Genomic DNA, 57,671 nt, shown 5'->3' on the forward strand with positions numbered 1-57,671 from the left:
TGAAGGTAGAGAATGTTGAAGAGTACAATCTAAATTTTCAGATAAAGTCATAAAAAAATGAGCGTATTGGCATACACTCATTTTTACTACATTTTTCTAATGTCTGCTTAACTGACTGGCATTACCCTTATAGGATGCTTTTGTTATGAATCGACAAGGTGCAGTTACAGAAGCGCGGCAAAGATTCCAAGAAAAATCATCAGCCCCACCCAACGGTTATGACGGAAAGCCCAGAAACAGCGCTGCGGGTCCTTATCTCGAGTTTTTGACCATTGATAAATAAAATCAATTGCGACGGCTAGAAGCCCCATCAGGCCAAATGGAACAAGCAAATCCTCAATCCATAATGCCGTGCCAATCAAGACCAGACTTAGAACCTGTAAGGTACTAATGATCTGAATATCATGCTGACCGAATAAAATGGCTGTGGATTTTACCCCAATCTTCAAATCATACTCACGATCGGTAATCGCATATTGCGTGTCATAGGCCACGGTCCAGGCCAGATTGCCAAAATAGAGAAGCCAGCAGGTTAAGTCCGGTGTCTGCCCGACTGCGGTATAGGCCATAGGAATGGACCAGGAAAACGCAGCTCCCAAAAATACCTGCGGCAAATGGGTATAGCGTTTCATAAATGGATAAATGAACGCTAAAAATAACGCGCCAAATGACCAGTAAAAGGTTTCAATCGGCAGGAAAAATAACAGGCAGGCACTGGCTGCGACGAGCACCAGAAAGACCATCACTGCTTCTTTAGCACTAATAATACCGGTGGCTAAGGGACGGGTTTTGGTACGCTCGACATGCGCATCCACTTTACGGTCGGCAAAGTCATTGATCGCACAACCCGCTGCACGCATAAAAATTACACCTAGAATCATCAGCACCAAAATACTGAGATCAGGTATTCCCTTTGCTGCGACCCATAGCGCCCACATGGTCGGCCAAAAGACCAGCTCTGTGCCAATTGGCTTATCAAAACGACAAAGATAATAATAGGCGCTCAGACGTTCACGCCAGGTAATTGCTTGTGCAGTTGCCATATCAAGTTAAGCCTGTTGATTTTGTATAAAGTGTTCAAATGCCGGTAAAAATGTTTCTTGTACAATAAATTTACAACCATGCCAAGTATAGCAGCTCTGGCGGGTCCAGCCCTCTTCCAGATAAATCACACGTCGCTCACACTGTGGATTGGTCCGCTGGAATAATAGCCAGCCAATCGGCTTCGATCCAATGTGCTGAAAAATCCGCGCACGTTTTTGCAAGCTTAATATCGGAAATATACTTTTTGCTTTGACCCAAGGCTGCTCTTCACAGCCATATAAATAACTTTCTCGCACCCAGGACGTATGCTGATGTGGCATCTGCATCCACCGCGCATCCACAAATTCCAGACGCTGAAAATGTTCCTGCTGTGGTTCTACCCGAAACTGTCCACTAGCCAGATCCGTTAATTGCTGCGTCAATGATCCCGAGGCATACAGCCATTCTCGAAGCGCAGCAGGTATATGCGGTCCATGTGGATTTTTAAATTTTACACTCACAACGTTATCAACTTCACGATTAGGCATTATCTGTCTTGGCAATCACTTCATATTTTCCATTTGGCAGCTTTTTCAAAATCATGCCATCTGTAGTGAGATAAAAACTTTGCGGGTATTCATAGTCCAAAGCCAGCTCAGGATGACGTAATGCCACAAACTCGACCTGCTTATAACCTTCAGGTGTACGCGCAACTTCCACATAGGTCACTTCAGAAAAATTCAGTTTAAAGCCTTTGCTATGATCCTGAGGATCAATCCAGGGAAAAAAGCCGGTATGTCTTTTACGTTGTGCCATAACTTCATATCTTTGATCAATAACAGCATCATACAAAAAAACCCGCACAAAGGCGGGTCTTTTTTACAGTGAAATTCAGATCAGAATTACAGACTGTAGTACATGTCGAATTCAACTGGGTGAGTAGTCGTGTTCAGACGACGAACATCTTCAGTCTTAAGTTCGATGTAAGCATCAAGCATTTCTTTAGTAAACACGCCACCTTTAAGCAGGTAGTCATGATCTTCTTTAAGAGATTCAAGTGCCATTTCAAGGCTGTGCGCCACTGTAGGGATTTTCGCTTCTTCTTCAGGAGGAAGATCGTACAGGTTCTTGTCAGCAGCTTCACCTGGGTGAATCTTGTTTTGGATACCGTCGATACCCGCCATCAACAATGCAGCGAAACCTAGGTACGGGTTCATCATTGGATCAGGGAAACGTGCTTCGATACGTTTGCCTTTAGGGCTAGAAACATAAGGAATACGGATAGAAGCTGAACGGTTACGCGCTGAGTAAGCAAGCATAATCGGTGCTTCGAAGTGAGGTACCAAACGTTTGTATGAGTTTGTAGATGGGTTAGTGATCGCATTCAATGAACGAGCATGTTTGATCACACCACCGATGAAGTACAATGCCATTTCTGAAAGGCCTGCATATTCATCACCAGCAAACAGGTTCTTGCCATCTTTAGAGATCGACATGTGAACGTGCATACCAGAACCGTTGTCGCCTACCATTGGTTTAGGCATAAAGGTTGCAGTTTTAGCGTATTGGTGCGCAACGTTCCAAACAGCATATTTGAACTGTTGTACTTCGTCAGCTTTACGAACCATTGTGTTGAAGCTCACGCCAATTTCTAACTGGCAAGATGCAACTTCGTGGTGATGCACTTCTACACGACCTGGGCCCATGATTTCTTCAATTTTTGCACACATGTCTGCACGCATATCTTGATGAGAATCAACAGGAGGAACTGGGAAATAACCACCTTTAACACGTGGACGGTGACCTGAGTTACCTGCTTCGTAATCTTTACCAGTAGACCAAGCAGCTTCTTCAGCGATCAATGTGTGGCGCGCGCCAGACATGTCGATGTCCCATTTCACTTCGTCAAATACGAAGAATTCTGGTTCTGGACCGAAGAATGCAGTATCACCGATACCTGTAGATTTCAGGTATTCTTCTGCACGGCGAGCAATCGAACGTGGGTCACGTTCATAACCTTGACCAGTTGATGGTTCGATAACGTCACAAGTCACAACAACAGTTGGCTCTGCAAAGAACGGGTCGATGAAACCTGTTTCTGCATCTGGACGTAAGATCATGTCCGATGCTTCGATGCCTTTCCAACCTGCGATTGAAGAACCGTCAAACATTTTGCCGTCTTCAAACGTATCTTCATCAATACTGTCTGCTGGATAAGTAACGTGCTGTTCTTTACCCTTGGTATCAGTAAAGCGAAAATCGACCCATTTCGCGCCACTTTCTTGTATGAGTTGAAGGACCTTGTTCGCCATGCTCATTTTGCTCCGATGTTTTTTGTTGCACTCGCAAAGTGCGTGTTAGAAGTTGGTATCTATTAAGCAATTAGCGTACCAACTTTTAAAAGTATATCTAAAATCTTGAAATCTTTATAAGAAAACATAGGAAGATAAAAATACCTTGTCGCTATTATACTGTGACTTAAACTAAATGCACTATATTCAAGCATTCTTCCTGAGAATTGTTGCAGGTATTTTTTTAGCGCACCTAAATAGTGCGACGATTTCATATTAGGTAAGAATAGGAGCACTTTTCAGTGAGGAATTGCGTTTTTATGCTAATTTAGTTTAAAAAATATTCAATTTCGTTTAATTCTGGTTAATTTTTACCAGTTACAAAGCGCAATATGTAGGTTTATGTACTTAAAAATATCACTATTTTGAGTCACTTTTATTCAAATTGCCGATCTTATCGTTTGATTTATCCCATGCATTATTATTCAAATGATGTTTTTTTCAGCATCATTACTTTAATAATTTAAAACCTATTTATTTTTAATTTAAAAAAATAATAACTGCAATATTTATTTAAACTTACTTTTCGTCAGTTAATTACTTATACGCACATTTAAAATATTTAAAAGGCTGTGAGCTACTCACCAGGCTGAAAATTGAAAAATTATTGCGCCCGATGTGGCTATTTTTTGCTATGATGAGGCGTGCTTTATTTTCACACAATGAAATCAACGATTTAGTCGTGTATTCCCTAGACTTGCAACAAGTCCCGATAAAGCTCAATCTGGATCACTTTAGCACAGTTAAGTGCAATAATTTCAATAGGTTAAGCTCATGCTTCTAATGATCGACAACTATGACTCCTTTACTTATAACATCGTCCAGTATTTTGGCGAACTGAATCAAGAAGTAAAAGTAGTCCGCAATGATGCCGTGACATTGGAGGATATTGAGCGATGGCAACCCAAGTATCTGGTGATTGGTCCTGGTCCATGTTCGCCAAGTGAAGCGGGAATTTCGATTCCTGCCATTCAGCATTTTGGCGGCAAGATTCCCCTACTCGGTGTTTGTTTGGGGCATCAAAGTATTGGTCAGGCTTTTGGTGGCGATATTATTCGTGCCAAACGCGTCATGCATGGGCGTTTGTCTGATATGTATCACAGCGACAAAGGTATTTTCAGCAACCTACCGAATCCTTTCTCTGCGACGCGTTACCACTCGCTGGTGATTGATCAGGCCACTTTACCAGAATGCCTGGAAGTGACCTGCTGGACCAATGAAGAAGATGGCTCTATGGAAGAAATCATGGGGATTAAACATAAGACACTACCGATTGAAGGCGTGCAGTTCCATCCGGAATCAATCCTGAGCCAGCATGGTCATCAGATCTTTAAAAACTTTCTTGAAATTTACGCATAATGGGCAAAACGCAAGTCATGAATATTCAACAAGCTTTAAGCAATATTACTAAAAACATTCACCTGACTCAGGAACAAATGGAAGACGTGATGCGCACCATTATGTCTGGCGAAGCAACCGATGCCCAGATCGGTGCTCTGCTCATGGGTCTACGCCTGAAAGGCGAAAGTATTGACGAGATTACTGCTGCAGCACGTGTCATGCGTGAACTGGCAACCAAAATTGATGTCAGTGATGTCCCTCATCTGGTGGATATCGTCGGTACAGGCGGTGATGGACAAAACCTGTTTAACGTATCTACCGCTTCAGCCTTTGTAATTGCAGCAGCTGGTGCAACGATTGCCAAACATGGTAACCGTGGTGTTTCTACCAAATCAGGCTCTTCAGATTTACTGGAACAGGCAGGCATTAATCTTGATTTGAATATGCAGCAAACCGAACGCTGTATCCGTGATATTGGTGTGGGCTTCCTGTTCGCACCGAATCATCACAAAGCCATGAAATATGCGATTGGTCCACGTAAAGAACTGGGTATTCGCAGTATTTTCAACCTGCTCGGCCCGCTTACGAATCCGGCCGGCGTAAAACGTTTGGTCATCGGGGTATTTTCCAATGAACTTTGCCGCCCAATTGCAGAAGTCATGAAACAGCTCGGTGCTGAACATGTCATGGTCGTACATTCACGTGATGGCTTAGATGAAATCAGTCTGGCTTCTTCGACGCATGTGGCTGAGCTGAAAAACGGTGAAATCACTGAATGGGAAATCATTCCTGAACAGGTCGACATTGAATCGCAAACCTTAACTGGCTTAATTATTGAAAGTTCAGCAGAAAGTCTGGCTCTGATTAAAGATGCCTTAGGCAAGAAGAAATCTGAGATCGGTCATAAGGCTGCCAATATGATTGCCCTAAATGCCGGTGCTGGTATTTATGTATCAGGCCTGACTTCAAGCTATAAGCAAGGTGTGGCATTGGCACACGATATTATTTATGGTGGCCAGGCACTGGAAAAAATGAGCGTGCTGTCTGAATTCACCAAAACCATCAAACAATATGAAGCTTAATACGGTCAGGAATTTGAATCATGGTTGATATTGCAAATACAATTTTGGGTAAAATTGTTGATCGTAAGAAAGAAGAGTTCGCTCTTCGTTTGAAGCAGAAAAGCTATAAGGATATAGAAGAGTTAGCTCAAGGCGCGACACCTGTACGTGGTTTTGCTCAATCTTTAATGTCTAAACGTCCGGGTGTAATCGCTGAAATTAAAAAGGCTTCTCCGTCCAAAGGCGTGATTCGTGAAAACTTCAATCCTGCAGAAATTGCGGCGCAATATCAGAATGCCGGCGCTGCCTGTTTATCTGTATTGACTGATGTAGATTTTTTTCAGGGTGCTGATGAAAATATTCAGATCGCCCGTTCGCACTGTGACTTGCCTGCGTTGCGTAAAGACTTCCTGATCGATCCTTATGGCGTGATTGAAGCGCGTGCACTACATGCAGACTGTATCTTGCTGATCGTGGCCTGTCTGTCTGATCAGCAGTTAGAGGAAATGTCTAAAACCGCATTTGAGCATAATCTGGATGTACTGGTTGAAGTGCATGATGAAGAAGAATTAGGACGTGCTTTAAAACTGTCTGATCGTTGTCTGCTGGGTGTGAACAACCGTAATTTAAAAACTTTTGATGTCGACCTGAATACATCACTACGTCTGAAAAAATTACTGGATCCTTCACGCCTGCTGGTCACTGAAAGCGGTATTGCGACCCCTGCTGATGTTTCGATGATGCAGGAACATGATATTCATGCCTTCCTGGTCGGTGAAAGTTTCATGAAACAGCCACGTCCAGATCATGCTTTCCGTGATTTATTCGGTGAGCCTGAATCGGTTTAAAATATTAAGTATAAAAAAAGCCCCATCTCAGCATGGGGCTTTTTTTTATTTCTATTAACCAAATTCATTTAATACTGAGTTGAATGATCAAAATAAGAGATTAATTTTTCAAATTCTGGCAGTTCAGAATAGGACTCATCCGCCTTGATTTCATCTGCCCAATCCACCTTCGAGTTCAGACAAAAACTCAGTCTGTGCTGAATTTTGGGTGCTTGATCCAGAAGCCCTAAAGGAATCCAGATCAATGCAATTGTACCTACCTGATTCGGTACAGGCGAGCCACAGTGTTGACAAAAATGAGAACGAAATCCGGTCTCTTTTTGATAGCAGGAAATTGAAGTCTGTTCTGAGGTCCATTCAAAATATTGCTGATGAACTAAAGTTGCTGCATTTGCGGCCGTACCACTCTGTTTACGACATAAACTGCAGTGACAATGATACATGGCCTGAATATTCGTATTTACTTTGAACTGGACATCGCCACACAAACAACTGCCTGAATAACTCATTTTTTTATTTTCCAGGTTTGATTGATTTATATTTAAAGAGAGATGTTCCATCGAGGCAACTGTTAAGATGATAAAAGGAGAATATTCATGAATTATTTTCTATTTAAAGTTCATCAAGCTATACAATCTTAGAAAACTATTGAGAAATTAATGCTGGGTTTGGGATATGTTGTATTTAGTGCAATTCATTTCTCCTTTCAGTCATTTAAGACTATAATTTACCAAATTCAGTATCTCCCCCGTTTCCAGATTATGAGCAAACACGATTCTTCGCTTTCTAAAGATCAGTACAATTTACTCAAAGATCTTAAAAAGCAAATTAGTCATCCTCAGCCTAAGGCTGAACCTGTTGCCCCTGTCGTGAAAACAGCGGAGCAGGAACAGGAGGAAGACCTCGATCTATTTCGCAAGCAGATGCAAGGCGTACAAAAAATTGATGCCGGCAATATTGCGAAAATAGAAAAATCTCCCAAGAAAAAAGTCGATGCGCAAACTTTGGCCAAGCGTGCTGCTGCCGAAGGCCCCATGCATACCGATGAAACCGTCCTGTCTGATACTCAAGCCATGCTCAATCCGGTTGGCAGTCAGGCGAGCTTAAGCTACCGCATTGCGACCTTGCAGCATAAGGTTTTTGAAGATTTAAAAGCAGGCAATCTGCGCTGGTTCGAAGCTGTCGACCTGCATGGTTGTACGGTCGAAGAGGCACGTCAGGCTGTGCTTCAGATTATCCAGATCGCCAAAGATGAAAACCAGAACGTGATCAAGATCGTACATGGCAAAGGGCCGGAAGCGATTTTAAAAACTTATGTCAACGGCTGGTTACGTCAGCACCGTGATGTTCTGGCCTTTGTCAGTGCGCCTGAAAAACAGGGTGGCACTGGCGCAGTTTTAGTTTTGCTAAAACGTGCAGAAAAAAATCCAAAGTTTAAACAGTAAGCGGATTTACCCCCAAAATAAGGCATTGTAAAAGATTTCTGCTACAATGCCGTCCTTGTTCATTCTCAGTTTAAGTGAATACGTCATATGACTATGCAGCAATCTTACGCAAACATTCTTACTGCCGTTGGTGAAGATCTCAATCGCCCTGGTCTCAAAGATACGCCCGTGCGTGCTGCGAAAGCGTTTTCGTATTTAACCTCAGGTTATAGCCAGACTCTGGAAGAAGTGACCAATAGTGCGGTTTTTCCATCAGATAACCGTGAAATGGTTTTAGTGAAAAATATCGAATTTTATTCACTCTGCGAACACCATTTATTGCCATTTTATGGCCGTGTACATATTGCCTATTTACCTGAAGGCAAAGTATTGGGGCTATCTAAATTTGCACGTATTACTGAAATGTTTGCCCGTCGTTTGCAGATTCAGGAAAATCTGACCCAGCAAATCGCAGAAGCGGTTGCTGAAGTCACCAATGCACGTGGTGTGGCTGTGATGATTGATTCAGCACATATGTGTATGATGATGCGTGGAGTCGGCAAACAGGAATCGACGACGCGTACGGTGTCATTTATCGGTGACTTTAAAACCGATAAAGAAGTCCGCCGTGAGTTTTTAGGCGCTGTACCAGAAAGTTATTAATATAGATTCATAAATGAAAGCCTCAATTGATATTGGGGCTTTTTTACACGATGAGGTTATGAGAATGTCATCTATTTGGATTGCGGGTCAAGGTTTAGGCCAGGCTGAAGAAAGTATCGATTATCCACGGCCAGACCGGCTGGTTAAAGGCAATCCTAAACGCCTGACCCAGAGTGCCTATCAACATCCCAATATGGATTGCGGAATCTGGCAATGTGAAGTGGGTGCGTGGAATATCGTATTTGCCGAGAATAAACAGGAATTCTTTCAGGTAATCGAAGGGATCGTCCGTTTACATGATGCTCAAAGACAATCCTTTGTTGAAATCAAAGCAGGTGAAGCCGGCATTATTCCACCCGGTTTTATTGGCACTTTTGAAGTGGTTGAAGCCGTTAAAAAATATTATGTCGTGGTAGAAAGTTAAAAGATAAGTACGAATTCAATATCTTCATCAGTTAAGGAATTTTGCAATCAATTCCTTAACTTTTCTACGTATTCATTCAATTTCTTAAAATTTTATCCCTACATTCTTTTCAAAAAGTTGTCTCATTAACTTAACTTCCCTAGTTTTAAAAATAAACAAATTGATGCTGCATAATTAATTTCCTGACTACATTTCCTGCCATGTTTAAATACAGATCTTTTGTTTAGAAGGCTGCATGATCCAAGTGTATAAATTCTGGAAACAGCCATGAGTAGAAAACAGCCTGATCCGCCTAAACGCCCTTCACGTGTTCATTCAAATAGTTTTGACTATAGTCTAGATTTTAAAAAAATTGATTTCCGTAAACGGCCGGACTTATACCGGATCGGACACGGTGAGCAAGGCGTGCTTTTAGTAGAGCCTTATAAGTCGGAAATTCTGCCCCACTGGCGTTTTGCAGATGCTGAAAAAGCCCAAGCCAGTAGTGAAAAAATTTATGCCCTGTTTCTGGAATATTTAAAACATGAAGATTTCGTCGGTGCCGATATGGCACGCAAGTTTTTACAAATGGGTTATACCCGTGCCCGGCGTTATGCCAATCACAAAGGCGGCAAAAAATACGATGGGCCAGTTCCAGATGATAAAAAGGGTTTAAGTGGTGCGCATGGGCGTGAGGAATTGCCGCGCAGTTCTGAAGATCCGGTTAAAGCTGCTGCAGCGAAAATATTTAAACAAAAATGGGATGAAGCCAAAGTCCATCCCGAATATGTGCGACAAAAACAGCAATTTCAGGCTGCAATTCAGCAGCAAATTTCAAATTAGACAGATGCTTTTTGTGTGCCCTGAATTTGAGAAGGTTGCGCCAGATAGACCCGGTTACGCCCTGTATTTTTAGCCATATACAGTGCAGCATCTGCGGCATCCAGGAATCTTTGGTAATCTGGGTGACCATCAAATAGCGCACAGCCGATACTAACCGTGAGTCTAAATTGCTGTCCTTGAGCCGTACTGATCAAGCCATGCTCTACATATTTACGAATATTTTCAGCAATATTCAGTGCACGTCTTTCATCGGAATCGACCAGCAGCAGCAGGAATTCCTCACCACCGACACGGAATGCATAGTCACTGCCCTGAATATATTTCTGTAAGGCATCAGCAATAAATTTCAAGGCCAGATCACCAGCTGCATGACCATATTTATCATTAATGGCTTTGAAGAAATCGGCATCAATCGCTAGCAAGGATAATGGTGTCTGGTTATCACGAGAGAAGTTGATTTCACGTGAAATAATGGTATTTAAATAACGGCGATTCAATAACTGGGTTAGAGAGTCATTTCCAGATTCGATGTAATCTGCAACCTGAAATAATTGATCGACCAAGTGCTGTATTTCACGGTTTAAGTCACGAATACTTTGAATCAGATTCAGCATCTGATCTTTTTCAGTACATTCCAGCACTGCCTGATTCAGCGTATCGATCTGATAAATTCGCTCGATAATTAAATCGACCTGATCGGAACCGGTAAAGGCATAAGACGCCTTATGAATAAACCATAAGCCAAATTCTGACTTGGACAGCATTTGATGTCTAATGCCTGTAGTGCCAGAAAAGACCTTGAACATCAGCTCATTTTCCCAATCCAGCAATGAACTGCGCTGCTTATCTTTTTGTACCGCGACATCCTGCATTGCAGAAAATACCCGGTAACTGTGCTTCATTTCCTGATTCTGAACTGATTTCGCCTCATAGGAACGACACATAATTTCTGTGGCAAACCCCATGATTTGTACAATATAACTACAGGTAGTTAGCATGTTTGGCTGCGGATTTAAACTTAGCAATTCAAATATTTTGCGCTGAATTTCTCGTACACCGCGCATAATCAGCCAGGATGGAATCCCGACCCGTGCATGCACATGTCCAACAATATTCTGTTTTTGCACGGCCTCTGCATAACGCTTATTTAGCGCCACACTAAAACTTTCTGAAAGCCACTGATGTAAAGTATCGCGTAGACGCTGCTGAATCAGCTCATCGGTAAAATATTGAGATGCTTCTTCTTCCAGAAGCATATTTTTATAGAATTCTTCTACCAGTACCGAAGAGTGGTCTTGAATAAACTGAAATGCGTGTAGCAAATCATCCGATGAATAATTTTGACAGATCTGTTCCCACTGCTCCGCGAGCATAGCCATACACTCATTATTCATATAACTTTTCCCGATACTTTGCGATTCGCAGTGATCTTATGTGACAAATACAACAATATTCAGGCATTTTAACCCAATTACTGAATACAATCTTTGATAATATCGGTAGAAGTCTCCGAACATAAATTTATTTTAAACATTCAAATACAAGTCATTTGATCTATAAAATTAATTTACTCAATATTCGATGTTATGTTAGCCAAATTAAAAATAATGGACTAAGCCCAGACTCCATTTTTCCCAGTCTTTCGATTCCTGTTGCTGATATTCCCAGCCCGCCCGAATGGCATTTTGTGTATTCCATGCATATTGTAACTGGCTTTTCAATTTCAGTTGCCACTGATGGGAGTCTTCCCAATACGGCAGTTCCACCTGTACCAGACTATTGATCTGATCTGTCCAGATATTCTGGCAACCCACCGTTGGCCCCATACCGACACGCCATCCTTTGTCTAGTGCTTTTCTAGCCTGCACATGATTTTGTAGCTGCACATAGCAGAGATGTTCACGTGCTTCATTTGCCCAGCTATAGCCACCCTGAACCTGGAAATTGGCTACACCATGCTGTTGCTCGGTACTAAAATGGCCATACTGATCCAGTGCTTCCTGTTTCCAGCCTAAATTAAAGCCCCAAGATAACGGCGCTTTAAATGCATTGATCGGATTATAGGAATTCACTGTAAGTAGATCCAGGTGCTCCAGCTTCACGCGGTCATCACGGTATTGCAATGCACCATCCAGGAATAATAATTGGGTTCCAGTACGCAGCCCACCTTGCGGATCTATGAGGTCGTGATAAGCCTGACGATGACCCAACTGCACAAAAGTCTCACCCTGTACTTGCCCAGTTTCAAGAACGATATTTCGGGCATGATGGCTTTGAACCGGATCTATTTTTGGACGCTCTGGCTGCTGACGCTGTTTGTCTATCGCCAACTGACTTCTTAGGCCCAATAATTTGCGAAAGCGCGGCTGGGCAAAAGATTCATCTACTTCCTGGCGAAGGAAATCCAGATATAAATGGTCATAGGCCATTTCCAGAATCTTGGCTTGGTCTTCAGCCGGATAATGTTGCAGCATGGCTTCCATTTCAGAGGTTTCTGCATAAGCCACCTGATGCGCAGTTTTTGCCAAGGATTTGCCATGTTGCCGGGCTTGAGCCAGCAATTGAGTTTCCAGCGCCGGACGATAAATTTTCTTCCTGATCAGTCCCTGCTGTTCCACAACTTTTAAAGTTTCGACCGGAATCGCGGCGGTATCGAATTGCTGCTGCAAGTTCAGTTCAGGACGCACCAGATCAAAAAGCCCTAATAGACGATAGGCACAGTTATCATTAATGAAATAATAAGGGAAACTTACCTGCTGCATTTCCCAGAGATGCTTCACCAGAAAACCGGTTTCTTCAGGCGTCAGATTAAGTTCATATTCCCATAAATCACGGCTTTCAAAGTCACCATATTCCTTGACTTTGCGGTAATATGGCATCAAGGAATATTCACCTGGATATTGTCCGGTCAGCCCTTTCCAGGCAAAGGACCAATTATCATTACTGTCAACTGTGGCAGCATAATTGACTGCATAAGAAACCAGATTCAGTTGCTGCTGGTCTTTGGGATCCAGACGCAGCAAAGTATGACCAAACATGGAGCTGGGATTACCCATATAATCGGTGGCATAAATCAGGGTCGCTTGATAAGGCTTGACTTCATTCATCCAGCGCTCAAAATCCGGGCAACTTGCTTCAAGCAATTGCTGTTCAGAAATATTCAGCTGTTGCATTAACCACTGACTACGTGCCGGGAATTTACATCGTACAGACTGATTGGGTTCTGCGGGCTCAAACAATGCCTGTATATTTTGCTTTAATTCAAGCTGCAGATCTGTCTTGCCCTGCTTTGCCAGGAAATAACCAGGATAGCTGACTTCACTTTTTCCTTCAGTATTGGCATACATCAAACGCTGCCAGGTTGCGGTCTGGTGCAATTTTTTTTGTGTGGCTTGTTCTAGATAAGCTTGAATATCTGGAGAAATTTCGGATGCAAAACTTAGCGGACTCCACAGCAAGGTTGGGAGCAAAAAAGCATATTTCATTCAGTCAACGGTTCTTTTCAGTTTTTATTTATAAGAAAACCCTGCCAGGACAGCAGGGTTTTTACAGCGATACTTAGATATAAGCTTTTAATACTTCATCTTTAGCCATGACTGTTTGTAGAGTACTTAACACTTGTAAAGTATTCTGGTTTTCTTCTGAATAGATTTCAGAGAAATTCTGCTTAGATACAGTGAAGAAACGTGCTTTGTCTTCTGCCTTGATATTTAGCAGTTCAGCCAGTACATTCAGGCTTTCACCTTCACCTACGGCCATATCGCGTGCCAATGCCTCAGCATTTTCATTGGTAAAAGTCACGACTTGAGCCGTTACTGTACCGCCCTGGCTACATCCTAAAGTACCGAAAGTAATACCCAGCCACTGGTTAGTAAACAGGACGTTTGTTGTACCTGCAAGCAGCTTAGGAATAATGCCTGACTGGCCTGCCCATACCTGGCTACCAATACCACAACCTACATCTCTATCCGCCATCGCCATACCAGAACCCGTTGCCAATACCACAGCGAGCATAATCTTTTTTAACATACTTATTCTCCGGTTATTCTCATGCATCTTTTGTTATTACGCTAATGATGTAATCTTCATTACACATTCAGGAGAGTAGCGGGAAGTCTAATTTGGCGCAATGAAAAAACTGTCTGATTTACATAAAGATAAACAGAATAGTTTTACCGGGTTTTTAGACTCCAGTTACCTTGAGAATTACGCTGTCCTAGAATCTTTAATACCAGCACCAGACTGAGCAATAAAAGTAAATACCAGGAACCGAGCTTGCCCCAACCGACCATATGCCATTTTTCTACCTGGCTTGGATATAGCCAGATCTGATAAAAGGTACTGATGTTCTCAGCCACCCAGATAATGAAAGCCAAAATCAACAGGACAGGCAACATCGGCAGCTGAAAAGCATGCTGATTCAACTGAAATCGAATTCTGGTTTTCCAGAACATCACTACACTCCAGACAAATAACAGCAAGCGATAGTCCGGAATAAAGAATTTGCTCATGAAGTTGATGTAGGACAAGACGGCCAAAGCCAGCATATGGCTAAAGCGCGGCAATTTTTCAAATGAAACTTGGTATAAGCGTAAGGAACGTGCAAAAAAACTGCCGACAGCCGAATACATAAAGCCGGCAAATAAAGGCACCGTCAGTATTTTAAAAATTGCAGGTTGCGGATATTGCCAGGATGCAATTGCCGGATGGGTCAGGAAAATTTCCATGACCATCGCCATGATATGGAACAAGGCAATTACTTTGGCTTCGGCCCAGGATTCCAGTTTGGTATAGAGCAATACCACCTGAATCAGTAAAGCGAAAAATAATAGATAGTCATAGCGGTAGAAACCATAAAAAAGTTCACTACCCATTGATGCGGTTTGTGCAAAAGCAAACAGGAGCAGAATCCCAAATAAGGCAGCCGAAGCTGCCTTATAGGTAAATTCAAACCCTGATTTAAAAAAGTCGATCAAGGCTTACATCCTAAAGATATTTAGCGCTGTACTCATGTACGGTATCAATAAATACTTTAGGATTGGCTGGATCCACCCACTGGGTAATGCCATGACCTAAGTTGGCTACATAACCGGTTTTTTCACCGTTGGCATAGGCATCATCCAGCATCAACTTGGTCGCTTTAGCAATCGCGTCCGGAATGCCATATAAAGTTGCCGGATCCAGGTTGCCTTGTAGCGCAGCACGACCTGCAACAGTCTGGCGTGCAACATTGAGCGGCGTGGTCCAGTCCAGACCAAAAGCATCTGCACCGGTCGCGACCATAGGCTCTAGCCATTGGCCACCACCTTTGGTAAACAGAATCACTGGAATCTTGCGGCCATCTTTTTCACGTTGCAAACCTGCCACAATTTTCTGCATATAATTGAGTGAAAATTCAATATATTCACGATGAGCAAGTGCCCCGCCCCAGCTATCAAAGATCTGTACTGCCTGAGCACCTGCATCAATCTGGGCATTCAGATATTCAGTCACAGCATCTGCTAAACGTTCTAATAAAGCATGCAGAACCTCTGGCTGTGCGTACATCATGTTTTTAGTGAAGCGGAAGTCTTTGCTCGAACCTCCTTCAACCATATATGTCGCCAAGGTCCACGGACTGCCAGAGAAGCCGATCAATGGTACTTGCCCACCCAAAGCGGAACGAATGGTCGACACTGCATTCATTACATAATCAAGCTCAGACTTGGCATTGAATTTGGGTAAATTAGCCACATCCTGTTCAGTCCGCACAGTTTTGTGGAATTTCGGACCTTCACCTGCTTCAAAATACAGACCCAGACCTAAAGCATCTGGTACAGTCAGAATGTCAGAAAATAAAATGGCCGCATCCAGCTCATAACGGCGTAAAGGCTGTAAAGTCACTTCACAGGCAAATTCAGTATTTTTGCAAAGAGAAAGGAAATCCCCTGCTTTGGCACGTGTTTCTCGATATTCTGGTAAATAACGGCCTGCCTGACGCATCATCCATACAGGGGTAGTATCTACAGGTTCACGTAACAATGCGCGTAGAAAACGATCATTTTTTAAGGTCGTCATTCACTTTCCTATCTATCTTTGATATTGCCCACATCATAACAAAATGACTGCATTTTGAATAACTTCTCATGACTTTAAAAACCGATCATGTTAAGTGATCAAATGTGAGGAATTACACAAAAGAACTACTGCATCTCCACATTTTTTCTGTAATACTTATAGTGTTTTTTCACATAGTTAACGAAATATTTTTAAGGTTGAGTTACATGTTAGTTCGCACAATGCTCGCTGTGAGTCTAGGTTGCATTTTCGCAGGTACTGTTTTCGCTGCGTCTACTGCTGAACAACCATTAAACCCCCAAGTTGTCACTAATGTTGCGGTTCAGGATCCGATTGATCCTTTAGCAACTGAAGCTTCGGCAGCACAAGCAGAAACTCGAATTAGTGCTCAAGAACAACAAGATCTGAAGAAAGCTTCTGAAGCATTAGATGTATTACAAGATACTGAAGACCAGACTGCCGATATCGGTGCTGCTCCAACCACGACTAAAGCACCGACGAATTCTGCTGCTGCGAAAGCATCTTGGACTTTAGACGGCCTTAATAATGCAAGCTGGTATGAAGATATTGGTAAAGGCCAATTTCCGGTATATGCACGTGCGCATGTCATGTTAAATAATGCCCATGCTTCTCCAGGTGCGATTGACGGTACTAGCGGTAAAAATACCTTGAAAGCGATCGCATCTTTCCAGCAAATGAATGGTATTAAACCAACCGGTACATTGACTCAGGAAACTTGGGATGCCCTATTGGCTAAACAGGGTTCTAAGCCTGCTTTTGTGGAATACACCATCACTGAAGAAGACTTAAAAGGTCCTTATGCCGAGTCTATTCCTTCTGACTATGCCTTACAGGCAAAAATGAAAGGTCTGTATTACACTCGCGTAACTGAAATGCTGGGTGAAAAATTCCATATGGATGAAGACTTTTTGAAAAAGTTAAATCCAAAAGCTACCTTCAAAAAAGCTGGGGAAAAGCTGATTGTTGCCAATATCCGCAATGAAGTTCCTGAAGACATTCATTTGATTGTGGCGCATAAAGGCGCCAAGCAGCTTTATCTCTTCAATAGCCGCAACCAGATGATTGCTTCTTTCCCGGCAACGATTGGTAGTTCAAGTACTCCATCGCCAACAGGAACTTATAAAGTGACTGGCGTAGCGAAAAACCCATGGTATAGCTACTCACCATCTAACTTCGTTCAGGGCAATAACAAGAAACCACTTTCTTTACCACCTGGTCCAAACGGTCCTGTAGGTAATATCTGGATCGGTTTAAGCAAAAAATCATTTGGTATTCATGGTACGCCAAATCCATCTGCAATCTCTAAAACTGCGTCACATGGTTGTATCCGTCTGACTAACTGGGATGCGAATGATTTAGGCCGTAAAGTGAAATCAGGCGTAACTGTCCGTTTCCTTGAATAATCTTTATTTAAATACCTAAGCCCGCTTACGAGTGGGCTTTTTTATACCTGCTTTCTCTTATATCGTTGCAAAAATGCAATGATCTGTCGCCTGTTTATAATTTTTTAAGAATTAAAACAACGTTATGATGATCTCAAGTTAAAAATTAAAGTGAGATAAATTCATGAAAGCTTTTCTACATCCAAGTGAAAATCGTGGTCATGTAAAAATGGGCTGGCTGGAGTCTAAACACAGCTTCTCATTTGGCAACTGGTACAATCCGAACTATATGGGCGTGAGTGCATTACGCGTTATTAATGATGATCTGATTGATGCACATCAGGGCTTTGGTACCCATCCGCATGACAATATGGAAATCCTGACCTGTGTATTGAAAGGCACGATTACTCATCAGGACAGTATGGGCAATCATGGCGGTATTGCAGCAGGTGAATGGCAACTGATGAGTGCTGGAACCGGTGTACGTCATAGTGAAATGAACCAGGATGATGAACAGGTGCGTCTCCTGCAAATCTGGATCATTCCGAATGAACATGATGCTCAGCCAAATTATCAGCAAATTCGTCTGGATGCAAAAGAACAACCGAATCAATGGCATTTAATTTGTGGACCAAATGACAATGCACCCATGCACATTCGTCAAAATGCTGAAGTCAAAACAGCCGTGATCCAGCAAGGTCAAAGTCTAGATATTAAGGCTACCCAGCATATCAATTATGTACATGTGATTTCTGGCTCAGTACAAATTGCAGAATATACAGTTGAAGCTGGTGGTGCGATTGCCTTTATGGATGACGCAGAGATTAAAGCAATTGAAGATGCACAAGTGATCTGGTTTGATTTACCAGAAGCTGCTCATTAAAATTTCTATTTATATTCAGTCTATGCCGACTCATCATTTTGATCAGTCGGCATTTTTATAGAAAACATATAAAAATAAAAGTGATTCACTCCTTACGAGGATGTGAGCTTCAATATCCCACTATACAAATTAAACCAATTCACATCAGTTTTTTACCGAACAACAGTAAATTTTGGGCGAAGATTGAGCTGATCCATTTTGATTGGATCAATATAGCGAATGGCTGTTCTGGTCATTATCTTGTATAGATTAAACAGGTGTATGCACCTTTTCATTTATTCTAAATAAACCGAAGAGCACATCTAATGAACCAGATTTTAGAAATCCAAAGCAGCCAGCAACAAGCTCTGCACTTTTTATTAGACTTTTTAAAACAGCAGCAATATCAGTTTACGGCCATTACCCCACTTTCCCATCAACGGATTCTGGATCGTAAAAGAAGCGAAAAAAATAAATATAAAACCCTACAGGATATCTTTGGCTGGAATCTGGAATTTACAATTACCGATCTTGATCCTGTTCTTTTTTCATTATTATTAGAGCATCAGCTTTTGGAAGTTCAGGATAACGCATATAAAAGTCTGATCAGAGTCGCTTCACTCGAAGACGAATTATTTATTCACTCAGCCTTTCCCACCACCCAACAGGACGCTGTTTTTTTTGGTCCTGATACTTACCGTTTTGCCTATCATTTAAAGCAATATTTATCTTGCCAGGCCAATTCTTTTAAACGAGCGGCTGAAATATGCTGTGGCACTTCTGCTGCTGCAATTCATATGGCTAAACATTTTCCAGATCATGAGGAAATCTTTGTCGCAGATCTGAATCCGAAAGCTCTTCTCTATAGCCAGATTAATATCGATTTTTCAGGTTTTAATTCGATTCATCCTGTGCAAAGTAATTTATTTTCTGATCTTGAAGGCCAGTTCGACCTGATTTTTGCCAATCCCCCTTATTTAATTGATCCAGATCAACGGCAATACCGTCATGGTGGCAATGAACTGGATGGTAATGAATTGTCTTTTAAGATTATTAAACAAGGTTTACAACGACTCAGTCCAGATGGACGTCTATTTTTATATACTGGCGTCACTATTTGTCAGGATGGCAATCGCTTCTTACAGCATCTGGAAGCCTTGATGAAACAGCATCAAAATATTGACTGGTGTTATGAGGAAATTGATCCGGATATTTTCGGTGAGGAGTTAGAGCAACCTGCTTATCAACATGTAGAAAGAATCGCGCTAGCCCTGCTCAAGTTCGAAGTCAAAACTGATAGAACATGAAATTTCAACTCGGGTTGAGGTTATTTTTAAACTGCGGCCTAATTAAAACAAATAAAAATTAAATCAACCCACATCACATTTAAAATTATTTTTAATAATTATTTATCATTAAAAAACATATACTTAAATTAAATATTAGTTCTATTTTATCGACACTTACTTCTATAATTCTCATCTGATATTTACGACAACTTTAAAAATAATGTCGTCTTTTGGGTTATACCTTGGGGAAAATTGTGGAAAGAAATTATTTGAGGTTGAAAACAACCTTACTAGCCTTATCGCTATCGATGAGTCTGATTGCCTGTGGTGGAGGTGGCAGTAGCGGGACATCTTCTCCTGCAGAAACACCAGATTCTGCTGTTAATCCACCATCAACAACTAATCCATCTGATAACGAGGAATCATCCCCCTCACCTGTAGAAACACCTGATGGCAGTACACCACCTTTAAATCCACAAACGCCAACGACCACCCGGATTAATAAGGCATTGAGTACAGGTGATGCCCGACCTTTGATTCAGCAAGATTCCGCTACATTGTTAGACTGGGCCTTGCAGCTCGCCAAGCAACAACAAACATGGCAAAAGGGTTTAATTACCTCACTCTATACCAGTTCGAATGGCAAAGTTTTGCAACCTCAACTGCAATTTACGCCAACTGCTTCGATTAATCTTTATCCTTATGATTTAAGCGCAGCTTTGCCAATTGCAGTTTCAGATCAAGCCTGCGGCTGGAATTTAAGTCAGCAGGCGAATAAAGGCTGTGGTTTGGGAGTCGCATCACAAATCGGTAAAGGCCGTGCGCTGGCTTTTGGCCAGAATATGCTTGGGGGGATCTCAGCGAATAATCCTGACATGGTAGATTTTGCACCCGTGCTCAACAATGGTTTTCGCTGGCTATTAACTGGGAAAACACAAGCACAGCCTAAACAAGAACTAAAACTTACCGTAAATGGTCTGGCACAAACCAACCTGAGCATGATAGAAAATATTTTGCCCAGCATTTAGGGGTTAAAGTTACCTTTCTACATTGTAATGTACTGGATCAAACCAATACCTGCTGGAAAGATGCTGACCTGATGATTTTAGGCAGTAATATTGGCGCCAATAATTTTGAATCCAGCTTGATTCAGGAATATCTGGAGGCAGGTAAGCCAATATATTTCCAGGCAATGGGTTATAACGTCACTACACCGATGGAAAAAATCTTTTCGGCATTGAAGATTGAGACCAATAATAATTACTGGCGTGGCCAAGATACTTTACTCATGTCTTCAGGACGTTCTATCACAGATCAATGGAATAAAGTGAATGACATTGATAGTACGATCCAAATGTTGGAATATTTCAAGTCACCAAGTGCGGCACGTCTAGGTGATTTAAATGCCAATAATCCGTTGATTCAAACCATCAATAAAACTTCTACCAATCTACAAAATTTAAATGCACAAGGCATTACTGCATTTAGCGCAAAAAATAATAATCAGATTCTAAAAGCTTTGGTGTTATTGGCAGATCTCTGGCGTCCAGGCGTGAATTACAGCGGACTGTCGAAAAATGGCGATGCTCTGACTTTTATGCGTACCTATGCCAGCGACTCCTGGACGGACTATAAACGCAAAACCACATTCGTGAATCCAAATGGTGCCGGCGATTATATACCAGCCTCTGCACAAAACATGGCTGTCAGTGCTCAAGCCGAAACCATTACCGTGACCATTCCACAAGGCAGTGGAATTACCACAATTGGTCGTGCCAGCATTCCGGGCAAACCTGTCAGTATTGAGATTGTTGATGCTCAAGGTGCGCAGCTTTCAGTCCAGACCAGCTATTTACGTGCTTGGGGCAATCCATTTGATGATGGCGGCTATAAACGTCCTCGCCGACCAAACAGTTTCGCCGTAAAATTAGACGCCACTCAAAGCAATGACTTTATCAGCCCGTTCGGTGGACCATTGATGTTGAATTACAGCAATGCCAAAGCAGGCTCTGTGGTGACCTTAAAAATCAAAGGCGAAGCAAAATATGCACATTATGATTTTACTCAAACGATCACTGAAGCGGATATTAGCGAGGCCACCAGCATCCTGCAAAGTAGAAACTTCGGCTGGAACACTTTTAAATTTGTTGGTGGTGAAATTCAACAGACCAATGACTATGCTTTAAAAGCCATTGGTGATCGATCGGTACGTACCTATGTGGATCAGATTAAGGGCGTAATCTTTGACAGTAACCACATTGCTAACGGTTATAACAACATGCCGCTGGATAGCAGTACGGCACAGCGTTGTAATGAATTAGGCTGGGATTGTACCGGCACAGTTCATCGTGCCCCGAATGTTCAACATTTTGTGGGCTGGATTGCGACCTGTGGCTTCCTGTGCTCAGGAAATCCATCAGATGGGTCAACTGGCATTGATACCGGTTGGGGCTGGGTACATGAACTGGGACATAATACTGTTCAGGATGTCTTAACCATGGTATTCCCTTCTACTGAAACCGGAATAACTATTGGTTGCGTAGTGGAATGTAATAACAACATTCTGGCAGGCCTAAGCATGATGCGTAAATATCATCTATATGCTCAGGACAGTAATGGCAGCAACTTCCGCCACCCAACCTTATATGCCAATATCAAGGATACACGGAGTCTTGGTCTGTCAGGTGAGGTACAACGTGCCGCCATGGAAAAACTCTTATGGCAAGATGGCTATCATGTATCGATGCAGGCCTTCCATATCCAGATGGCCATGAACTATACCCGTTTACATCAAGGTAAATCGCGACCTGATCTTCAGGGTGTATTTGAGTTCATACGCCTACTGAATACGGCACAACGTTTATATAACCAGATCGATTTAAGTAAAGCTTCTCAAGCAGATAAGAATAAACTGGGACTAGGTGCATTTAATGCGAAAAACATGAGCCGCCCTGACCTGATTTATGTACTCAGTTCAAAAATCATGGGCTATGATCTTAAAGATTTCTATGCACTTTATGGCTTGCCTTTAACTGCAACCGCACATGCTTCAGTCGCCATGCTTAATCTGCCTACCGCACCTTTGTATTTCTATGCGCAACCAGATGGCGGTTCAAATCGCCTGGCAACAGGACAATGGCTCACCATTCCAGCAAACGGCCCTCTCCCTAACTATCCTTACTAATTGACCAATTTAATATAAAAAAATCCCGGCTTCGGCTGGGATTTTTTATAGCAGAACATTTTCATGATCCGTGTATTAGCGATCAGTGAGAACTAAATAAATAGCTATTTATTTTTCTTGTCTCGACTGCCTTCAAGGATTTCAATTAAGCTCAGATTAATATTTCTCGCCAGTTTTTTTAATTTCTCTCTCGGTTTTCCTCTGCAAAGAAAGCGGAAACTATAGAGCTCATCTTTATAAGAAATCACATAGAAAAAAGTTCCTACTGGCTTTTCTTTAGTTTCTGTCCCGCCTCTTTTTAAGAGTCCTGTACAGGCAATATAAATATCAGAATAAAACATTTTCTTGGCTTTTCTGACCATTTCCTGCGTGACTTCCATAGATTCTGGAGTATATTTTTTAATAAATTCAGGTTTGATTTTTAAAATATTCTCTTTGACACCCATGTCATAACAGACCAGTCCGCCATATAAAATATCACCCGAATATTTATTTTGGGAAAATCGGTAAGCCAGGTAACCTGCTGATGCACTCTCTAGAAAAGTAATACTTAATTTTTTTTTGGCGAGTAATTTTATACATTTATTCATAGAGTAAACTCCTGACTTTATGATCATCTATAGAGTATTAAATATTCAAAAATAAAAGATTAAATACTTAGCTTCTGAATGTCCTAGCAAAACTAAAACTGAACTGCCCTTGCTCACCACCTTAAACCAGCTGTATATCCTCAGTCATTTATATGACTTAAGTTCATACCAACGAAACTCATAATAACCTTGACGGGTTTTAACTCTGATTGGCTTTCTGATTTGATGTGTATTAGATTTTTTATAGGTTCATGATAGTTGTATGCCTAAAAGCATAAATAGTAGAAGATATAAAATATAGATCACTGAAATGATGGCTAAGTCGATTTAAGTGTGAACTAAAATGTGCTTATTAATTCAGGGTTTATTTATAAGACGATGAATAGGTTTAATTAAGAAGTGAATAATTTCAAAGACAAAATCCTGGCAAGATACCAGGATTTTTTATATTCACTTTTGGTCATGTCATATGACCACTAAATAATTTTGAAAATTTTGCCGCTGATGGTGCTTTGAAAAAACATTTCAAAACTTGGGCGAATATTTTCACCTTCAACCGTAATATGTTTAACGTTAGAATCCGATTGGGTATGAACAAAATCAGGGTCAACAGTAGCCTGAATCACGTATTGAACACCGAATTGATCTTTCACATTAATATTTTGCTTAAGCATAAATAAACCTTTAGTAATGATTATAAGAGAGATCGGCTAGAAATTGGTTAGCCAATATATAATTTAAATATTAAATAACTTTATGATTTAATTTAAATAATTGATTTAAAGATGTATAAAATGTACGACCGTCTAGATTCAGGTCAACTTCGATTCCTGATTGAAGTAGCACTCTTTTACCTACTTCAATTTCCTTAAAACCTTGACGTGTATTTTGCATTTTATTCAAGGGAATCAAAGAAACAATAATTTCTGTACCATTTTTAGATTTTGCAATTAATTCATTAATTTTTAACAACTTGTATCCTATTTTTATACTTCTTCCAATCTAGAAAAAGCTTTTTAACTTTTATTTAAAACAATAAAAAAGCACTGATGCGTGCTTTTTTATTCTACAGACTTATAGCGCAGTAATATTTACAGCATTTGGGCCTTTTTGACCTTGAACTACGCTGAATTCAACTTGCTGACCTTCCATTAAGGTTTTAAAACCTGAACTAGCAATTTCACTGAAATGAGCAAAAACATCTGGACCAGATTCTTGTTGAATAAAACCGAAACCTTTAGTTTCGTTGAACCACTTTACAGTACCTTTAACAATATTTGAGTTTGACATAATAAAACCTACTAATTTTTAATAATTTTTAGTCATCTGAATGACCAGTTGTAACTTTGAAAATAATAAAGAATGGAACTTAAAATCTGGATAAAACGAAGGATTATGAATAAAACGACGATACTTAAGGAAGATTTTTTGCAACAAGACTTTTTTCTAGTTAAGGCCAGTATACAGGAAGATTTAAAATAATCAAGTTTTCTTATATATATATTTAATTACTTTATAAATATTATTTTATTATTTACAGAATTTTTATTAAATTTCGATTAATTTCAATTACTTGATAAGATAAAACCGTATTGTTTGAGTAGGTTGAACTTCTACATTTTAGATTACCTTCGCTTTCTCCAAACAAAAAAAGCAGAGAAATAACAATGTCATCGCTCTGCTTTACTTAATATTAGGCCGCCCTTTTCCTAATAATATTAAAAGGTCACACGCTTATATTCCCGATATTCCGGTATCCAGAAATTCGTATCAATGGCTTTCTGCAGCACATCAAAACCAACTTTTGGAGCGACGCCATCCTCAACCGCAGCTTGCGCAACCCTTAAGGCAATAATCTTGGAAATATGCTGAATCTGATCCAGATCTGGCAACAAATTGGCGGTTGGGTCTTGAAGTTTTGGAGAGCATTCTGCTAAGGCATTACTTGATGCCATCAGCATATTATCCGTAACACGTGTAGCACCTGAAGCAATCACGCCTAGTCCAATTCCCGGAAAAATATAAGAGTTATTGCATTGAGAAATAGTATAAATCTGTTCCTGATAATTAACAGGTGCAAATGGGCTACCTGTAGCAATCAAAGCTTTCCCATTGGTCCATTGAATAATATCGGCTGGAACAGCTTCTACGCGAGAAGTAGGATTCGATAAAGGGAAGATAATCGGATGTTCACAATTTTCAGCCATTGTCGTGATCACATCTTTGCTAAATAATCCCGGCTGTCCAGATACCCCAATCAACACTGTGGGTTTCGCATATTTGATGACATCCGATAGAGAAATAATCTCTTCAGCATTTCCCCATTCAGCAATATTTTCTGGTTCTTGCGCTAGTTTTCTCTGGAAATTTAATAGATTTGGCTGATTCTGGGTAATAAGGCCGAAGCGATCCACCATAAAAACCCGCTTACGTGCCTCTGCATCAGTCAGGCCTTCTGCTACCATTTTTGCCACAATCTGTTCAGCGATCCCACAACCGGCTGAACCTGCTCCCAAAAAGGCAATGGTCTGGTCTTTTAGTTGCTTATTAGACGCATAGGAAGCTGCAATCAGACTGCCTACTGCCACAGCTGCCGTACCCTGAATATCGTCATTGAAGCAACATACTCGATCGCGATATTTTTCCAGTAAAGGCATGGCATTGTGCTGGGCAAAATCTTCAAATTGAATTAGCGCATCGGGCCATCTTTGCTGAATTGCCTGTATCACCATTTCGACAAATTCATAATATTCATCACCGGTGATACGAGGCTGACGCCATCCCATATAAATCGGATCATTCAACAACTGCTCATTGTTCGTGCCTACATCCAAAGTAATAGGCAAGGTATAGGCCGGACTAATGCCTCCGCAGGCCGTATATAAAGCCAGCTTTCCAATCGGAATGCCCATTCCGCCAATACCCTGATCGCCTAAACCAAGAATGCGCTCTCCATCTGTAATCACGATCACTTTGACATTTCTTCGATTTACATTATGTAGGATATGCTCAATATGATCCCGATCCGGATAGGAAATAAAAACCCCGCGATGACGGCGATAAATCTCGGAAAAATGCTGACATGCTTCTCCTACCGTTGGCGTATAGATGATCGGCATCATTTCGCTTAAGTGATTTTCAATCAAATGATAGAAAAGCGTCTCGTTGGTGTCCTGGATGTTACGTAGGTAAATATGCTTATTGATTGCATCATTGAATGAGCAGTATTGCTGATACGAACGCTGACTTTGTTCCTCAATCGATTCGATCACTTGGGGCAAAAGTCCATGTAAATTAAAATGAATACGTTCTTCTACAGAGAAAGCTGAGCCTTTATTCAGCAATGGGAGTTCAAGTAATGCAGTGCCTGCGTAGGGAATATAAAGTGGACGTTTAGGATTCAGAGGTTCAGTTGCCATTTTTAACTCGCACTTTAAAATTCGACATAAATGAAAGCCGAAAAGAACAAAAAATTATCCTACTATCGTAGTCGACTTTCAGCTGTTTCAGTCATTCAGCGAATTAATAATGAAAAATGTTCTATTTAATAAACTAATAACGGCAATAAAATAAGCTCTAAATTTTTATATCCTCTTTTTCAGATAAAAATTTAGATCATACTTTTTTAATTGAGACTTAAGCTCAATGACTGGGATTAAATTTTAGAAATTAGAGCCATATATGCATTCGTTTTTATTCATTCATTTTTTAATAAGAAAATATCTTAGAAATTAGATCAATTAGCTTGTTATCTATCTGCTTTATCTAAAAAATCAGACAATTTTCAACTAAATAAAACTTAGGCAATAAAAAACCCCGATCAATGATCGGGGTTTTCCGTATCTGGCGGAAGCGGTGAGATTCGAACTCACGGAGGACTCACACCCTCGTCGGTTTTCAAGACCGGTGCATTAAACCGCTCTGCCACGCTTCCATGTGCGCAATAATACGGAGCTTTTAGGCGACTGACAAGTGAAAATTACAGTGAATCTCATCAACTGCATATAGTTTCATCAAATCCTTACAATTTTGCTGCCAATTCTGCCCCTTCACGAATTGCACGCTTGGCATCTAGTTCAGCAGCCAGCTTTGCTCCACCAATAATATGGTAATTCGCTAAAGTCTTTTGATCCTCTGAAGGCATGACATCTTTGACTGACTCCTGACCAGCACAAACGACGACCGTATCTACACGCAGCAACTGATCATGCCCATCCACTTCAATCCACAAACCTTCATCCGTAATCGATTTGTAGTGCACACCGCGTAACATGCGTACGCCATGTTTTTTTAATTGGGCACGATGAACCCAACCCGTGCTTTTACCTAAGCCTGCTCCTAAAGCAGTAGTTTTACGCTGCAACAGATAAATTTCACGTACAGGTGGCTCCACTTCTGCTGGCTGCAGTCCGCCTTCACTTACATAGTTTGCATGCAGATCTACACCCCACTCCCGTTTCCATTCATCTACAGGCTGCGGCTGCGGCTGATGCGGTGGCTTTAATAAAAATTCCGATATGTCAAAACCGATTCCACCGGCACCAATGACCGCGACACGATCTCCTACTGGTGCGCCGCGCAATACTTCAGCATAAGACAGGACTTGAGGTGCATCACTACCGGCAATTTTCAATTCACGCGGAACAACGCCCGTAGCCACAATAACCTCATCAAAACCTTCGCGTTCCAGCTGTTCCCGATTCACTCGGGTATTTAAACGGACATCTACCCCAGTTTTTTCCAGCTGCACTTTGAAATAGCGAATGGTTTCGTGGAATTCTTCTTTGCCTGGAATCACTTTGGCCAGATTAAATTGCCCCCCCACTTCATTAGTGGCTTCAAATAAAGTCACATCATGACCGCGGCTGGCTGCGACTGTGGCTGCGGATAAACCTGCCACTCCACCACCTACTACGGCGATGCCTTTAGGCTTTTTGGTTTTGACATAGACCAGTTCGGTTTCATAGCCGGCACGTGGATTCACCAGACAGGTAGCGCGTTTATTTTTAAAGGTATGATCCAGGCAGGCCTGATTACAGGCGATACAGGTATTAATTTCATCAACACGATTGGTTGCTGTCTTATTCACCCAGAATGCATCTGCCAGTAATGGGCGTGCCATTTGCACCATATCTGCCTGTCCCGATGCCAAAATCGCTTCAGCCGTTTCTGGCATATTGATCCGATTCGATGCAATGACTGGAACAGCAACATGCTTTTTGACTTCTGCGGTGTAATCTACGAATGCAGCACGAGGAACAGAAGTGACAATCGTCGGAATACGCGCTTCATGCCAGCCAATACCAGTATTGAGTAAAGTTATTCCAGCCTTCTCTAATGCTTTAGCGACGGTAATCACTTCCTGCATAGTATTGCCATCATGCACCAGATCTAGCAAGGACAAACGGAAACAGATAATAAATCTTTCACCAATTTCAGCACGAATCGCTTTAACAATTTCCACTGCAAAACGCATGCGGTTTTCAATTTCTCCGCCCCAGCGATCAGTACGCTGATTGACATGACGGCTTAAAAACTGGTTAATCAAATACCCTTCAGAGCCCATGATTTCCACGCCGTCATAACCCGCTTTTTTAGCCAGTTTTGCAGTTTTAACATAGTCCTGAATCGTATCCAGAATCTGGTTTTCAGACATCTGACGTGGTTTAAAAGGTGAAATTGGCGATTTGATCGGACTGGCAGATACCACAAAAGGCTGATAGCCATAACGTCCGGCATGCAAAATCTGCAACAGAATCTTGGCCCCATGCTTATGCACGGCATGCGTAACCAGTCGATGCGGTGCAACATCGCCCAAGGTATTCATGGTTCCGCCAGCAGGCAATAACCAGCCCTGACGATTCGGTGAAATCCCGCCAGTAATCAGGAGACCCACACCACCTTTGGCACGTTCACCAAAATAAGCGGCCAGTTTAGGATAATTATAAAAACGATCTTCCAAGCCCGTATGCATTGATCCCATCACCACACGGTTTTTAATCGTGGTGAAACCCAGATGTAATGGTTTTAAAATATTTGCATAGCGCGTCGTTGTCATAAAATATCCCTGATTCTTATTTGGCTAAAAGCTTAAATCTTATCAATGTACTTTAACTGATTTTCAGAGGCTTTTTATGACTATCAGGTCCGCTTTCTCAGGCACAAATACCAATTGTGATATTCATGCTGTACCTTAATAGGGAATTTATTGCTGCCATTGATTTTTGCTCGATTTCCATAAGGCAATTACGCCGAGTACTGTACCAATGGGAAAACTGAGCAGCATCAGGATCGCCATAATTCTGGACAAGGTGCGTCCTGAACCATTGCCCTGTTTGACCTTGAGACAGGCCTGAATGTTCAAAACAATCAGCACAGCCAAAAGTAGCAACACAATACCCAGACTCAACATGGAAATCGTCGACTGCTGATATTCCAGATATAAAAATGCAACTGTACTAAAAACCAGCAAACCGGCATAGATTCCATGCACAATCGACAGGGTTTCATTTTTGGCAGCCGGTTGCAGATTAGGTAAAGGAGGAATATTCGGGCTCATGAGGGCTATCCTAAAGATGTTTTTTCTTAATGATGTTATTGAATCTTCCCAGATTTTCCTATTTTTTAAGCGTTTGTCAAAAATACGGTAATTTTATGATTATCTAAGCCTATTGAATCAAGATTTTGAAACGAGTTTTTCTTTTCTAAAGCAAACCTAAATAAAATAATGATACAATTGATGCAATATGTGTTTTTTCAGGCCACCACTTCTGGCGTGCCTATTTCATATCATTAGGATGAACAATGTCTGATAATGCAACTATCTTGCAGAATGTCCCAGTAGGCAAAAAAGTTGGTATTGCCTTTTCTGGCGGTCTAGATACTTCTGCAGCTCTTTTGTGGATGAAACAAAAAGGCGCTGAACCTTATGCTTATACAGCAAACTTGGGTCAGCCAGACGAAGACGATTACGATGCGATTCCAAAAAAAGCTGAAGCTTATGGCGCAGTAAAAGCACGTTTGATCGACTGCCGTTTACAGCTTGCATTAGAAGGTATTGCTGCAATTCAATGTGGCGCGTTCCACATTTCTACAGGTGGTGTTCCATACTTCAACACGACTCCTCTTGGCCGTGCAGTGACAGGTACCATGCTGGTAACTGCAATGAAAGAAGATGACGTGAACATCTGGGGTGACGGTTCTACTTATAAAGGTAACGACATCGAGCGTTTTTACCGCTACGGTCTGTTGACTAACCCTAACCTGAAAATCTACAAACCTTGGTTAGACCAGACCTTCATTGACGAGCTAGGTGGCCGTGCAGAAATGTCACAGTTCCTGATCGACAATGGCTTTGACTACAAAATGTCAAAAGAGAAAGCTTACTCAACTGACTCAAACATGTTGGGTGCGACTCACGAAGCCAAAGATCTTGAATACCTGAATGCCGGTATCAAAATCGTTGATCCAATCATGGGCGTTGCATTCTGGAAAGAAGACGTTGAAATCAAACCTGAAGAAGTATCGATTACTTTTGAAGAAGGTTTCCCTGTTGCAATCAACGGTCAACGTATCGAAGATCCAGTGGAGTTCATTCTTGAAGCGAACCGTATTGGTGGCCGTCATGGTCTAGGTATGTCGGATCAGATCGAAAACCGTATCATCGAAGCGAAATCTCGTGGTATCTACGAAGCTCCGGGTATGGCCCTTCTTCACATCGCTTATGAACGTCTGGTCACTGGTATTCATAACGAAGATACGATCGAACAATACCGTATCAACGGTCTTCGTTTGGGTCGTCTTCTGTACCAGGGTCGCTGGTTCGATTCTCAAGCATTGATGCTTCGTGAAACTGCACAGCGTTGGGTTGCCAAAGCGATCACTGGTACTGTGACTTTAGAACTGCGTCGTGGTAATGACTACACCATCATGAACACTGAGTCTCCTAACCTCACTTATGAAGCTGAGCGTTTAACTATGGAGAAAGGTGATTCTATGTTCTCTCCAGCAGATCGTATCGGTCAGTTAACTATGCGTAACCTGGACATCACAGATACACGTGCAAAACTGGGTATCTATACAGATTCTGGCCTGCTTGCAGTAGGTACAGGTTCTGCAGTACCTCAATTAAAAGACAAAAACAAATAAGTTTGTTTTAACGTCAAAAAAACCGCTCAATTGAGCGGTTTTTTTATAGATTCGATTTAGGTATTTACACTATTTGGATTTGCAGTGCGGATCGACTGATAATAAATCTGATTCCGTCCTAGCTGTTTGGCCCGATACAACGCCTGATCGGCAATTCCCAATAAGACATCCTTATCAATAAAGTCTTCACCACGATACACAGTGATGCCCAAACTGATGGTGATGTGATCAGCCACACCAGATTTCTCATGCGGAATTTCCAGACGCTCAATCGCATTAAAAATATTAGAAGCCACTGCATAAGCACCATGAGCATCAGTTTCTGGAAGCAGTACCACAAACTCTTCACCACCATAACGGGCCACGAAATCCATATGCCGGATCGCATTTTTAATAGTAAAGGCAATACTGGAAATGACATCGTCCCCTTTTTGATGTCCATAAAAATCGTTATAGTTTTTAAAATGATCCACATCGATAAATAAAATCGCTAAAGCATGCTGATTACGGCGAGAACGTTCAAAAAAGATATCCAGTGTTTCATCGAAAGTTCGTCGATTAGAGATTTTGGTCAGCTCATCATGCTGGCTTAAATGCAATAATTCTGTGGTATGAATCCGCTGAATTTTCTCACTGATTCTGGCCCGCATGGTGTATAGAAAAATCATTCGCTCACGGGCAAAAAGCATATAACTAATCACACATCCCAATAGGCTACTGCCAATTAGAATCCGCCCCAAGACCAGCGCATTAAATTCGATCGATAACACGGATAACAGCCAGACCGTACAAAGTGCAGCAAACAACCCCGTGATTAACATCTGTAAAGGTTTTACTCCGGTCAGAATATACCCCAGAATGTAGATAATAGTGATGATCGCCATCGACTGATGTTGCAAGCTTACTGTTTGAATGGACATGGTCAGATAAGAGGTCGAGACTATCATCCAGAACATTAGCAGCATGGAAGCCTGCGGAAAAAAGTGTTTGATTTTAGGCAGACAGGAGAAGAAATAAAAAGCAAGTAAAGCGAGACTACCATTGATCAGCCCCAGCATACAGCGCACAAAATCTTGTACGAAATATTGTGAATCGATAATCCAGTAGTCGGTCGGAACCATGACCAGCAGAAAAATAAAATAGGTCAGTACACCTGCCCAGACATATTTTTCGACATGTTTACGTGCTCGCTCCAGGTTTTTGCTCCAGAACTCCTGTTCCAGATTCTGAGGGAAAACCGAGCCTACACGCTGACTTTGCCGTGTGATTAATTCTTCTATTTTTTCTTTTTCATCTTGCAATTTTGCTAGATTGTACTTGTATTCCATTGCCAAGTATTTATGTAATTTTTTTATTAATTTTAAAATATCATACTTTTATAAATTAATTTATAGATATCCCTTATTTTGTATATATTTCTCGTTACCATTTTAGGCATAGATGCATTATCATTTGTTTTATTTCTCCGATTGAATTCGCCTTGAATACGATTACCCTTCTCCAGCCAGACGACTGGCATGCCCACCTGCGTGATGGTCACGCTCTGCAACGCACCGTTCCTGATCTAGCTAAACAGTTTTCCCGCGCCATCTGTATGCCGAACCTTGTTCCACCGGTTAAAACTGTGGAAGAAGCATTAAGCTACCGTGAACGTATTATGGCGCATGTTCCTGAAGGTAGCGATTTTGATCCACGCATGGTGCTGTATTTCACAGATAATACCTCTCCAAGTGAAGTCAAAAAGATTAAAGATTCTGAGCATGTCAATGCTATTAAACTTTACCCTGCTGGCGCAACCACCAACTCGGATAGCGGTGTAAGCGACATTCGTAAAGTATATTCAGTCATTGAACAGCTTGAAGAGCATCAGGTGCCTTTATTGCTGCACGGTGAAGTGACGCATAATCATGTCGATATTTTTGACCGTGAAAAACGTTTCCTTGATGAAGTCTTAGCACCATTACTAAAACAGTTCCCGAAACTGAAACTGGTTCTGGAACACATTACTACCAGCGAGGCAGCTAATTTCGTACTGGAACAGGATCGTAATGTGGCTGCGACTATTACCCCACAGCATTTACTGTTTAACCGTAATGATATGCTGGTTGGTGGGATCAAGCCGCACTTCTATTGTCTGCCAATTTTAAAACGTCAGACGCATCAGCAAACGTTGCTTGAAGTGGCAACGAGCGGTAATCCTAAATTTTTCTTAGGCACCGACAGTGCACCGCACTCAAAAAATGCCAAAGAAAATGCGTGTGGCTGCGCAGGATGCTATAGTGCTCCGACTGCAATTGAGTTATATGCTCAGGCCTTTGATCAAGTAGGTAAAATCGACCGCCTAGAAGGTTTTGCCAGCCACTTTGGTGCAGATTTCTACGGCCTCCCACGTAATACCAAAACCATTACGCTGGTCAAAGAAGATCAAGTTATTCCTGAAAGTCTAGACTACTTGGATGGTGAACAAATCGTTCCGCTATATGCAGGAAAAACCATTCAATGGAGAAAAATGTGACAAATGAAACTCTTCCAGTCATTGGTCAGCGTTTCCGTGGATTTTTGCCTGTTGTTGTCGATGTTGAAACAGCAGGCTTTAATGCACAGACTGATGCCTTGTTAGAAATTGCGGCCATTCCTATTGTTTATAATGAAGATGGCCAGTTTGTGCCCGGTGAAGCTTACCACGCACATATCAATCCTTTCGAAGGTGCCAACCTGGATCGCCGCTCTTTGGAATTTATCGGGATTGACCCGTCAAATCCGATGCGGATCGCAATGGCTGAAGATGAAAAAACCGCGTTAAAACGTATTTTTAAATCGGTCAATGAAGTGCGTCGTCAGCAAAATTGTACGCATGCCGTTTTGGTCGGTCACAATGCGCATTTTGATTTGGGCTTTGTACAGGCAGCAATTGCCCGTACCGGAACCAAAAACCAGAATCCGTTTCACAGTTTTTCTGTGTTTGATACCGTGACTTTAAGTGCGGTGATGTTTGGTCAAACGGTTCTGGCTAAATCTTGTATTCAGGCCGGTATTGAGTTTGATGGCAAAGAAGCACACTCTGCGTTATACGATACGCAAAAGACTGCGGAACTGTTTTGCTATATTTTAAACAAACTCGCACCTCACCTGCTTGACACTTTGGTGGCGGATCAATAAGATACCGCCATCTTCTAAACGTCCCTATCGTCTAGAGGCCTAGGACATCGCCCTTTCACGGCGGTAACCGGGGTTCGAATCCCCGTAGGGACGCCATCTTATTTATCCCCTTCTTCTTTCATTTTTTCCAAGAAAACTCTTTTTCTTATTATTGCTTTCAATACTATTGTTATAAATTTCGCATGACTGAGTTTGGTGCCCTTTCTCGTTTGCTTAGGCTATAATCAAGTTGATGTTAGGTTTTGATCAATTTTCCCATGCTAAAGAAAATCCTGCTTGTTTTACTTATTCTGGCACCTTCAGCGCTTTATATTTATGTGATCAGTCGCGATGATAAAACTGCTGAGAACCGAGCAGAAACTACGCCTGCTGAAAAAACACCGACTGAGCAATACCAAACTCCCGATCACTAGTTTTTAAGAGGCTTTGCAAATATTTATTTTTTAAATTAAAAGAAGAACTTTATGAGGAAATTCCAATTTATGTGATATTTCACATAATTAAAACTAAAATACTTTTTTTAAATCTCTCCTTTTAATTGAGCTATGCAATCTCCCTCTCCACCTTCACAGCATTCGTCTGTTGAGGGTCAAACTCCGTCGTTAAAACGTGCCATGGGCACACGTCATCTGATCATGCTTTCCCTTGGTGGCGCTATTGGTACCGGCCTGTTTATGGGTTCCGGTGAAGTGATTTCACAAGCTGGACCTTTGGGCGCAGTACTGGCCTATATTATTGGTGGCTTGATCGCCTATATGGTAATGCTCTGCCTCGGTGAACTGGCCGTACATTTACCCGTGTCTGGTTCCTTTGGTGCCTTTGCAACCCATTATATTGGACCGGGTACAGGCTATATGGTGTCCTGGATGTACTGGCTCGGCTGGTCAGCCACTTTGGGTACCGAATTCACTGCAGCTGCGATTCTAATGCAGGAATGGTTCCCGCAAACTTCGATCTGGTTATGGACATTGATCTTTGCTGCAGGTGTACTGCTCTCCAATTTAAGCTCAACCCGTACCTTTGCTGAATCAGAATTCTGGCTGTCACTGGTTAAAGTTGCGACTGTACTGATTTTTATTATTCTGGGCTTTGGCTGTATCTTTGGCTTTATTCCATTTCAAGGTTATGAATCTGCGCCACTGTTCAATAATTTGACTGAACATGGCTGGCTACCAAATGGTTTGATCCCATTATTCACTACCCTGCTGATCGTGAATTTTGCCTTTAACGGTACCGAGATGATCGGGATCGCTGCCGGTGAAACCGAAAATCCTGAGAAAAATGTACCGAAAGCGATTCATGCTGCGGTATGGCGTCTGATGATTTTCTTTGTTGGCACCATCATTGTGATCAGCTCGTTACTGACTTATACCGATGCAGGTCTACAGGTCGGTGGTCATGGGGGCTTAAGCAGCAGTCCGTTTGTATCCGTGTTTACCCAGATGGGTATTCCTTATGCCGAAGATTTCATTCGTTTCGTAATTATCACTGCGCTGCTCTCTACTGCAAACTCTGGACTCTATGCAGCTTCACGTATGATGTGGGCATTGTCTTCACAAAACCAGTTACCGCGACTATTTGCCAAAGTCAGCAAATCCGGCGTGCCTTATGTAGCAGTTTGGGTCACCATGATTGGCGGCTTGCCTGGTCTGCTCTCTGAACAATTTGGTGCTGATGTTATTTTCAAGAACCTGATGGGTGTTGCCGCTTTTACCATGGTGATTGTCTGGATGAGCATCTGCTGGAGTCAGTTTAATTTCCGTCGCCAATGGCTGAAGTCTGGTCATAGCGTCTCTGAATTAAAATTCCGTACACCTTGGTTCCCCTTAGTTCCCATTCTAGGTTTTGTAACCTGTACTGCAACCGGCCTGAGTATGGCTGCAGACCCAGAAATGCTCTCTGGTTTTATTGGCTGTTTATTGTTTATGGCAGCATGTTATGCAAGTTACTACTGGCTTTATCACAACAAAAATTAAAGCTCGTTTAGCGAAGATGCAACTATAGAGTTGCGTCTTTGCGTTCTCAATAATATTTGTTCTTCAATAGAGTTGATTGTTTTTACTCCTAATTCATTTCTCAATATCAAACTTAATTTGATCGCACTTTCTTCAAGAATAAATACTTGTTCCAATTTCACATTATTCGTTAAAACTGAATGATGTAATTGAGTAAGGCCATCATGTAGAAAAATGTCCAGCTGATCTTTTGTCTGGGAATTTGATAATAAACATGCCTTGTTATAACTTATTATTGTTTCATAAAGATTTTTATTTAAAGTTTCTTTAAACTTAATATCTTCGATGTCTTTAAAATTAAACATTAGAAAACATAGATACTCAGTATATTTACTTGTTAAATCTAAATACGTATTTAACTTAGCCTCTGCCAATTTATCTGACTTATGATATTCAAAGGTTTTCTTAACTGTCTGCCAGAAAATAAAATATAACGCTAAAGCCCCAATTAAAGCTGCCCATATTTGCGCATCATCTTTTACAGCAATAAAGCATAATACTAAAATTGCAACAAATGCTATTGTTATTCTAAAAAGCCATTTTTTCATATTAACACTTTCTTATTCTAAATAATTGATTGAAAATAAACCATTTTTAGTTATTTTGCTAAGTTTTTAATCAAATAAACTAAAAACAGTTCAAAACTTTATATATAGGTTTGACACCCTAAATAAAAGTCCTTAATATAGCCATCACCTCGCAACGTCCCTATCGTCTAGAGGCCTAGGACATCGCCCTTTCACGGCGGTAACCGGGGTTCGAATCCCCGTAGGGACGCCATTATCTGATCGCTCACGATCAAGTCTTATACATAATCCATATTAATACGTTGCAGATTTGTAGTTTTTCACTACAATAACCCGCTTCATTCTTTTATTTTTTGACTCCTATGCACTCATCTCCGAATGATGCTACGCATCAGGGCAATTCTGCGCCTTTAAAACGCGCTATGAGTACTCGACATCTGGTCATGATTTCGCTTGGTGGCGCAATCGGAACAGGCCTATTTCTAGGTTCGGGTGAAGTCATTGCACAAACGGGGCCTGTAGGTGCCATTCTTGCTTATCTCCTTGGCGGGATCATCGCTTACATGGTTATGCTATGTCTGGGTGAACTTGCCGTTCATATGCCCGAATCTGGCTCATTTGGCGCCTATGCCAAACGCTATATTGGACCGGGGACTGGCTACACCATTACCTGGCTATACTGGCTGACCTGGTCAGTGACCTTGGGAACTGAATTTACCGCTGCAGCTTTATTAATGCAGGAATGGTTCCCGAATAGCTCTATGTGGATGTGGACACTGATTTTTGGTGCTTTCGTATTCGCACTGAATATGATTTCTACCCGCTGGTTTGCAGAGTCCGAGTTCTGGCTGGCACTGGTGAAAGTCGTTACTGTCGTGACCTTTATCCTGCTTGGCCTACTCGCTATTTTTGGTGTAGTAAGCTACCAAGGACAGGAAACTGCTCCGCTATTCAGTAACCTGACAGCTCAAGGCTGGTTCCCCGAAGGTCTGTTCCCAATCTTCACCACCATGCTGATTGTAAACTTTGCATTCTCTGGCACAGAACTGATTGGTGTGGCTGCGGGTGAAACAAAAGATCCGGCCAAAAATGTACCCAAAGCGATTAATACTGCAATTTTCCGCTTACTGATTTTCTTTGTAGGTACGATTATTGTGGTGACCTCCCTTCTTCCGCATCAGGAAGCCGGTCTGGCAGCTGAAGGTGTCAGTAGCAGTCCATTCGTGACAGTATTCCAGCATATCGGTATTCCTTATGCCGAAGATATTATCCGCTTTGTGATTATCACAGCATTACTATCTGCTGCTAACTCAGGTCTATTTGCTGCATCCCGTATGATGTGGTCATTGTCTTACAGCAAACAGTTACCAGCGGTATTTTCCCGCTTAAATGCGCGTGGTGTACCTTATATTGCAGTCATTGTCACCATGATTGGCGGTATGCCTGGCTTGTTGTCTGAACAGTTCGCACCGGAAACCATCTTCACTAACTTGCTAGGTATTGCAGCATTTACCATGGTAGTGGTCTGGATGAGCATCTGTCTGAGCATGTTCAACTTCCGCCGCGAATGGTACAAACAGGGTAAAACAGCAAAGGATCTTGATTTTGCTGCGCCATTGTTCCCGATCGTACCGATTCTGGGTTTTCTGTTCTGTCTGATTACCTGTATCAGTATGGTGTTTGATCCGAGCATGCGTATCAGTTTCTTTGGCTGCTTGCTGTTTATCGCACTGTGCTATGCCAGCTACTACAAGTTCTATCACAAAAATGCTTAAACATTAAAATGACTAAAAGAGCAGCTTCGGCTGCTCTTTTTTATTTATACTGAAAATGTTCTAGGCAGCCAGTGTGGTGTGTCGATGAAAATTATTTATATTCATGGCATGAATAAGCAGAAATTTAGCTCTGCGTCCCTGCGTCAACGTTGGCTGAGTTTGCTAAAACATGGTCTGGAACAGTCGCATCAACAAACACGTTTTGCCTACCTCAAACGGCATATCCGTATCCCTTTTTATGGCGACTTACTGTCACGTCATCATTTACATAATGTGCTAAATGCCAGTACATTGATGCCGCAAGACTGGCCTCGCTTTCCTTTCCAGTCTCCAGTTAAATCCCAGCCACCACCACCCCATCTCAATCAATATTCACCTGAAATTTGTGAAATTCCCGAGCTAAAGGTTGAGGATGCCATGACCTTTAACCAGAAGCTGCAGTTTATTAGTACATTAAGCCGGAATACTCTATTACGGGATTTTGTGATCTTACTGAATCATTTCCCTCGCCTGCATGATACGCTGATCAAAAAATTTCTGATTGAAACCTATTCTTATCTGGCAAATTCCACATTCATGCAGCAGGTGCATCAGCGAATTGGCCAGCAACTGCATGGCGATAAACCCTGTATCCTGATGGCTCATTCTTTAGGAAGTGTGATTGCCTATTATCATCTGCTTTTGCACCCGGAACTGAATGTACAGCGTTTTATCAGCATGGGATCACCAATGGCTTTCCGGGTCATTCAGGAACATTTGCCCCAGCCTGTTCATCGGCCAGAAGCTATTAAAGGTGACTGGATTAATTTTTATTGCAGTGATGACTTTTTAACTGCCTTTCCATTATCAGAACCGCCTTTTCAGTTTCAGCCGGCAATTATCAATCGGGAGATTTGTACTTCAATTTATCATCCGCATGATATTGATGGCTATGTCCAGCATCCGGAAGTCATCAAAGCCCTGCTGGAAATGCTCTAAAAAGCATCTTAATTTACAGATTTAATTTTACTATTTCCTTTGTACTATTTTTCTGCTGATTCAAATTCTTTATCCATACCTACTCATTTTCTGGATCATTTATTACTCTTTTATAAATATACATATGTCTGTTAATTATTGTTTTATCAAAGATAATTTACACATTAACACCACAAAAAGCGCTGCTTTTGCTACGTTAATATTTTCTATACTGTAAATATAATTCTATCGAACTCAGTGGGGTGTCGATGAAAGTTATTTTTATTCATGGAATGAATCAGCAACATCATAGCGCTGCCTCCATCCGGCAGCGCTGGCTACATATACTTCAAAAAGGGATGCGTAAACATCAACAAGATGCCAGATTTAGTTATTTAAAACGTCACATTCGTATTCCATTTTATGGCGATCTGCTTTCACGTTATAACGTCCGCAATATTCTAGAAGCTGGCACCCTGATGCCCCAGGAATGGCCTAGCTTTCCTTTTCGTAAGCCTGCTCAACCTCAGCTTCCTCCCCCTGTTCCACGTCCTGGTTGGCGTAGGCCCACAATTACCGATTTCGCCCAACCCAGCCCAAGTGATACCATGGATTTCAGACAGAAATTCAATTATTTTACCGCCCTCGGCAAGAATGTGGCGCTTCGGGATTTTGCCTTATTACTCAATTATTTTCCCACTCTGCATCGCACTCTGTTGCAGAGATTTCTGATTGAAACTTATCTTTATCTCGATAACCCTGATTTCATGAGGAAAGTGCATGAACGGATTGCCCGACAATTGAGTGGTCGCAAACCCTGCATTGTCATTGCTCATTCTTTAGGAAGTGTGATTGCCTATAATCATCTTATCCAGCACCCTGAACTGAATGTACAGCGTTTTATTACTTTAGGTTCACCATTAGCCTTTCAGGTGATTCAATCCAGCTTGGCACAGCCGGTGGTACGACCTAAGGCAATTAAAGGCGACTGGATCAATTTCTACTCAACGGATGATTATCTCACCGCCATTCCGCTTACCGAACCGCCATTCAAGTTTGAACCTGAAATCATCAATCATGGCATTCGTACACATATTCACCGTCCACATGACATTACTGGCTATTTACTGCATCCTCAGGTTGTTGAAGCCATTCTGGAATTGCTTAAAAATCCGGCCTAAATCCTGCATTTTTCAAGTATTCTGCTAATATTGTTTTAAATTTATGCACTCAAAAGAAAATTTCCAAAAAACTCTGGAAAAGCGTTTGACACCCCCCTGTTTTCACCCTAATATACGCCCACCTCTGAAACGTCCCTATCGTCTAGAGGCCTAGGACATCGCCCTTTCACGGCGGTAACCGGGGTTCGAATCCCCGTAGGGACGCCAATTTCAGAAGTAATATTTTATTAAGTCCCTATCGTCTAGAGGCCTAGGACATCGCCCTTTCACGGCGGTAACCGGGGTTCGAATCCCCGTAGGGACGCCATTACTTCAAATCCAAAGTTCTGGTTTAAAATATCACTTCTACACTGTCCCTATCGTCTAGAGGCCTAGGACATCGCCCTTTCACGGCGGTAACCGGGGTTCGAATCCCCGTAGGGACGCCATATTCGAGATAGTTAATTTAATTAACTTCTCATAAAAAAGCCCAAGCATGATGACTTGGGCTTTTTTATTATTTGTTTTTTTGCTTGTTCCTTCATTCCTGTTTTTAACGTTTGATCAAATTGTCTCGATTGCAATTTTATTTGTTTATAAATAATTCATTCAAAAATCTTATTCTTTTACATTTCTCTTCAACTCGTTATCTATTCATTTTCATTTACAGCAATCGCACTATAAATCCGAACAAAAAATCAACACCGGTGGTATAAGCATGCCGTTAAGGTAGAAAGCATAATATATCTGCAAGGATCAGATTATGTTCGTCAGTACAAAGTTAAGTTCGCCTGAATCATCTATTAAAAATCATAATCATCAATTTAATAACTTTAAAGATTGGGTCAACTTCTTTCAAGATCAACAGATTTCGACGGCAGTAAAGACCGAACAGGCTGAGAACTATTTAAGAGATTTAATCCAGCAAGTTGATGTGGCTGGGCTGGAATGGCTGGATCAACCCAGACATGTAGAGCAACATTTTCTGGAACAGCACCACCAAACCTGCGCAATCTTCCAGTCTTATGTAGAGCGGCGTAGACAGCAGCAAGGACGTGAATACTTCCCGACTGTGTCACATGCATTTGAGTTCCTGGCCAAAGTCGCACCTGTAAAACTGGTAGACGGCTCATGGCTGTATTCAACTGTGCAAAACTGGAATCGTCCGGAAACCAAAGACCTGATTTATATCTATCTGGAAGAACTAGGCATGGGTCATACCCGTGCCAATCATGTCACCATGTATCAGGACTTGCTGAATCATTATGAGCTGAACAGCTATGCTGAGCAACTGGATGCCAGCTATTATGAACAAGCAGCCGTGCAGCTGGCTTTGGCCTATGCGCCGCCAGAATATCTGCCGTTAGTAATTGGTTTCAATCTGGGTTATGAGCAGCTGCCCTTACACCTGTTAATTACCAATTATGAATTATCTGAACTCGGTCTTGATCCACATTATTTCAATGTACATATTACCATTGATAATGCTCACAACGGTCATGCACAAAAATCGCTGCAAGCGTATTTAGATCAGTATGCACTCGCTGAAGATCCTGTTCAGTATTTAGACCTGATTAAAAAAGGTTATGTGCTGAATGACATTGGTAAAAGTTCTACCCAGATCATCAAGCAACTGGATACCGAAAAACTGGCTTTGAAAGTGTTTCAGAACAAAGCGCTGATTGGACAATATATCCATAACCAGAAATGCCAGTTTAGTGGCAAGACCATTAATGAATGGTTATCCGATCCGGCACAGATTAAGGACTTCTTGAAAGTCATGCTTGAAAAAGGCTGGATTGTAAAAGATGCACCTGTAGAACAAAGCCGGTTCTGGAAAATGATTGATGATCCAGATGGCAAAATGTTTGGTGTATTTAATGCGACTGAAAAACAGATTATCAAAGACTGGATTCAAGGTGAGACTTTTGCCGCTCGTCTGTCATCACGTAGCAGATCTCAAGTTCATAACCAGATGGAACCGGTATTGAACCGTATTGACCAGCAACAGATCCATCAGCTGAAAAGCCGTCTGAATCGCTGCGCTGCTGCCGAACAAAAGATTGATTTATTGATTCCTTACGTGGCACCGCATATGCATCATCAGGAAGTGGGCTTGTGGGCAACACGTCAGCTTTCTCAGTTGCTCTTCCCTTTTCAGACTCAAGCCATGACTTATTCTTAAAAAGATCATTCATAAAAAACAGGGCATTAAATATGCCCTGTTTTTGCTTCAATGCATTATGCAAATTAAGCCGATTTACGTGAATTGATCTGACCTTTAATCACAGCCTTCACATTGCCTTTTACGTAATTTAAAAATACCTTTAAAGGCGACAGTTTTGGATTTGGTCGATTACCTTTGGCAATTTCTTTAAATTGCGCGGCATACCAGATGATTTCCATAATCGCCATTTTATCGATCATTGGAATACCGGTTTTAATTTTCTCAACTGCATAACGTACATCCTGTCCAGCCACCAGACGGTTACCCAGATCAGGCTCGACCGCAAATGGACGTGCAATACCGACAAAATCACATGCGCCGCTGTCAAGGGCTGCATTCATACCCACTGCGGTACGGAAGCCCCCCGTCACCATTAAATAACAATTAACTTCCTGACGGATCTTTTCGGCAAAGTCTAGGAAATAGGCTTCGCGGGCAACTGTTGATGCTTTACGTTTCTCTGCTTTTACCCCAGCCATTGCAGGTGCTTCATAGGTTCCGCCAGAAACTTCAATCATATCGATCCCGGCTGCATCCATCGCCTTAAAGACATAAATCACGTCTTCTTCACTAATGCCACCGCGCTGAAAATCTGCCGAGTTTAATTTCACTGAAATGATAAAATTCTCTGAAGTTGCTGCACGTACCGCCTTATAGGCTTCTAGCAAAAATCGGCTGCTGTTTTCAATACTGCCACCCCACTGATCCTGACGTTTATTGGTCAGGGGCGATAAAAACTGGCTAATTAGATAACCATGCGCCCCATGTAACTGCACGCCTTCAAATCCCGCCTTTTCGCAAATGGCAGCTGAAGTCGCAAAGCGCTGGATAATATCTAAAATTTCATCTTCACGCAGTTCACGTGGCGTACCGAAACTCATCGCCAATGCTGGACTAAAAGGTACAGCTGAAGGTGCTACGGTTTCTTTATTCAAGCCTTTTGGGCACTGACGTCCAGGATGAGATAACTGTACCAGTTGCACCATGCCATGACGTTTGCCGACATTCGCCCAAGCTTTTAACTTTTCCAGGTCACGTTCAGTTTCTACTACCACTACACCGGGTTCATTCTTGGCACGAAAATCCACCATGACATTACCCGTAATCGCACAGCCTAAACCACCTTTGGCCCAAGCTTCATATAACTTTAAATGGGCCTGATTGGGTTGGCCTGCATCATTGGCCAACGCCTCACTCATGGCACCTTTAATGATACGGTTTTTAAACTGGGTATTACGGATCTGGATAGAATCGGCCAATTGTGTCATGTACTTTCCTGAAATGTTTATCTTATTTTATATGTGTTATAACCCAACTTGCCATAATTGACAATTCATATTGTCAAATGGATACAAATTTTATTTGTAGATATTAAATCAGTCTTAAAAAATCATTTTAAATTTTGGGATCGAAAGCATCCCGGATGGCTTCACCGATATAGATGAGTAAAGACAAGACAATGGCTAAAGTCAGAAACCCGGATAAAGCCAACCACGGCGCATTGAGATTATTTTTACCCTGTAGCAATAGTTCCCCTAAGGAAGCGGTTTCAGGCGGCAAACCATAACCTAAAAAGTCCAGTGCAGTTAGTGCGCTGATATTGGCAGTCAGCATGAAAGGTAGTTGTGACAAACTGGAACCCATCACATTGGGTAAAATATGCCTGAACATGATCCGGCCATGCCCTGCACCAATACTTTTCGCTGCCCAGACATATTCCAGATTTCTGGCCCGTAAAAATTCAGCGCGCACCATCGACACCAGTGTTGTCCAGCCAAAAAATAGCATGATCACAAATAGCCAGTAAATATTCGGACTAAACACACTGACCAGAATCATGACCATAAACAGCATCGGCAGGCTGCTCCAGACCTCAAGTGCACGTTGCCCGATCAGGTCAATCCAGCCACCATAATAGCCTTGAACTGCACCGACCAGCACACCTAATCCTGCCGACAGCAAAGTCAGTGCAAAGCCAAACAGCAAGGAAATACGCAAGCCATATAGAATCCGTGCCAGCACATCCCGTCCCTGATCATCTGTTCCTAGCCAATTTTGCCTGCTTGGAGGTGAAGGTACTGGAATATCGAGTGCCAAATTGGGTGTATCATAGCCGAAGCGGATCACCGGCCAGATTGCCCAGCCTTTGGCATTAATCAGCTGCTGTACCGCAGGATCCTGATACTCGGCTTCAGTTTCAAAGACACCCCCAAAAGTCGTTTCAGGATATGACTTTATTACTGGCAGATAATAGGAGTCCTCATACTTGATCAGTAAAGGCTTATCGTTAGCGATCAGCTCAGCACCAAGTGACAAGATAAAAATAATGACAAAGGCAATGCAGCAGGCAAATCCGGTTTTATTATTTTTAAAACGTTGCAGGCTGGCGCGTAGCATTGGTGACATTATTTCAATCCTCGCGAATCGAAATGAATCCGGGGATCAATTACCCGATACAGCACATCACTGATCAAACGTAGCACCAAGCCCAATAAAGTAAAAATAAACAAAGTTCCAAAAATGACCGGATAATCCCGCTGCAGAATCGCTTCAAATCCCAGCATGCCCAAACCATCCAGATTAAAGATGATTTCAATAAACAGGTTCCCGACAAATAAAATACCGAGCAAAGCTTCTGGCAATCCAGCGATCAACACCAGCACTGCATTGCGCAGTACATGCCGATAGAGTACTGCCCTTTCCTGTAGTCCCTTCGCTTTTGCTGCCAGTACATAGTGTTTACTAAGTTCTTCCATAAAGGAAAATTTCACCAGATAAGTCAGCCGTGCAAAACCGCCGAGCACCATGGCCAGTAGCGGCAAAGCCATATGCCAGAAATAATCCTGAATTTTTCCAAAGAGGGATAATTCAGCAAAATTTTCCGAGCTTAACCCTTGTAAAGGAAACCATTGCAGATAGGAACCACCTGCAAAAAATACAATCAGCAAAATGGCAAAGATAAAGGCTGGAATGGCATAGCCCACAGCCAGCAGCAAAGACGTCGTTTGATCAAACAGGCTGCCATGCTTTTTGGCTTTCTGGATGCCAAGAGGAATAGAAACCAGATAGATCAGCAAGGTACTCCAGAAACCTAGAGACAGTGAAACTGGCAGTTTTTCCCAGATCAGTTCAGTCACAGCTTGGCCTTTAAAAAAACTCTGGCCTAAATCAAATTGGGCATAGCTTTTCAACATTTCCCAGAACCGTAGATGAACCGGTTGATCAAATCCATACTGAATCTTGATCTGCTCCAGCATTTCGGGCGTCAGGCCTTGCTGTCCCTGATACTGCAAGCCACCAATCGCCAAATTATTCGCATGCTGTGCCTGATAGATGGCCTGTTCCACAGGACCACCCGGTGCAAGCTGAATCACCACAAAATTGATCAGTAGAACCATCAATAATGTCGGAATCATAAGAAGCAAACGTTTGACGATATAAGTGCTCATGGCACTCCCCGAAGCTGGAAATCTAGCGATATTTTAAGTATGGTGCCACTTTTCTGGCTTTAGCTGCATCCACCCACCAGTAATCAATACCCGCAGAAAGCTTGGGCTTGATTTTAGGCTGCTGATACATATTCCAGTAAGCATACCAGTATTCACCCGTACCATAGGTCGGAATATGATAATAACCGGCTCGCAATAAACGGTCTAAAGCTCGGGTACTATAAATCAGCTGCTCACGACTTTGTGCCTGAACTACCTGATCAATCACCCGATCAATCACCGGATTTTGAATACCGGCATAATTATAATTGCCAGGCTGACGTGCCGCCTGACTGCCCCAAAACTGTTTCTGTTCCTGCCCCGGTGTCAGCGATTGCGGCATGGTATCCACAATCATATCAAACTGATAATTTCTTAGTCGCTCATAATACTGAGCCGTTTCCACCATCCGAATGTGCGCCTGAATTCCTAAACGTTTCAAATGGCGTAAATAAGGCATCAGATGACGCTGCTGTTCAGCCTGATGCAGTAGAAATTCAATCTGTACAGGTTGACCTTGAGCAGTCACCAGTTTCCCCTGCTGATAACGGTAACCGGCATTCAATAAAATTTGTCGCGCCTGTAATAAATTTTTGCGGTTAAACCCGGAGGCATCTGATTGCGGATAATGCCAATCCTGTAATACCGCCTGACGTTGCACCGGATGCAATTTTGATAAATTTGGCTGTAATATTTCCAGCTCCTGAGCACTCGGCTTGCTTGTAGATGCCAGTTCACTATTACTAAAAAAGCTGTTCAGACGCTGATATTCTCCATGAAACAAGGCTTTATTTAGCCATTCAAAATCATAGGCCAGAGTTAAAGCTTGCCGGAAGCGAATATCAGCAAAGGGCTGACGTCGCGTATTAAAAATCAGGCTTTGGGTTGGAATCGGATTGTGATGCTGAAAACGATAGGTTTTGATTTGGCCTTGCTGTACCGCAGGAAACCGATAATCACTTACCCAGCGGTTGACCTGTTTTTCTTCATGCAGCGTAAACTGGCCAGATTTAAATGCCTCAAACTTGATTTCCGGACTACGGTAATAGCGATACTGTATGCGATCAAAATTATAACGGCCGCGATTGACCAGCAGGTCTTTACCCCAATAATGCGGATTACGTTTATAGGAAATACTGCGTCCTGCATCAATACGTTCAATCACATAGGGCCCAGAACCCAAGATCGGTTTCAGGTTAATGTCCTTGAAGTTGCGCTTTTGCCACTCCTGCTGAGAATAGATCGGCATTTGCGTCACAATCATCGCCATTTCCGGATTATGGCGAGATTTAAAACTAATCTTAACTTTTGAAGGTGACAGGACTTCGGTTTTTTTAATATCTGCCAGATACATCTGCAAGCCGAAATTAGACTGGGTCTGGTACAGATCAAAACTGTATTTCACATCCTTAGCCGTCACTGGCTGACCATTACTGAATCTGGCTTTAGGATTTAAATGGAAAATAATATAAGCGGTCTGCTTTGGGTCAAAACTGACTTTCTCCGCCAGCAAAGGATAATAGACGCCGGGTTCATCCAGGGATTTTGACATGAGGCTGTCAAAAATATAATTAACCCCTTCAGTGACATTCCCCTTACCATTCATACTGTTCAGATTATCAAAACTGCCATCGGCTGCTTGAATCAGGACACCACCTTTGGGCGCTTGCGGATTGGCATAAGGCAGAGATTTAGCCTGTGCATATTTGGGTACACTATGCAGTGCAATATAAGGCGTCGTAATGACTGCTGCCCCGCTGGAACTGATGATCCAGGGGGCAGCAAGAATCCATAAGATATGGACGGGATTAAACAATTTCACGATCCAGAAATTAGTTTGGAACCTTAATCACATCACCAATACGCAATTGAGTATTGGGTTTCAGTTCATTCATTTCTGCCAGTTCATTGGTTGCCATACCATAACGGGATGCCAGGCCGATCAAGGTATCGCCACGCTTCACCTTGTATTCAGTGACAAGTTTTGGAAGCTGAAGCGTTTGGCCCACACGTAAACCGGCACGTGGACTAAGATTGTTCAGGCTCGCCAGATCAGTAACGGGTACTCCTACACGATTGGCAATCGCAATCAGAGATTCCCCGGATTTTACCGTATAGGATTCTGTCGCCTTAGAAGATGCAGATTTTGTTGCGACTTTCACTACCGGCTCTTTTTTGGCGATCTGAATATCTTCATTAATTTTTAAACGCTGTCCAATCCGCACATTGCTATTGGTATTCAAACCATTCAAGTCTGCCAGATAACGTAATTGCAGATGATATTGGCGGGCAATCGAGCTTAAGGTTTCACCAGATTTCACGATGTGAGTATCTGATTTAACATTCTTTTCCTGAGTCTCGGTGACCACTTCCTGCACAGGTTCAGGACTGCCAGATAATTTCAGATGCTGACCCACACGCAGATTGGCACTACGGGAAATATTGTTCAGGTTGGCAATCTGTTCCATCGAAAGATTATATTTTGCTGCAATCCCGGTCAGCGTATCACCCGATTGAACCGTATAGCTGTCAGGAACCTGACTACCGGCCGGAATCTTGATGGTTTGACCGATGCGTAAGCCACTGTTTGCAGACAGGCCATTTAACGCTGCCAGTTCAGATACCGTCAATTTATTTTGATTGGCAATGCTGTACAGGGTTTCACCACGTTTGACCTGATAGTTTTCTGTTGGCGTATGATCAACCTTAACGTTCTCAAACTTCTGTTCGACTTTTTCGGTTTTTTTGCTGCTCGCAGTCAGTTCTTCAACTTCATTAAGAGGAACATTAATCTTCTGTCCGACCATCAAACTGCTACCCGCGGTTAAACCCGGAGTTAGTGCGGCAAGTTCAGCATTCGACAATGCATAGCGATCTGCAATCAGTTTCAGGTATTCACCGCGTTTAACAGTATAGGACTTGGTCTGAACTTTGGCAGTATCGACTTTTTTGCTGTCTTCAACTTTCGCTTTGCTGGTACTTTCTTTCAGGGAAAGCTTTTGCCCCACAAATAAACCACTGGTCGTACTCAGATCATTATAATCAGCCAACTGTTTGACGCTCAGGCCGAACTGACTGGCAACACTGGTCAATGAATCATTGGCTTGAACCACATAGCTTTCCGGTTTCTCTTTGGCTTTCGGTACTTCCTGTACCGGCTTGGCATCATAGAGATAAATTGTTGTACCCACATATAGCGTAGAGTTTGGATCAATCTGGTTCCATTTCGCGACATCACGCCAGTTCACGCCATTTTTGGCTGCAATCAATGCCAGATTATCACCCGGTAAAACCTTATAGGTACTGCGCTTACCTTTCGGTGCCACAACCACGACTTCTGAATCAGTTTTTACATAGTTTTTGCCCTGATTGAGTCGAGCTTCAACTGAATCTGCACTGGTGTTTACAGCGACTTCTTTCGGATACGAGAATCCTTTGGTCAGCTCCTTACCCTGCTGCTCGGCAATAGACTGACTGGTCTGAATTGCAGTCAGTTTGATCTTGCCATCATAAGGGTCAACAATTTCTGTGCCTGCAGGTGCCAGTGCTTTCAGCTCTTCAATAACCTGTGCCTGTTCAGCCGCAGTCGCCACAGGTTGTAAAAGCTCATCCACAGTTTTATTAATTTCTTCTGCTGACACCACTTTCTGGATTTGCTGACGTTCAGCTGCGGTAATTGGTGGCTCGACCTGGATAGGCTTCACCGAAGCAACTGGCGTCACAGCAACCGGAATACGTGGCGCGCTTGGAATAGGCAATTCACTTTTTGCAGCAAATTCAGCAAGTGCTTCGGAACCACGTGGTGTGCTGACCCGTTTGGTGGTTTGTGCAGTTAAATTTGGTGTCGTCGTGGTAGAAATTGCTGCTGGTGTAGTCGTAGTTGGTTTAGATGTTGTTGTCGTAGTTGGAGCTTTGGTCGCTGTTGCAGTCTTAGCAGTCGTAGTGGCAAGCACCGGTGGTGTCTGCTTGGCAGGTACGATGGTGGTACTGGTTGATGCTGGTGCTACAGCTGGCTTTGGAGCTACTGTAGTGGTCGTTTTAGGCGAGTTACTGACAGTACCTGCCCATAAGCCGCTTGAGCTCGACTGCAGTTTTTTCAGTTTTTCATCAATCGATGGACTTAAGTCAGCCGGAATCAAAATACGGCGTGGACTTTCAGGATCAATACGGTCACCACGATGTCCCGGGTTAAGCTGATACAGTTCAGCACGGCTTAAACCCGTAATCGATGCAATCTCATTTAAATTGGCTGCACCCACAGTCACTTCACGAAAGTGAGGACGGTTGGCAATCGGTGGCAAACTCACGCCATAAGTACCCGGATTTTTCACAATCTGCGCAACTGCCAGGAAACGCGGCACATAGTTCATGGTTTCCTGAGGCAGTTTCAAGGACCAGTAATCGGTAGGTAAACCTGCAGCCTTATTACGGTTAATCGCCTGCTGGATACGGCCTGGACCGGCATTATAAGAGGCCAAAGCCAATTCCCACGAACCAAACTGGTTATATAGGCTGCCTAGAAACTCATAAGCCGCACGGGTCGACTCAACGACATCACGACGGCCATCGTAAAGTGAGGTTTGTTTCAGACCATAAATACGGCCAGTACTCGGAATAAACTGCCATAAACCTGCCGCTGCTGCACTACTGGTCGCCGCCGGGTCATAAGAACTTTCAATAATCGGTAATAAAGCCAGTTCCGTAGGCATGCCACGACGCTCTGCTTCTTTCACCGTATAATATAAATAGCGTGATGCACGAGCACTCAGGCGGTCCAGATACGGCTGACGGGAAATAAACCAGCCACGCTGTGCATCAATACGCGGATTCCAGGTATTCAGATCCATCTTGAAACCCACGGTCATCCGTTTCCAGATATCACCATGCTTCAAAATCAGTAAGCGATCACCTTCAACCGCACGCATATCCGTTGCAGAAAGTAAATCTTCCAGCCCATCCAAACTGCTTGCATCTAGATATTGTGAGCCAACCTGCTTGCTTGACGCTTTCTGGGTCGCACTTTGTGTAGAAGAACAGCCCGTCAGTCCCAAGGAAGCGAGAGCCGTTCCAAGTACAGAAAATTTTAAAAATGCTGGTAATGCGGGCTGCCACAAAATTGCGGTTGGTTTATACATAAAGAAATCCAAACAATTCGTATATAAATTTATTTTTTAGATATGCCATTGTAGTGAAGCATGTCGTGGACACAAGGCATTAATTTACCCCGATTTCACGTTAAATGTTACAAGAAATTAAAAAAACTGGTGCATCTAGACGCATCAAGCGTATTTGCGTTATACAATATCCGCTTCAGCAAGTTCTTTTTTGATCGGATTTTAATTTATGTCTCACACTATCACGCTATATGTTGATGGCGCCTGTCGCGGCAACCCGGGTTTAGGCGGTTGGGGTGCGTACATAATTACCGAACAGCAGGAACACAAAATTTGTGGTGGCGAAGATCATACCACCAATAATCGCATGGAGCTGACCGCGGCGATCGAAGGCATCCAGTTCTGTCCGAAAGATGCCAAGCTGGTCATTTATACCGATTCCAATTATGTCAAACAAGGCATTACCGAATGGATTCATGGCTGGAAAAAGAAAAACTGGAAAGACGTTAAAAATCCGGATCTATGGCAAAAACTGGATGCCACCTGTCAAGGCCGCGATATTGAATGGCACTGGGTCAAAGGCCATGCCGGACATCCTGGCAATGAAATGGCCGATCAACTGGCCAACCAAGGCGCAGATGAAACCTTGAAAAAATCCAAATCAGTGACTGCAATCACTGAAAATAAAAAAAAATCTGAACCTGACTGGCTTCTAGACGACCCTTTCGGGCTGGATCTTGTCGATAGTGAAGAAGAACTCGAAGAGAGCATGGAAATGGCTGAAGAAGAAATGGAACAGACTGAAAATTTGGAAACAACAGAAAATACCGATGAATCCGCTTCAGTCGCTTCAGATCCAATCGAGTTACATCCGCAAATTGTGATTACACCGCCGACCTTAGAGCTGCATGGCCCTCGTCAATTGATTCTGGATACTGAAACCACCGGTTTCTATTATCAGGATGGTGACCGGATCATTGAGGTCGGTGCGATTGAAATGATTAACCGAAAACTTACCGGCAGCTCAATCCATATTTATATCAACCCGAAAAAACCGGTTGGTGATTCGGTGAATGTCCACGGTATCACCGACGAGTTCCTGCAAGACAAGCCGCTGTTTGAGGAAATCTCTCAGGTGCTTTTTGACTATCTGCAAGGTGCCGAAATTATTGCGCATAACGCAACCTTCGATATGAACTTCCTGGATATGGAGTTCAAGCGTGCAGGCTTTGTCGCGCTTTCTGAAGTTTGTGAAGTGACCGATACCCTGGCAATGGCCAAATCCAAGCATCCGGGACAAAAAAACTCTCTAGATGCCCTCGTGCGTCGTTATGAAATTCCACAGCGTGACCGTACCTTCCACGGTGCCTTGCTCGATGCGGAAATTCTGTCCGATGTTTATCTGGCCATGACCGGTGGACAAGTCTCTTTTGATATGGATGCCCTGTCACATACCGAAGAACAAGGCGGCAGTTCAGGCACTGTAAAAATCGAAATTGAATTGCCTGTGATTCTTCCATCAGATGAAGAACTTGCCGAACATGAGAAATGGGTCAAACAATTTGAAGAAAAGCATGGAACGCCTTGCCTTTTTGCCAAATAAAATCTAAATTTCAAGCAGTAATTTCGCTTTTAAAATACAGTTCTTCAGTTATAGTAATTCCAAAGAGGCCCCGTCCGATAAAGCGGGGCTCATATATAGATAATACTTAAGGAAAGGTGCAGATCCATGTCTTACCAAACCTCTATACATTTTGATCCAACAGCTTTACTGATAATAAAAAATGAGGTTGATAACTCGATCAAGTTAGTCGAATCAGCAGTAAGCACCTTGGTAGAAGATCAAACTTTACCTTTTGGCATTGACGATGCATTAAATCAGTTCGAGCAATGTGCACAGGTACTGGCACTGATTGATATGCCGAATCTGGCACAAATTGCACAATATTCAGCAGAACTGATGCGCAAGATTATGGGGAGTCCGGCGCAGGTTAACACTCAGGATGTGATCGCATTGAGTGAAGGCACCACCATGCTGAAACGCTATATCGAATTTATCTGCTTGCGTGAAGTGAAAATTCCACAGTTCCTGCTCGATACCCTGAACCGTCTGGAACTTGCGCTTGGTAAACCATTGACGACCGAAGGTCAGCATATTGAACCTTTGCTTGATCTGATTACTCCAGACTTCCAGTTACCCCAAGTACCAGGTCTGGAAAAATCCAAATATGTGCAACGCCTGTATAAGCTGTCTCTTAACAAACTGCTGAAACAGGAAGAAAGCGAGATGGACCTGCAAGCGATCAAACTGGTCGGTACTTATCTGGCAGGTCTTTCAGCAAGTCATCCAAGCAAGCAATACTGGCATCTGGTACATGTTGCTTTTGATAATATTGATCACCTGCTCATCAATGAACCACGTTTACGTACTTTAATCAGTATTGAACGCAACATGGCGCAGTACTTTAGTTCAGCCGACAGCTTCAAAGCTTCTCTGTCTGATCTGGCAAATGTATTAAGCTTATGTATTAGTCAGGAAGATGCAACTGCACAGCAAATCCGTAGCCAGCTGAATATTGGTGATGATCTACTGACAGATATGCAACTTCAGGTGTTCAGCCGTCACCTATATGGTCCGGACTTCGAAACCATGCATACCATTAGCGAACTGGTGACTGCGGAAATGACCCAGATCCGCAATGATATCGAATATAACTATCAGCACATGACACCTGAAAAAACTCAGGAACTCCAGACTCAGCTGAATAGCTTGGCCAATATCTTCAAGGTTCTGAATCTGAATGAAGCCTATCATGACTTAAACCGTCAGGCAGCTTCACTCAGCCAGGCAGATATTCTGAAAGATGAGTCTTTTGCCCAGCAGTTGATGAATGTGATTCTATCCGCGATGAACTCGATTGGTGTATTGGAACGCCATCATACTTCGAGCCGCTTGCAGCTACGTGTGAATAACATGAATATCTCGCTGGATCGTCTGGACGAAGCACATAACGCTTTGTTGAATGAAACCAAGGCACTGATTGAATTATCTAGCCAGATTCTGACTGATTATCTACAAGATCAAGATCTAACCAAACTCGAACCTGTACCCATCCAGTTCTGTGAAATTGGCGGTGCCATGCTGTTCCTGAATGCTGAACATGTGAAAGCTGCATTCAATACAACTGCCCTGTTCATTAAAAACCGTATTGAACAGTCGGTTGCATTAACACCAGCAGAAATTCATCATGCGCTGGATGCATTGGCTAGTGCCGATATGATGATCGACAACTTAAAGAACAAACAGCCTGTATTACAGTCCATGTTTAAGGTAGCATTAGACAGTAGTGAGAAACTGAAAATCGTTGCCTAATGTCTAAAAAATTATCACTTGCTTATATTTTCCAGCAGCAACAGTTGCTGGTCGATCAACACTTTCAACTGCCTCAAGTTGAAGCTCTGGCAAGCGATTTGCTGCTGAATCCGGGTGATCAGGTGATTGCCCGTGATCTTCTTCCAGATGAGCCAATTCCTGAAGGCTTGCAACTGGTTCCAATCCGTCAATTATTACAGTTCTGGAATGTTCAGCAATTTGAACAGGCCAGCCGTGCTGTGCAACTACTGGAATGGCGCCGGAATCACAAGTTCTGTAGCCACTGTGGCACCCCGACTGAAGCCCATGCTGTTGAATATGCCATGGTTTGCCCAGCTTGCCATTATCGTCAGTATCCAAGGGTGCAACCTTGTGTGATTACTGTGATTACCCGCGGTGAAGATGAAATTTTGCTGGCTAAAAATGCACGTAATACCAAAAGCCAGATGTATGGTCTGATTGCCGGATTTGTCGAAGTTGGGGAAACGCTTGAAGAAGCGGTACGTCGCGAGACGCTGGAAGAAGTCGGCTTGAAATTGAAAAATATCCAGTATCTGGCCAGTCAGCCGTGGCCCTTCCCGAGTAACCTGATGATTGCCTTCAAAGCAGAATATACTGGCGGTGAGCTGCAATTGCAGAAAGAAGAAATTAGCGACGCGAAATTCTTTAAATTTGATCAGCTGCCGGAAATTCCATTTAAAGGCAGTATTGCCCATGCCATGATCATGCATGTTACTCAAGGTACACCGGTCGCAGATGATACCCGTAAATGGCTCTAAGGTTTTCAATTAAAAAAGCCCGGTTTTTATACCGGGCTTTTTTATGGGAATTACCACGATCACAGATCTTCACTTAAAAGCATCTTCTAGCGCCCACATCACACGCGGCTTTGTTTCAAAGAACCGGCTGAATAAGCTGGACAATGAACCGATCATCGTAATATGACCCAGTTTCGGAATGGTAATCAGCTCACTATGATTGCCATGGTCTTTTAAAACCCGGTCCAGATCCTGACTGTTGAAATGACCGACAATATTGTCCCGCTCTGCCATGAACAGATAATGTTTGGTGGAGGTATTTTCCACAAAATAATATGGCATGACCTGCTGATACGGAATCGACTGGTCAAAAGCATCGGCACAGATCGGATCATCTTTATAGTCAAAATGATAAGGACCTGCCAGTCCAATAATGGCGCGGATCTGTTCCCGCTCAATCATGGCCTTTTGTGGATGGTATAGCGCTGACATGACATTAAATGCCCCGGCTGAATGCCCCATTAAGACCAGATTTTCCGTAGAAACATTTAACTGGTCTGCATGCTGCTGCAAATGATTTAGCAATAAATGCAGGTCATTAATATAAATCGGGAAAATATGTTCAGGCGCTAGATGATAATTCATCACCACCACATCATAACCTTCTTTGGCAAAGGCCTCGCCGATGAAGTGGTAATCCTTTTTATCACCATGCAGCCAGGCACCACCATGGACAAAGATAATCAAGGGGCGATGTGCTAATGGCTGATGGCTTAAAAACAGATCAAAACGTTGACGGGCTTTTAAGCCATAGGCTAACTGGGTTTCAACACTATAACCCTGTTTGGGGGTTAACCGGTTCAGCGCATAACTGCCAAAATCATAGATCCGGAAATCTTTATAACGTTGTTGGACTTCAAGGATCTGATCTGACAGCTGCGTTTTAAATTGACTGACCTTATGGAACATCGGTCGGTTCAACTGTATCAGGATCAATGGCGACTGGAGTCTGTTCAACACCCGACTGTGCATAAGATGCAGGCGCTGCAAAATTCTGGTTAGTATTATAACCAGAACGCTGATCCACGTTGTCGATGAGCGTGACAATTTTCGTGATATTGCCCACTTGTTGCAGCACCTGATTCAGGTCATCAATTTCAGCACTGTTCAGACGTCCCATTACATACAGTACGCCATCTTCAGTATGCACATGCACTTTGCTGTCAGACACTACTGGTGCTTTCATAATCAGGCCACGGGTATTCGCCGTCACGGCGGTATCCTGCATGATCGTAGTGTAGCTGCTCTGGTTACCCACAGTAATAAAATTATGCACCGCTCTGACATCACTCATGGATTTGACATTATCTTCTGCCAATTGCTTGAGATGCGCATCCGGCACCTGCCCGGTCAACAGGACATTACCATGGAAGCTTTCAATATTGACCCTTGACTGTTTAAAACGTGAATCCAGTTTATAAAGATTAATTTTTGCAGTACGTACAATAGAAGAATCGATAAATACCTGTCCTAGCGTCCGAGCTCCATTTTCGGTACCTACAGGAGCCGTACCAGTACCGCTAGAAATAAAGCTGGCACAACCCGATAAACTTGCGACACACAGCATT

Annotated in this window: 49 protein-coding genes, 6 tRNA genes and 1 pseudogene (1 of these 56 running past the window's edge); 29 read left to right on the plus strand and 27 right to left on the minus strand. The window is 42.5% G+C overall.

The genetic code is table 11. The features are described 5' to 3' along the window. Positions 1-164: 164 nt before the first annotated feature. From ubiA to glnA, 4 genes are all read right to left on the minus strand, one after another. A complete protein-coding gene (gene ubiA, locus FTU19_RS05835; protein ID WP_034702847.1) occupies positions 165-1,043 on the minus strand; it encodes a 4-hydroxybenzoate octaprenyltransferase in 879 nt (292 codons plus the stop codon). Between the two features lie 6 nt (positions 1,044-1,049). Next, positions 1,050-1,571 (minus strand): chorismate lyase, encoded by a 522-nt coding sequence (locus tag FTU19_RS05840; protein WP_159123101.1) that lies wholly within the window; start codon positions 1,569-1,571, stop codon positions 1,050-1,052. Next, positions 1,564-1,839, minus strand: a complete 276-nt coding sequence (locus FTU19_RS05845; RefSeq protein WP_125279762.1) for a hypothetical protein — start codon at positions 1,837-1,839, stop codon at positions 1,564-1,566. The genes FTU19_RS05840 and FTU19_RS05845 overlap by 8 nt, the downstream gene beginning before the upstream one ends. 86 nt (positions 1,840-1,925) lie before the next feature. Continuing rightward, on the minus strand, positions 1,926-3,341 hold the full coding sequence (gene glnA / locus FTU19_RS05850; RefSeq protein ID WP_171064793.1) for a type I glutamate--ammonia ligase: 1,416 nt from the start codon (positions 3,339-3,341) through the stop codon (positions 1,926-1,928). An 807-nt stretch (positions 3,342-4,148) separates the two neighbouring features. Between glnA and FTU19_RS05855 the strand changes: the two genes are divergently transcribed. The 3 genes from FTU19_RS05855 to trpC are packed head-to-tail and all read left to right on the plus strand — an operon-like array spanning position 4,149 to position 6,624. Then, the gene (locus tag FTU19_RS05855; RefSeq protein WP_004782771.1) at positions 4,149-4,733 is read left to right on the plus strand and encodes an aminodeoxychorismate/anthranilate synthase component II; all 585 of its coding nucleotides are present in this window, start codon (positions 4,149-4,151) and stop codon (positions 4,731-4,733) included. 17 nt (positions 4,734-4,750) lie between these two features. Next, a complete protein-coding gene (trpD, locus tag FTU19_RS05860) occupies positions 4,751-5,797 on the plus strand; it encodes an anthranilate phosphoribosyltransferase (RefSeq protein ID WP_034590018.1) in 1,047 nt (348 codons plus the stop codon). Between the two features lie 20 nt (positions 5,798-5,817). Next, a complete protein-coding gene (gene trpC, locus FTU19_RS05865; protein WP_180130381.1) occupies positions 5,818-6,624 on the plus strand; it encodes an indole-3-glycerol phosphate synthase TrpC in 807 nt (268 codons plus the stop codon). Positions 6,625-6,692: 68 nt separating this feature from the next. Here trpC and FTU19_RS05870 read toward each other — a convergent pair whose 3' ends face one another. Next, positions 6,693-7,133, minus strand: coding sequence for a GFA family protein (locus FTU19_RS05870; protein WP_159124403.1), 441 nt, complete (start codon positions 7,131-7,133; stop codon positions 6,693-6,695). 252 nt (positions 7,134-7,385) lie between these two features. Here FTU19_RS05870 and FTU19_RS05875 point away from each other — a divergent pair, with 252 nt between their 5' ends. The 4 genes from FTU19_RS05875 to FTU19_RS05890 all read left to right on the plus strand — a co-directional run bounded on the left by FTU19_RS05875 (position 7,386) and on the right by FTU19_RS05890 (position 9,957). Next, positions 7,386-8,069, plus strand: a complete 684-nt coding sequence (locus FTU19_RS05875) for a Smr/MutS family protein (RefSeq protein ID WP_034590020.1) — start codon at positions 7,386-7,388, stop codon at positions 8,067-8,069. 93 nt (positions 8,070-8,162) lie between these two features. Further along, a complete protein-coding gene (gene folE, locus FTU19_RS05880) occupies positions 8,163-8,711 on the plus strand; it encodes a GTP cyclohydrolase I FolE (RefSeq protein ID WP_171064799.1) in 549 nt (182 codons plus the stop codon). A 64-nt stretch (positions 8,712-8,775) separates the two neighbouring features. Next, positions 8,776-9,135, plus strand: a complete 360-nt coding sequence (locus tag FTU19_RS05885) for a cupin domain-containing protein (RefSeq protein WP_159124404.1) — start codon at positions 8,776-8,778, stop codon at positions 9,133-9,135. A 267-nt stretch (positions 9,136-9,402) separates the two neighbouring features. Beyond that, entirely contained in the window at positions 9,403-9,957 is a 555-nt protein-coding gene (locus tag FTU19_RS05890) for a DUF4385 domain-containing protein (RefSeq protein ID WP_180130383.1), read from the plus strand. On the opposite strand, the gene FTU19_RS05895 is transcribed toward FTU19_RS05890, so the two are convergent. From FTU19_RS05895 to hemE, 5 genes are all read right to left on the minus strand, one after another. Further along, on the minus strand, positions 9,954-11,351 hold the full coding sequence (locus FTU19_RS05895) for a diguanylate cyclase (protein ID WP_180130385.1): 1,398 nt from the start codon (positions 11,349-11,351) through the stop codon (positions 9,954-9,956). The genes FTU19_RS05890 and FTU19_RS05895 overlap by 4 nt on opposite strands. A gap of 204 nt (positions 11,352-11,555) precedes the next feature. Next, complete coding sequence (locus FTU19_RS05900) at positions 11,556-13,442, minus strand: DUF4105 domain-containing protein (protein WP_180130387.1); 1,887 nt, start codon at positions 13,440-13,442, stop codon at positions 11,556-11,558. A 73-nt stretch (positions 13,443-13,515) separates the two neighbouring features. Beyond that, a complete protein-coding gene (locus FTU19_RS05905) occupies positions 13,516-13,986 on the minus strand; it encodes a DUF3015 family protein (RefSeq protein WP_004782788.1) in 471 nt (156 codons plus the stop codon). 143 nt (positions 13,987-14,129) lie between these two features. Continuing rightward, on the minus strand, positions 14,130-14,933 hold the full coding sequence (locus FTU19_RS05910; RefSeq protein WP_180013888.1) for a DUF817 family protein: 804 nt from the start codon (positions 14,931-14,933) through the stop codon (positions 14,130-14,132). Positions 14,934-14,943: 10 nt separating this feature from the next. Beyond that, positions 14,944-16,014: a uroporphyrinogen decarboxylase gene (gene hemE, locus FTU19_RS05915; RefSeq protein ID WP_180130389.1), complete on the minus strand. Its 1,071-nt coding sequence runs from the start codon at positions 16,012-16,014 to the stop codon at positions 14,944-14,946. Between the two features lie 206 nt (positions 16,015-16,220). Between hemE and FTU19_RS05920 the strand changes: the two genes are divergently transcribed. The 5 genes and pseudogenes from FTU19_RS05920 to FTU19_RS05935 form a co-directional block, all read left to right on the plus strand. Then, positions 16,221-17,438, plus strand: coding sequence for a L,D-transpeptidase family protein (locus FTU19_RS05920; RefSeq protein WP_180069293.1), 1,218 nt, complete (start codon positions 16,221-16,223; stop codon positions 17,436-17,438). A gap of 163 nt (positions 17,439-17,601) precedes the next feature. After that, positions 17,602-18,300, plus strand: coding sequence for a pirin-like bicupin family protein (locus FTU19_RS05925; RefSeq protein WP_180130391.1), 699 nt, complete (start codon positions 17,602-17,604; stop codon positions 18,298-18,300). A 305-nt stretch (positions 18,301-18,605) separates the two neighbouring features. Further along, positions 18,606-19,586, plus strand: coding sequence for a class I SAM-dependent methyltransferase (locus tag FTU19_RS05930; protein ID WP_180130393.1), 981 nt, complete (start codon positions 18,606-18,608; stop codon positions 19,584-19,586). Between the two features lie 257 nt (positions 19,587-19,843). Further along, positions 19,844-20,596: a hypothetical protein gene (locus tag FTU19_RS16305; RefSeq protein WP_257225435.1), complete on the plus strand. Its 753-nt coding sequence runs from the start codon at positions 19,844-19,846 to the stop codon at positions 20,594-20,596. An 11-nt stretch (positions 20,597-20,607) separates the two neighbouring features. Beyond that, a pseudogene (locus FTU19_RS05935) lies at positions 20,608-22,752 on the plus strand (ImpA family metalloprotease); the annotation flags it as partial. A gap of 104 nt (positions 22,753-22,856) precedes the next feature. Here the strand turns inward: FTU19_RS05935 and FTU19_RS05940 are convergent. From FTU19_RS05940 to FTU19_RS05975, 8 genes are all read right to left on the minus strand, one after another. After that, the gene (locus FTU19_RS05940; RefSeq protein ID WP_034706081.1) at positions 22,857-23,342 is read right to left on the minus strand and encodes a CinA family protein; all 486 of its coding nucleotides are present in this window, start codon (positions 23,340-23,342) and stop codon (positions 22,857-22,859) included. A 476-nt stretch (positions 23,343-23,818) separates the two neighbouring features. Continuing rightward, on the minus strand, positions 23,819-24,016 hold the full coding sequence (locus FTU19_RS05945; RefSeq protein WP_034706083.1) for a hypothetical protein: 198 nt from the start codon (positions 24,014-24,016) through the stop codon (positions 23,819-23,821). 70 nt (positions 24,017-24,086) lie between these two features. Then, positions 24,087-24,314, minus strand: coding sequence for a hypothetical protein (locus tag FTU19_RS05950; protein ID WP_004782813.1), 228 nt, complete (start codon positions 24,312-24,314; stop codon positions 24,087-24,089). A 102-nt stretch (positions 24,315-24,416) separates the two neighbouring features. Then, complete coding sequence (locus FTU19_RS05955) at positions 24,417-24,632, minus strand: cold-shock protein (protein ID WP_004782814.1); 216 nt, start codon at positions 24,630-24,632, stop codon at positions 24,417-24,419. A gap of 428 nt (positions 24,633-25,060) precedes the next feature. Next, the gene (locus tag FTU19_RS05960; protein ID WP_180130396.1) at positions 25,061-26,761 is read right to left on the minus strand and encodes an NAD-dependent malic enzyme; all 1,701 of its coding nucleotides are present in this window, start codon (positions 26,759-26,761) and stop codon (positions 25,061-25,063) included. A 425-nt stretch (positions 26,762-27,186) separates the two neighbouring features. Further along, positions 27,187-27,276: transfer RNA gene (locus FTU19_RS05965), tRNA-Ser, on the minus strand. An 87-nt stretch (positions 27,277-27,363) separates the two neighbouring features. Next, the gene (locus FTU19_RS05970) at positions 27,364-29,400 is read right to left on the minus strand and encodes an NADPH-dependent 2,4-dienoyl-CoA reductase (protein ID WP_180130398.1); all 2,037 of its coding nucleotides are present in this window, start codon (positions 29,398-29,400) and stop codon (positions 27,364-27,366) included. Positions 29,401-29,547: 147 nt separating this feature from the next. After that, positions 29,548-29,901, minus strand: a complete 354-nt coding sequence (locus tag FTU19_RS05975) for a hypothetical protein (protein ID WP_004782834.1) — start codon at positions 29,899-29,901, stop codon at positions 29,548-29,550. A gap of 245 nt (positions 29,902-30,146) precedes the next feature. Between FTU19_RS05975 and argG the strand changes: the two genes are divergently transcribed. Further along, positions 30,147-31,490, plus strand: a complete 1,344-nt coding sequence (gene argG, locus FTU19_RS05980) for an argininosuccinate synthase (RefSeq protein ID WP_180130400.1) — start codon at positions 30,147-30,149, stop codon at positions 31,488-31,490. A gap of 56 nt (positions 31,491-31,546) precedes the next feature. Here the strand turns inward: argG and FTU19_RS05985 are convergent, their stop codons facing one another. Then, positions 31,547-32,818 (minus strand): GGDEF domain-containing protein, encoded by a 1,272-nt coding sequence (locus FTU19_RS05985; RefSeq protein WP_159123359.1) that lies wholly within the window; start codon positions 32,816-32,818, stop codon positions 31,547-31,549. Positions 32,819-32,970: 152 nt separating this feature from the next. Here FTU19_RS05985 and pyrC point away from each other — a divergent pair, with 152 nt between their 5' ends. From pyrC to FTU19_RS06010, 5 genes are all read left to right on the plus strand, one after another. Continuing rightward, entirely contained in the window at positions 32,971-34,005 is a 1,035-nt protein-coding gene (pyrC, locus tag FTU19_RS05990) for a dihydroorotase (protein ID WP_004782837.1), read from the plus strand. After that, complete coding sequence (gene rnt / locus FTU19_RS05995) at positions 33,990-34,649, plus strand: ribonuclease T (protein ID WP_034704922.1); 660 nt, start codon at positions 33,990-33,992, stop codon at positions 34,647-34,649. Before pyrC ends, rnt begins: the two co-directional genes overlap by 16 nt. A gap of 20 nt (positions 34,650-34,669) precedes the next feature. After that, positions 34,670-34,745: transfer RNA gene (locus FTU19_RS06000), tRNA-Glu, on the plus strand. 161 nt (positions 34,746-34,906) lie between these two features. Further along, positions 34,907-35,062, plus strand: coding sequence for a hypothetical protein (locus tag FTU19_RS06005; protein ID WP_004782839.1), 156 nt, complete (start codon positions 34,907-34,909; stop codon positions 35,060-35,062). A gap of 132 nt (positions 35,063-35,194) precedes the next feature. Beyond that, entirely contained in the window at positions 35,195-36,625 is a 1,431-nt protein-coding gene (locus FTU19_RS06010) for an amino acid permease (protein WP_180130402.1), read from the plus strand. On the opposite strand, the gene FTU19_RS06015 is transcribed toward FTU19_RS06010, so the two are convergent. After that, positions 36,622-37,212, minus strand: a complete 591-nt coding sequence (locus FTU19_RS06015) for a hypothetical protein (protein ID WP_180130404.1) — start codon at positions 37,210-37,212, stop codon at positions 36,622-36,624. The two genes, FTU19_RS06010 and FTU19_RS06015, sit on opposite strands and share 4 nt — an antisense overlap. A gap of 156 nt (positions 37,213-37,368) precedes the next feature. On the opposite strand from FTU19_RS06015, the gene FTU19_RS06020 reads away from it, so the two are divergent. The 8 genes from FTU19_RS06020 to FTU19_RS06055 all read left to right on the plus strand — a co-directional run bounded on the left by FTU19_RS06020 (position 37,369) and on the right by FTU19_RS06055 (position 43,268). Further along, positions 37,369-37,444 (plus strand) — tRNA-Glu (locus FTU19_RS06020). A gap of 109 nt (positions 37,445-37,553) precedes the next feature. Beyond that, entirely contained in the window at positions 37,554-38,966 is a 1,413-nt protein-coding gene (locus FTU19_RS06025) for an amino acid permease (protein WP_125278932.1), read from the plus strand. 84 nt (positions 38,967-39,050) lie between these two features. Further along, complete coding sequence (locus tag FTU19_RS06030; protein ID WP_180130406.1) at positions 39,051-39,944, plus strand: alpha/beta fold hydrolase; 894 nt, start codon at positions 39,051-39,053, stop codon at positions 39,942-39,944. A 248-nt stretch (positions 39,945-40,192) separates the two neighbouring features. Continuing rightward, the gene (locus FTU19_RS06035; protein WP_180130408.1) at positions 40,193-41,104 is read left to right on the plus strand and encodes an alpha/beta hydrolase; all 912 of its coding nucleotides are present in this window, start codon (positions 40,193-40,195) and stop codon (positions 41,102-41,104) included. Positions 41,105-41,235: 131 nt separating this feature from the next. Next, positions 41,236-41,311, plus strand: a tRNA-Glu gene (locus tag FTU19_RS06040). A gap of 24 nt (positions 41,312-41,335) precedes the next feature. Then, positions 41,336-41,411 (plus strand) — tRNA-Glu (locus tag FTU19_RS06045). A 45-nt stretch (positions 41,412-41,456) separates the two neighbouring features. Next, positions 41,457-41,532: transfer RNA gene (locus tag FTU19_RS06050), tRNA-Glu, on the plus strand. Positions 41,533-41,846: 314 nt separating this feature from the next. Next, the gene (locus FTU19_RS06055) at positions 41,847-43,268 is read left to right on the plus strand and encodes an iron-containing redox enzyme family protein (protein ID WP_180010793.1); all 1,422 of its coding nucleotides are present in this window, start codon (positions 41,847-41,849) and stop codon (positions 43,266-43,268) included. Between the two features lie 65 nt (positions 43,269-43,333). Here FTU19_RS06055 and FTU19_RS06060 read toward each other — a convergent pair whose 3' ends face one another. The 5 genes from FTU19_RS06060 to FTU19_RS06080 all read right to left on the minus strand — a co-directional run bounded on the left by FTU19_RS06060 (position 43,334) and on the right by FTU19_RS06080 (position 51,933). Beyond that, complete coding sequence (locus FTU19_RS06060) at positions 43,334-44,578, minus strand: NADH:flavin oxidoreductase/NADH oxidase family protein (RefSeq protein ID WP_180130410.1); 1,245 nt, start codon at positions 44,576-44,578, stop codon at positions 43,334-43,336. A 127-nt stretch (positions 44,579-44,705) separates the two neighbouring features. Further along, positions 44,706-45,716, minus strand: a complete 1,011-nt coding sequence (locus FTU19_RS06065) for an ABC transporter permease (RefSeq protein WP_166138250.1) — start codon at positions 45,714-45,716, stop codon at positions 44,706-44,708. Next, positions 45,716-46,759, minus strand: coding sequence for an ABC transporter permease subunit (locus FTU19_RS06070; RefSeq protein WP_159123352.1), 1,044 nt, complete (start codon positions 46,757-46,759; stop codon positions 45,716-45,718). Before FTU19_RS06070 ends, FTU19_RS06065 begins: the two co-directional genes overlap by 1 nt. A 22-nt stretch (positions 46,760-46,781) precedes the next feature. Beyond that, entirely contained in the window at positions 46,782-48,614 is a 1,833-nt protein-coding gene (locus FTU19_RS06075) for an extracellular solute-binding protein (protein ID WP_180130412.1), read from the minus strand. Between the two features lie 16 nt (positions 48,615-48,630). Then, on the minus strand, positions 48,631-51,933 hold the full coding sequence (locus FTU19_RS06080) for a LysM peptidoglycan-binding domain-containing protein (RefSeq protein WP_180130414.1): 3,303 nt from the start codon (positions 51,931-51,933) through the stop codon (positions 48,631-48,633). A 208-nt stretch (positions 51,934-52,141) separates the two neighbouring features. Between FTU19_RS06080 and dnaQ the strand changes: the two genes are divergently transcribed. The 3 genes from dnaQ (at position 52,142) to nudC (ending at position 56,064) form a co-directional block, all read left to right on the plus strand. Next, positions 52,142-53,515 carry a DNA polymerase III subunit epsilon gene (gene dnaQ, locus FTU19_RS06085; RefSeq protein ID WP_180130416.1) on the plus strand — a complete coding sequence of 458 codons (1,374 nt, stop codon included), beginning with the start codon at positions 52,142-52,144 and terminating at the stop codon, positions 53,513-53,515. A 126-nt stretch (positions 53,516-53,641) separates the two neighbouring features. Then, positions 53,642-55,285, plus strand: a complete 1,644-nt coding sequence (locus FTU19_RS06090; RefSeq protein ID WP_180130418.1) for a chemotaxis protein — start codon at positions 53,642-53,644, stop codon at positions 55,283-55,285. Then, positions 55,285-56,064 carry an NAD(+) diphosphatase gene (gene nudC, locus FTU19_RS06095; protein WP_180002315.1) on the plus strand — a complete coding sequence of 260 codons (780 nt, stop codon included), beginning with the start codon at positions 55,285-55,287 and terminating at the stop codon, positions 56,062-56,064. Before FTU19_RS06090 ends, nudC begins: the two co-directional genes overlap by 1 nt. A gap of 69 nt (positions 56,065-56,133) precedes the next feature. Here the strand turns inward: nudC and FTU19_RS06100 are convergent, their stop codons facing one another. Together FTU19_RS06100 and FTU19_RS06105 are read right to left on the minus strand one after the other, a co-directional pair. Continuing rightward, positions 56,134-57,012, minus strand: coding sequence for an alpha/beta hydrolase (locus tag FTU19_RS06100; protein ID WP_159123346.1), 879 nt, complete (start codon positions 57,010-57,012; stop codon positions 56,134-56,136). Next, positions 57,002-57,671, minus strand: the 3' portion of a protein-coding gene (locus FTU19_RS06105) for a BON domain-containing protein (RefSeq protein WP_180048114.1). Its footprint extends 23 nt past the window's final position; only the last 670 of its 693 coding nucleotides appear in the window; its start codon lies beyond the right edge, outside the window; it ends in the stop codon at positions 57,002-57,004. Before FTU19_RS06105 ends, FTU19_RS06100 begins: the two co-directional genes overlap by 11 nt.

The sequence above is a fragment of the Acinetobacter sp. YH12072 genome (genome assembly GCF_013419565.1).
Lineage (GTDB): Bacteria > Pseudomonadota > Gammaproteobacteria > Pseudomonadales > Moraxellaceae > Acinetobacter.

Excerpts from the sequence above, each read along its gene's own strand:
- FTU19_RS05955 (WP_004782814.1), bottom strand. The coding sequence starts at position 24,632 with ATGTCAAACTCAAATATTGTTAAAGGTACTGTAAAGTGGTTCAACGAA.
- FTU19_RS06060 (WP_180130410.1), bottom strand. The coding sequence starts at position 44,578 with ATGACACAATTGGCCGATTCTATCCAGATCCGTAATACCCAGTTTAAA.
- trpC (WP_180130381.1), top strand. The coding sequence starts at position 5,818 with ATGGTTGATATTGCAAATACAATTTTGGGTAAAATTGTTGATCGTAAG.
- FTU19_RS05930 (WP_180130393.1), top strand. The coding sequence starts at position 18,606 with ATGAACCAGATTTTAGAAATCCAAAGCAGCCAGCAACAAGCTCTGCAC.
- FTU19_RS05875 (WP_034590020.1), top strand. The coding sequence starts at position 7,386 with ATGAGCAAACACGATTCTTCGCTTTCTAAAGATCAGTACAATTTACTC.
- trpD (WP_034590018.1), top strand. The coding sequence starts at position 4,751 with ATGAATATTCAACAAGCTTTAAGCAATATTACTAAAAACATTCACCTG.
- FTU19_RS05870 (WP_159124403.1), bottom strand. The coding sequence starts at position 7,133 with ATGAGTTATTCAGGCAGTTGTTTGTGTGGCGATGTCCAGTTCAAAGTA.
- FTU19_RS05960 (WP_180130396.1), bottom strand. The coding sequence starts at position 26,761 with ATGGCAACTGAACCTCTGAATCCTAAACGTCCACTTTATATTCCCTAC.
- glnA (WP_171064793.1), bottom strand. The coding sequence starts at position 3,341 with ATGAGCATGGCGAACAAGGTCCTTCAACTCATACAAGAAAGTGGCGCG.
- FTU19_RS06100 (WP_159123346.1), bottom strand. The coding sequence starts at position 57,012 with ATGTTCCATAAGGTCAGTCAATTTAAAACGCAGCTGTCAGATCAGATC.
- FTU19_RS05945 (WP_034706083.1), bottom strand. The coding sequence starts at position 24,016 with ATGCTTAAGCAAAATATTAATGTGAAAGATCAATTCGGTGTTCAATAC.
- FTU19_RS05890 (WP_180130383.1), top strand. The coding sequence starts at position 9,403 with ATGAGTAGAAAACAGCCTGATCCGCCTAAACGCCCTTCACGTGTTCAT.
- FTU19_RS05885 (WP_159124404.1), top strand. The coding sequence starts at position 8,776 with ATGTCATCTATTTGGATTGCGGGTCAAGGTTTAGGCCAGGCTGAAGAA.
- nudC (WP_180002315.1), top strand. The coding sequence starts at position 55,285 with ATGTCTAAAAAATTATCACTTGCTTATATTTTCCAGCAGCAACAGTTG.
- FTU19_RS05900 (WP_180130387.1), bottom strand. The coding sequence starts at position 13,442 with ATGAAATATGCTTTTTTGCTCCCAACCTTGCTGTGGAGTCCGCTAAGT.
- FTU19_RS05905 (WP_004782788.1), bottom strand. The coding sequence starts at position 13,986 with ATGTTAAAAAAGATTATGCTCGCTGTGGTATTGGCAACGGGTTCTGGT.
- FTU19_RS05855 (WP_004782771.1), top strand. The coding sequence starts at position 4,149 with ATGCTTCTAATGATCGACAACTATGACTCCTTTACTTATAACATCGTC.
- FTU19_RS06065 (WP_166138250.1), bottom strand. The coding sequence starts at position 45,716 with ATGTCACCAATGCTACGCGCCAGCCTGCAACGTTTTAAAAATAATAAA.
- dnaQ (WP_180130416.1), top strand. The coding sequence starts at position 52,142 with ATGTCTCACACTATCACGCTATATGTTGATGGCGCCTGTCGCGGCAAC.
- FTU19_RS06015 (WP_180130404.1), bottom strand. The coding sequence starts at position 37,212 with ATGAAAAAATGGCTTTTTAGAATAACAATAGCATTTGTTGCAATTTTA.
- FTU19_RS06055 (WP_180010793.1), top strand. The coding sequence starts at position 41,847 with ATGTTCGTCAGTACAAAGTTAAGTTCGCCTGAATCATCTATTAAAAAT.
- FTU19_RS05970 (WP_180130398.1), bottom strand. The coding sequence starts at position 29,400 with ATGACAACGACGCGCTATGCAAATATTTTAAAACCATTACATCTGGGT.
- FTU19_RS05920 (WP_180069293.1), top strand. The coding sequence starts at position 16,221 with ATGTTAGTTCGCACAATGCTCGCTGTGAGTCTAGGTTGCATTTTCGCA.
- FTU19_RS06035 (WP_180130408.1), top strand. The coding sequence starts at position 40,193 with ATGAAAGTTATTTTTATTCATGGAATGAATCAGCAACATCATAGCGCT.
- FTU19_RS06025 (WP_125278932.1), top strand. The coding sequence starts at position 37,554 with ATGCACTCATCTCCGAATGATGCTACGCATCAGGGCAATTCTGCGCCT.
- ubiA (WP_034702847.1), bottom strand. The coding sequence starts at position 1,043 with ATGGCAACTGCACAAGCAATTACCTGGCGTGAACGTCTGAGCGCCTAT.
- FTU19_RS06005 (WP_004782839.1), top strand. The coding sequence starts at position 34,907 with ATGCTAAAGAAAATCCTGCTTGTTTTACTTATTCTGGCACCTTCAGCG.
- FTU19_RS06080 (WP_180130414.1), bottom strand. The coding sequence starts at position 51,933 with ATGTATAAACCAACCGCAATTTTGTGGCAGCCCGCATTACCAGCATTT.
- FTU19_RS05925 (WP_180130391.1), top strand. The coding sequence starts at position 17,602 with ATGAAAGCTTTTCTACATCCAAGTGAAAATCGTGGTCATGTAAAAATG.
- FTU19_RS06030 (WP_180130406.1), top strand. The coding sequence starts at position 39,051 with ATGAAAATTATTTATATTCATGGCATGAATAAGCAGAAATTTAGCTCT.
- FTU19_RS05895 (WP_180130385.1), bottom strand. The coding sequence starts at position 11,351 with ATGAATAATGAGTGTATGGCTATGCTCGCGGAGCAGTGGGAACAGATC.
- hemE (WP_180130389.1), bottom strand. The coding sequence starts at position 16,014 with ATGACGACCTTAAAAAATGATCGTTTTCTACGCGCATTGTTACGTGAA.
- rnt (WP_034704922.1), top strand. The coding sequence starts at position 33,990 with ATGGAGAAAAATGTGACAAATGAAACTCTTCCAGTCATTGGTCAGCGT.
- FTU19_RS06070 (WP_159123352.1), bottom strand. The coding sequence starts at position 46,759 with ATGAGCACTTATATCGTCAAACGTTTGCTTCTTATGATTCCGACATTA.
- folE (WP_171064799.1), top strand. The coding sequence starts at position 8,163 with ATGCAGCAATCTTACGCAAACATTCTTACTGCCGTTGGTGAAGATCTC.
- argG (WP_180130400.1), top strand. The coding sequence starts at position 30,147 with ATGTCTGATAATGCAACTATCTTGCAGAATGTCCCAGTAGGCAAAAAA.
- FTU19_RS05940 (WP_034706081.1), bottom strand. The coding sequence starts at position 23,342 with ATGAATAAATGTATAAAATTACTCGCCAAAAAAAAATTAAGTATTACT.
- FTU19_RS06090 (WP_180130418.1), top strand. The coding sequence starts at position 53,642 with ATGTCTTACCAAACCTCTATACATTTTGATCCAACAGCTTTACTGATA.
- FTU19_RS05985 (WP_159123359.1), bottom strand. The coding sequence starts at position 32,818 with ATGGAATACAAGTACAATCTAGCAAAATTGCAAGATGAAAAAGAAAAA.
- FTU19_RS05975 (WP_004782834.1), bottom strand. The coding sequence starts at position 29,901 with ATGAGCCCGAATATTCCTCCTTTACCTAATCTGCAACCGGCTGCCAAA.
- FTU19_RS05840 (WP_159123101.1), bottom strand. The coding sequence starts at position 1,571 with ATGCCTAATCGTGAAGTTGATAACGTTGTGAGTGTAAAATTTAAAAAT.
- FTU19_RS06010 (WP_180130402.1), top strand. The coding sequence starts at position 35,195 with ATGCAATCTCCCTCTCCACCTTCACAGCATTCGTCTGTTGAGGGTCAA.
- FTU19_RS05845 (WP_125279762.1), bottom strand. The coding sequence starts at position 1,839 with ATGGCACAACGTAAAAGACATACCGGCTTTTTTCCCTGGATTGATCCT.